The sequence below is a fragment of the Massilimicrobiota sp. An142 genome, assembly GCF_002160725.1.
Classification (GTDB): domain Bacteria; phylum Bacillota_I; class Bacilli_A; order Erysipelotrichales; family Coprobacillaceae; genus Allocoprobacillus; species Allocoprobacillus merdigallinarum.
The window spans coordinates 1-57,671 of sequence record NZ_NFLD01000012.1 but is presented as its reverse complement, the minus strand read 5'-3'; the positions used below and the strand labels follow the sequence as shown (position 1 = coordinate 57,671).

Annotated in this window: 67 protein-coding genes, 1 other RNA gene and 1 pseudogene (1 of these 69 running past the window's edge); 18 read left to right on the top strand and 51 right to left on the bottom strand. The window is 31.4% G+C overall.

The genetic code is table 11. From position 1 onward, the window contains the following. On the top strand, positions 1 to 598 hold the final stretch of the coding sequence (locus B5E87_RS07015; RefSeq protein WP_087244219.1) for a replication-associated recombination protein A. The gene continues 662 nt to the left of window position 1, outside the view; the window shows 598 of its 1,260 coding nt (coding positions 663–1,260); the start codon falls outside the window, past its left edge; it ends in the stop codon at positions 596 to 598. Positions 599 to 650: 52 nt separating this feature from the next. Here B5E87_RS07015 and B5E87_RS07010 read toward each other — a convergent pair whose 3' ends face one another. The 8 genes from B5E87_RS07010 to B5E87_RS06980 are packed head-to-tail and all read right to left on the bottom strand — an operon-like array spanning position 651 to position 9,411. Then, a complete protein-coding gene (locus tag B5E87_RS07010) occupies positions 651 to 1,760 on the bottom strand; it encodes a phosphotransferase enzyme family protein (RefSeq protein WP_087244218.1) in 1,110 nt (369 codons plus the stop codon). Further along, positions 1,753 to 2,679, bottom strand: coding sequence for a nucleotidyltransferase family protein (locus B5E87_RS07005; RefSeq protein WP_087244217.1), 927 nt, complete (start codon positions 2,677 to 2,679; stop codon positions 1,753 to 1,755). The genes B5E87_RS07010 and B5E87_RS07005 overlap by 8 nt, the downstream gene beginning before the upstream one ends. A 16-nt stretch (positions 2,680 to 2,695) precedes the next feature. After that, the gene (gnpA, locus tag B5E87_RS07000) at positions 2,696 to 4,849 is read right to left on the bottom strand and encodes a 1,3-beta-galactosyl-N-acetylhexosamine phosphorylase (protein WP_087244216.1); all 2,154 of its coding nucleotides are present in this window, start codon (positions 4,847 to 4,849) and stop codon (positions 2,696 to 2,698) included. Beyond that, on the bottom strand, positions 4,846 to 5,976 hold the full coding sequence (locus B5E87_RS06995) for an ABC transporter ATP-binding protein (RefSeq protein WP_087244215.1): 1,131 nt from the start codon (positions 5,974 to 5,976) through the stop codon (positions 4,846 to 4,848). The genes gnpA and B5E87_RS06995 overlap by 4 nt, the downstream gene beginning before the upstream one ends. A gap of 10 nt (positions 5,977 to 5,986) precedes the next feature. Further along, positions 5,987 to 6,154: a DUF6903 family protein gene (locus tag B5E87_RS15195; RefSeq protein ID WP_164483555.1), complete on the bottom strand. Its 168-nt coding sequence runs from the start codon at positions 6,152 to 6,154 to the stop codon at positions 5,987 to 5,989. A 12-nt stretch (positions 6,155 to 6,166) separates the two neighbouring features. After that, on the bottom strand, positions 6,167 to 7,039 hold the full coding sequence (locus B5E87_RS06990) for a carbohydrate ABC transporter permease (RefSeq protein ID WP_087244214.1): 873 nt from the start codon (positions 7,037 to 7,039) through the stop codon (positions 6,167 to 6,169). Positions 7,040 to 7,051: 12 nt separating this feature from the next. Next, positions 7,052 to 7,948, bottom strand: coding sequence for a carbohydrate ABC transporter permease (locus tag B5E87_RS06985; protein ID WP_087244213.1), 897 nt, complete (start codon positions 7,946 to 7,948; stop codon positions 7,052 to 7,054). A gap of 59 nt (positions 7,949 to 8,007) precedes the next feature. Further along, complete coding sequence (locus B5E87_RS06980) at positions 8,008 to 9,411, bottom strand: carbohydrate ABC transporter substrate-binding protein (protein ID WP_087244212.1); 1,404 nt, start codon at positions 9,409 to 9,411, stop codon at positions 8,008 to 8,010. A gap of 153 nt (positions 9,412 to 9,564) precedes the next feature. On the opposite strand from B5E87_RS06980, the gene B5E87_RS06975 reads away from it, so the two are divergent. Continuing rightward, entirely contained in the window at positions 9,565 to 10,449 is an 885-nt protein-coding gene (locus B5E87_RS06975; RefSeq protein ID WP_087244211.1) for an AraC family transcriptional regulator, read from the top strand. Between the two features lie 207 nt (positions 10,450 to 10,656). Here B5E87_RS06975 and miaA read toward each other — a convergent pair whose 3' ends face one another. The 18 genes from miaA to B5E87_RS06885 form a co-directional block, all read right to left on the bottom strand. Next, complete coding sequence (miaA, locus tag B5E87_RS06970) at positions 10,657 to 11,580, bottom strand: tRNA (adenosine(37)-N6)-dimethylallyltransferase MiaA (RefSeq protein ID WP_087244210.1); 924 nt, start codon at positions 11,578 to 11,580, stop codon at positions 10,657 to 10,659. After that, positions 11,573 to 11,932 (bottom strand): phage holin family protein, encoded by a 360-nt coding sequence (locus B5E87_RS06965; RefSeq protein ID WP_087244209.1) that lies wholly within the window; start codon positions 11,930 to 11,932, stop codon positions 11,573 to 11,575. The genes miaA and B5E87_RS06965 overlap by 8 nt, the downstream gene beginning before the upstream one ends. Beyond that, positions 11,932 to 13,746: a DNA mismatch repair endonuclease MutL gene (gene mutL, locus B5E87_RS06960; protein WP_087244208.1), complete on the bottom strand. Its 1,815-nt coding sequence runs from the start codon at positions 13,744 to 13,746 to the stop codon at positions 11,932 to 11,934. Before mutL ends, B5E87_RS06965 begins: the two co-directional genes overlap by 1 nt. Before the next feature lie 12 nt (positions 13,747 to 13,758). Beyond that, positions 13,759 to 16,248, bottom strand: a complete 2,490-nt coding sequence (mutS, locus tag B5E87_RS06955; protein WP_087244207.1) for a DNA mismatch repair protein MutS — start codon at positions 16,246 to 16,248, stop codon at positions 13,759 to 13,761. Positions 16,249 to 16,344: 96 nt separating this feature from the next. Then, entirely contained in the window at positions 16,345 to 16,851 is a 507-nt protein-coding gene (gene cotE / locus B5E87_RS06950) for an outer spore coat protein CotE (protein WP_087244206.1), read from the bottom strand. A gap of 146 nt (positions 16,852 to 16,997) precedes the next feature. Further along, positions 16,998 to 18,506 (bottom strand): IMP dehydrogenase, encoded by a 1,509-nt coding sequence (locus tag B5E87_RS06945; protein ID WP_087244205.1) that lies wholly within the window; start codon positions 18,504 to 18,506, stop codon positions 16,998 to 17,000. 65 nt (positions 18,507 to 18,571) lie between these two features. Next, positions 18,572 to 18,916, bottom strand: a complete 345-nt coding sequence (locus B5E87_RS06940; protein ID WP_087244204.1) for a YlbF/YmcA family competence regulator — start codon at positions 18,914 to 18,916, stop codon at positions 18,572 to 18,574. Further along, positions 18,900 to 20,342 carry a tRNA (N6-isopentenyl adenosine(37)-C2)-methylthiotransferase MiaB gene (miaB, locus tag B5E87_RS06935; protein WP_087244203.1) on the bottom strand — a complete coding sequence of 481 codons (1,443 nt, stop codon included), beginning with the start codon at positions 20,340 to 20,342 and terminating at the stop codon, positions 18,900 to 18,902. The genes B5E87_RS06940 and miaB overlap by 17 nt, the downstream gene beginning before the upstream one ends. A gap of 81 nt (positions 20,343 to 20,423) precedes the next feature. Further along, positions 20,424 to 20,669: a hypothetical protein gene (locus tag B5E87_RS06930; RefSeq protein WP_087244202.1), complete on the bottom strand. Its 246-nt coding sequence runs from the start codon at positions 20,667 to 20,669 to the stop codon at positions 20,424 to 20,426. 62 nt (positions 20,670 to 20,731) lie between these two features. After that, complete coding sequence (locus B5E87_RS06925; protein ID WP_087244201.1) at positions 20,732 to 20,992, bottom strand: stage V sporulation protein S; 261 nt, start codon at positions 20,990 to 20,992, stop codon at positions 20,732 to 20,734. Positions 20,993 to 21,039: 47 nt separating this feature from the next. Beyond that, the gene (locus B5E87_RS06920) at positions 21,040 to 21,822 is read right to left on the bottom strand and encodes a TIGR00282 family metallophosphoesterase (RefSeq protein WP_087244200.1); all 783 of its coding nucleotides are present in this window, start codon (positions 21,820 to 21,822) and stop codon (positions 21,040 to 21,042) included. Positions 21,823 to 21,864: 42 nt separating this feature from the next. Further along, complete coding sequence (rny, locus tag B5E87_RS06915) at positions 21,865 to 23,424, bottom strand: ribonuclease Y (RefSeq protein WP_087244199.1); 1,560 nt, start codon at positions 23,422 to 23,424, stop codon at positions 21,865 to 21,867. Between the two features lie 145 nt (positions 23,425 to 23,569). After that, positions 23,570 to 24,601: a recombinase RecA gene (gene recA / locus B5E87_RS06910; RefSeq protein WP_087244198.1), complete on the bottom strand. Its 1,032-nt coding sequence runs from the start codon at positions 24,599 to 24,601 to the stop codon at positions 23,570 to 23,572. Positions 24,602 to 24,645: 44 nt separating this feature from the next. Beyond that, entirely contained in the window at positions 24,646 to 25,101 is a 456-nt protein-coding gene (locus B5E87_RS06905) for a CinA family protein (RefSeq protein WP_087244197.1), read from the bottom strand. A 1-nt stretch (position 25,102) separates the two neighbouring features. Next, the gene (pgsA, locus tag B5E87_RS06900; protein WP_087244196.1) at positions 25,103 to 25,696 is read right to left on the bottom strand and encodes a CDP-diacylglycerol--glycerol-3-phosphate 3-phosphatidyltransferase; all 594 of its coding nucleotides are present in this window, start codon (positions 25,694 to 25,696) and stop codon (positions 25,103 to 25,105) included. 1 nt (position 25,697) lies between these two features. Then, positions 25,698 to 26,639, bottom strand: coding sequence for a helix-turn-helix domain-containing protein (locus tag B5E87_RS06895; RefSeq protein ID WP_087244195.1), 942 nt, complete (start codon positions 26,637 to 26,639; stop codon positions 25,698 to 25,700). A 219-nt stretch (positions 26,640 to 26,858) separates the two neighbouring features. Beyond that, an RNA gene (gene rnpB / locus B5E87_RS06890) (RNase P RNA component class B) lies at positions 26,859 to 27,180 on the bottom strand. Positions 27,181 to 27,220: 40 nt separating this feature from the next. Next, positions 27,221 to 27,553, bottom strand: coding sequence for a DivIVA domain-containing protein (locus B5E87_RS06885; protein WP_087244222.1), 333 nt, complete (start codon positions 27,551 to 27,553; stop codon positions 27,221 to 27,223). A 148-nt stretch (positions 27,554 to 27,701) separates the two neighbouring features. Here B5E87_RS06885 and recU point away from each other — a divergent pair, with 148 nt between their 5' ends. Then, a complete protein-coding gene (gene recU / locus B5E87_RS06880) occupies positions 27,702 to 28,295 on the top strand; it encodes a Holliday junction resolvase RecU (RefSeq protein WP_087244194.1) in 594 nt (197 codons plus the stop codon). Beyond that, on the top strand, positions 28,295 to 31,099 hold the full coding sequence (locus B5E87_RS06875) for a transglycosylase domain-containing protein (RefSeq protein ID WP_241147143.1): 2,805 nt from the start codon (positions 28,295 to 28,297) through the stop codon (positions 31,097 to 31,099). Before recU ends, B5E87_RS06875 begins: the two co-directional genes overlap by 1 nt. A 31-nt stretch (positions 31,100 to 31,130) precedes the next feature. On the opposite strand, the gene nth is transcribed toward B5E87_RS06875, so the two are convergent. The 6 genes from nth to spoIVA form a co-directional block, all read right to left on the bottom strand. Continuing rightward, positions 31,131 to 31,787: an endonuclease III gene (gene nth, locus B5E87_RS06870; RefSeq protein WP_087244192.1), complete on the bottom strand. Its 657-nt coding sequence runs from the start codon at positions 31,785 to 31,787 to the stop codon at positions 31,131 to 31,133. Beyond that, entirely contained in the window at positions 31,780 to 32,379 is a 600-nt protein-coding gene (locus B5E87_RS06865) for a DnaD domain protein (protein ID WP_087244191.1), read from the bottom strand. The genes nth and B5E87_RS06865 overlap by 8 nt, the downstream gene beginning before the upstream one ends. Position 32,380: 1 nt before the next feature. After that, positions 32,381 to 32,866 (bottom strand): hypothetical protein, encoded by a 486-nt coding sequence (locus B5E87_RS06860; protein ID WP_241147142.1) that lies wholly within the window; start codon positions 32,864 to 32,866, stop codon positions 32,381 to 32,383. Between the two features lie 70 nt (positions 32,867 to 32,936). Beyond that, positions 32,937 to 33,653, bottom strand: coding sequence for a zinc metallopeptidase (locus B5E87_RS06855; RefSeq protein WP_087244189.1), 717 nt, complete (start codon positions 33,651 to 33,653; stop codon positions 32,937 to 32,939). Between the two features lie 66 nt (positions 33,654 to 33,719). Continuing rightward, on the bottom strand, positions 33,720 to 33,992 hold the full coding sequence (locus B5E87_RS06850; protein ID WP_087244188.1) for an HU family DNA-binding protein: 273 nt from the start codon (positions 33,990 to 33,992) through the stop codon (positions 33,720 to 33,722). 71 nt (positions 33,993 to 34,063) lie between these two features. Then, positions 34,064 to 35,542, bottom strand: coding sequence for a stage IV sporulation protein A (gene spoIVA, locus B5E87_RS06845; protein ID WP_087244187.1), 1,479 nt, complete (start codon positions 35,540 to 35,542; stop codon positions 34,064 to 34,066). Between the two features lie 122 nt (positions 35,543 to 35,664). Between spoIVA and B5E87_RS06840 the strand changes: the two genes are divergently transcribed. After that, positions 35,665 to 36,129: a VOC family protein gene (locus tag B5E87_RS06840; protein ID WP_087244186.1), complete on the top strand. Its 465-nt coding sequence runs from the start codon at positions 35,665 to 35,667 to the stop codon at positions 36,127 to 36,129. 19 nt (positions 36,130 to 36,148) lie between these two features. On the opposite strand, the gene B5E87_RS06835 is transcribed toward B5E87_RS06840, so the two are convergent. From B5E87_RS06835 to B5E87_RS06795, 8 genes are all read right to left on the bottom strand, one after another. Beyond that, a complete protein-coding gene (locus tag B5E87_RS06835; protein ID WP_087244185.1) occupies positions 36,149 to 36,730 on the bottom strand; it encodes a hypothetical protein in 582 nt (193 codons plus the stop codon). Continuing rightward, positions 36,723 to 37,229, bottom strand: coding sequence for a hypothetical protein (locus B5E87_RS06830; protein WP_087244184.1), 507 nt, complete (start codon positions 37,227 to 37,229; stop codon positions 36,723 to 36,725). Before B5E87_RS06830 ends, B5E87_RS06835 begins: the two co-directional genes overlap by 8 nt. Positions 37,230 to 37,275: 46 nt before the next feature. Next, positions 37,276 to 38,751, bottom strand: a complete 1,476-nt coding sequence (gene abc-f, locus B5E87_RS06825) for a ribosomal protection-like ABC-F family protein (RefSeq protein WP_087244183.1) — start codon at positions 38,749 to 38,751, stop codon at positions 37,276 to 37,278. Positions 38,752 to 38,955: 204 nt separating this feature from the next. Next, positions 38,956 to 39,207: a stage VI sporulation protein F gene (locus B5E87_RS06820; RefSeq protein WP_241146636.1), complete on the bottom strand. Its 252-nt coding sequence runs from the start codon at positions 39,205 to 39,207 to the stop codon at positions 38,956 to 38,958. A 27-nt stretch (positions 39,208 to 39,234) separates the two neighbouring features. Continuing rightward, positions 39,235 to 40,239 (bottom strand): NAD(P)H-dependent glycerol-3-phosphate dehydrogenase, encoded by a 1,005-nt coding sequence (locus tag B5E87_RS06815; protein ID WP_087244181.1) that lies wholly within the window; start codon positions 40,237 to 40,239, stop codon positions 39,235 to 39,237. Position 40,240: 1 nt separating this feature from the next. Continuing rightward, positions 40,241 to 41,548, bottom strand: a complete 1,308-nt coding sequence (gene der, locus B5E87_RS06810) for a ribosome biogenesis GTPase Der (RefSeq protein WP_087244180.1) — start codon at positions 41,546 to 41,548, stop codon at positions 40,241 to 40,243. A 13-nt stretch (positions 41,549 to 41,561) separates the two neighbouring features. Continuing rightward, on the bottom strand, positions 41,562 to 42,224 hold the full coding sequence (cmk, locus tag B5E87_RS06805; protein ID WP_087244179.1) for a (d)CMP kinase: 663 nt from the start codon (positions 42,222 to 42,224) through the stop codon (positions 41,562 to 41,564). A gap of 37 nt (positions 42,225 to 42,261) precedes the next feature. Further along, complete coding sequence (locus tag B5E87_RS06795; RefSeq protein ID WP_129737908.1) at positions 42,262 to 42,963, bottom strand: hypothetical protein; 702 nt, start codon at positions 42,961 to 42,963, stop codon at positions 42,262 to 42,264. A 107-nt stretch (positions 42,964 to 43,070) separates the two neighbouring features. Here B5E87_RS06795 and B5E87_RS06790 point away from each other — a divergent pair, with 107 nt between their 5' ends. Continuing rightward, complete coding sequence (locus B5E87_RS06790) at positions 43,071 to 43,253, top strand: ferredoxin (RefSeq protein WP_087244178.1); 183 nt, start codon at positions 43,071 to 43,073, stop codon at positions 43,251 to 43,253. 13 nt (positions 43,254 to 43,266) lie between these two features. Here the strand turns inward: B5E87_RS06790 and B5E87_RS06785 are convergent, their stop codons facing one another. The 6 genes from B5E87_RS06785 to B5E87_RS06760 all read right to left on the bottom strand — a co-directional run bounded on the left by B5E87_RS06785 (position 43,267) and on the right by B5E87_RS06760 (position 47,017). Then, a complete protein-coding gene (locus tag B5E87_RS06785; RefSeq protein WP_087244177.1) occupies positions 43,267 to 43,482 on the bottom strand; it encodes a hypothetical protein in 216 nt (71 codons plus the stop codon). A gap of 108 nt (positions 43,483 to 43,590) precedes the next feature. Further along, entirely contained in the window at positions 43,591 to 44,331 is a 741-nt protein-coding gene (locus B5E87_RS06780; protein WP_087244176.1) for a pseudouridine synthase, read from the bottom strand. 42 nt (positions 44,332 to 44,373) lie between these two features. Beyond that, a complete protein-coding gene (locus B5E87_RS06775) occupies positions 44,374 to 44,883 on the bottom strand; it encodes a spore maturation protein B (protein ID WP_087244175.1) in 510 nt (169 codons plus the stop codon). Further along, positions 44,876 to 45,445 carry a hypothetical protein gene (locus tag B5E87_RS06770; RefSeq protein WP_087244174.1) on the bottom strand — a complete coding sequence of 190 codons (570 nt, stop codon included), beginning with the start codon at positions 45,443 to 45,445 and terminating at the stop codon, positions 44,876 to 44,878. The genes B5E87_RS06775 and B5E87_RS06770 overlap by 8 nt, the downstream gene beginning before the upstream one ends. Beyond that, on the bottom strand, positions 45,438 to 46,448 hold the full coding sequence (locus B5E87_RS06765) for a D-alanyl-D-alanine carboxypeptidase family protein (protein WP_087244173.1): 1,011 nt from the start codon (positions 46,446 to 46,448) through the stop codon (positions 45,438 to 45,440). The genes B5E87_RS06770 and B5E87_RS06765 overlap by 8 nt, the downstream gene beginning before the upstream one ends. Positions 46,449 to 46,486: 38 nt before the next feature. Further along, positions 46,487 to 47,017, bottom strand: a complete 531-nt coding sequence (locus B5E87_RS06760) for a DUF5662 family protein (RefSeq protein ID WP_087244172.1) — start codon at positions 47,015 to 47,017, stop codon at positions 46,487 to 46,489. 107 nt (positions 47,018 to 47,124) lie between these two features. Between B5E87_RS06760 and B5E87_RS06755 the strand changes: the two genes are divergently transcribed. Beyond that, positions 47,125 to 47,496, top strand: a complete 372-nt coding sequence (locus B5E87_RS06755; RefSeq protein WP_087244171.1) for a hypothetical protein — start codon at positions 47,125 to 47,127, stop codon at positions 47,494 to 47,496. 156 nt (positions 47,497 to 47,652) lie between these two features. On the opposite strand, the gene B5E87_RS06750 is transcribed toward B5E87_RS06755, so the two are convergent. The 4 genes and pseudogenes from B5E87_RS06750 to B5E87_RS06735 all read right to left on the bottom strand — a co-directional run bounded on the left by B5E87_RS06750 (position 47,653) and on the right by B5E87_RS06735 (position 49,551). Next, positions 47,653 to 48,096 carry a GNAT family N-acetyltransferase gene (locus B5E87_RS06750; RefSeq protein ID WP_087244170.1) on the bottom strand — a complete coding sequence of 148 codons (444 nt, stop codon included), beginning with the start codon at positions 48,094 to 48,096 and terminating at the stop codon, positions 47,653 to 47,655. Positions 48,097 to 48,197: 101 nt separating this feature from the next. Next, a pseudogene (locus tag B5E87_RS15690) lies at positions 48,198 to 48,683 on the bottom strand (DUF7000 family protein). Positions 48,684 to 48,726: 43 nt separating this feature from the next. After that, positions 48,727 to 48,975, bottom strand: coding sequence for a DUF3781 domain-containing protein (locus tag B5E87_RS06740; RefSeq protein ID WP_087244168.1), 249 nt, complete (start codon positions 48,973 to 48,975; stop codon positions 48,727 to 48,729). A gap of 24 nt (positions 48,976 to 48,999) precedes the next feature. Further along, complete coding sequence (locus B5E87_RS06735; protein WP_087244167.1) at positions 49,000 to 49,551, bottom strand: Sir2 family NAD-dependent protein deacetylase; 552 nt, start codon at positions 49,549 to 49,551, stop codon at positions 49,000 to 49,002. 182 nt (positions 49,552 to 49,733) lie between these two features. Here B5E87_RS06735 and B5E87_RS06730 point away from each other — a divergent pair, with 182 nt between their 5' ends. From B5E87_RS06730 to B5E87_RS06705, 6 genes are all read left to right on the top strand, one after another. Continuing rightward, the gene (locus tag B5E87_RS06730; RefSeq protein WP_087244166.1) at positions 49,734 to 50,009 is read left to right on the top strand and encodes an ArsR/SmtB family transcription factor; all 276 of its coding nucleotides are present in this window, start codon (positions 49,734 to 49,736) and stop codon (positions 50,007 to 50,009) included. 84 nt (positions 50,010 to 50,093) lie between these two features. Then, entirely contained in the window at positions 50,094 to 51,098 is a 1,005-nt protein-coding gene (locus B5E87_RS06725; protein WP_087244165.1) for a permease, read from the top strand. A gap of 11 nt (positions 51,099 to 51,109) precedes the next feature. After that, on the top strand, positions 51,110 to 51,370 hold the full coding sequence (locus B5E87_RS06720; protein WP_087244164.1) for an RDAC family protein: 261 nt from the start codon (positions 51,110 to 51,112) through the stop codon (positions 51,368 to 51,370). 14 nt (positions 51,371 to 51,384) lie between these two features. Further along, on the top strand, positions 51,385 to 51,726 hold the full coding sequence (locus tag B5E87_RS06715) for a thioredoxin family protein (RefSeq protein ID WP_087244163.1): 342 nt from the start codon (positions 51,385 to 51,387) through the stop codon (positions 51,724 to 51,726). A 4-nt stretch (positions 51,727 to 51,730) separates the two neighbouring features. Beyond that, a complete protein-coding gene (locus B5E87_RS06710; protein WP_087244162.1) occupies positions 51,731 to 52,120 on the top strand; it encodes an arsenate reductase/protein-tyrosine-phosphatase family protein in 390 nt (129 codons plus the stop codon). Between the two features lie 144 nt (positions 52,121 to 52,264). Beyond that, a complete protein-coding gene (locus B5E87_RS06705; RefSeq protein ID WP_158095566.1) occupies positions 52,265 to 53,293 on the top strand; it encodes a MerR family transcriptional regulator in 1,029 nt (342 codons plus the stop codon). Between the two features lie 17 nt (positions 53,294 to 53,310). On the opposite strand, the gene B5E87_RS15235 is transcribed toward B5E87_RS06705, so the two are convergent. Continuing rightward, positions 53,311 to 53,805 carry a hypothetical protein gene (locus tag B5E87_RS15235; protein ID WP_206399249.1) on the bottom strand — a complete coding sequence of 165 codons (495 nt, stop codon included), beginning with the start codon at positions 53,803 to 53,805 and terminating at the stop codon, positions 53,311 to 53,313. 108 nt (positions 53,806 to 53,913) lie between these two features. Between B5E87_RS15235 and B5E87_RS06695 the strand changes: the two genes are divergently transcribed. The 5 genes from B5E87_RS06695 to B5E87_RS06675 form a co-directional block, all read left to right on the top strand. After that, positions 53,914 to 54,729: a Cof-type HAD-IIB family hydrolase gene (locus B5E87_RS06695; protein ID WP_158095487.1), complete on the top strand. Its 816-nt coding sequence runs from the start codon at positions 53,914 to 53,916 to the stop codon at positions 54,727 to 54,729. 120 nt (positions 54,730 to 54,849) lie between these two features. Further along, on the top strand, positions 54,850 to 56,262 hold the full coding sequence (locus B5E87_RS06690; RefSeq protein WP_087244159.1) for an ROK family protein: 1,413 nt from the start codon (positions 54,850 to 54,852) through the stop codon (positions 56,260 to 56,262). 98 nt (positions 56,263 to 56,360) lie between these two features. Next, positions 56,361 to 56,789, top strand: a complete 429-nt coding sequence (gene brxF / locus B5E87_RS06685; protein ID WP_087244158.1) for a BREX-3 system P-loop-containing protein BrxF — start codon at positions 56,361 to 56,363, stop codon at positions 56,787 to 56,789. A 185-nt stretch (positions 56,790 to 56,974) separates the two neighbouring features. Continuing rightward, positions 56,975 to 57,175 carry a hypothetical protein gene (locus B5E87_RS06680; RefSeq protein ID WP_087244157.1) on the top strand — a complete coding sequence of 67 codons (201 nt, stop codon included), beginning with the start codon at positions 56,975 to 56,977 and terminating at the stop codon, positions 57,173 to 57,175. Further along, positions 57,175 to 57,671 (top strand): hypothetical protein (locus B5E87_RS06675; RefSeq protein ID WP_143746884.1); only part of this gene is annotated, 497 nt, incomplete at its 3' end. The genes B5E87_RS06680 and B5E87_RS06675, both read left to right, overlap by 1 nt.

The following is a 57,671-nucleotide window of genomic DNA, read 5'->3' as shown; positions in this document are numbered from 1 at the left end:
GGCTAATGCTCAATTTGATAAAGATGAAGATCAATATTATGATACATTAAGTGGTTTACAAAAATCTATACGTGGTAGTGACCCTAATGGTGCAATGTACTATCTAGGAAAATTAATAGAAGCTGGTGACATAGAATCTTTAGAAAGAAGAGTTATTACAACAGCATATGAGGATATAGGTTTAGCTAATCCAAATGCCTGCATGCGTACCGTCATCGCTTTTCAGGCAGCTAAAGTTATTGGCTTCCCTGAAGCACGCATTCCTATCGCAAGCGCTATTATTGATTTATGCCTATCACCAAAATCGAAGTCATCTGAAGCGGCTATTGATGCTGCTTTAGCATCTTTAGCTAAACACCCTTATCCAGCACCAAACTATTTACGATTAACACCTGTAGGACTTGAAGAAGATGAAAAATATAATTATAATCGTCCTGAACTTTGGGAATATATTCAATATCTTCCTGACCAAATCAAAAAAGAACAATTTTATATTCCATGGATGACAAGTTCTTATGAAAAAGCACTTGCTGAAAACTATCGTCGTATACTTAAACACGGAAGAACTCATCACCTTAAAGAACTTAACAAAAAATAAAAACATCTATCGTTTTATCATCAATCAAAACAATAGATGTTTTTTTATTTTCTTAATTTGTATACTTTGCTACTATTTCATTCATCTGATCCCATTTCTTTTCCATATCTGACACCAGTTTTAATTGAGTACGACAACGAACTAAATTATGTGTTGGATATTGAATTTTAAAATAAGTATCACCTTGCAAATAGTCAGTTAAAAAACGCATTCCACATTCAAATGTCATCACTTTTGCCCCAATAGGAAGAGCTTTAATTTCAGATAATGTCAATTTCCCTTGACAACCTTCAAGAAATCCTTTTGTATATATTTCAAATAAATGCATGTCACACTCAACTTTTGATAAATCTTTTTCATCTTCTAAAGCAGTGCTTGCACCAAAACGAATAGAATCACCAAAATCATTAACAACCAACCCAGGCATCACTGTATCTAAATCAATTATACAAATGCCCTCATGTGTCTTATCATCAATCAAAATATTATTTAATTTTGTATCATTATGAGTTACACGTAATGGAAGTTCCCCGTTTTCTTGCATTTCTGTTAATATATTTGCTATATCTTCTCTTTGTAAAATAAATTGAATCTCATCTTGCACATCTTTTGCACGATGCATTTTATCTTCTTCTACTGCTGTTTTAAACACTTCAAATCTAGCTTTTGTATTATGAAAATCAGCAATTGTTTCATGTAAAGTGCTCGCAGGATAATCACTCAGTAAATTTTGAAACTTTCCAAAAGCTAAACCACTTTGATAAAACTCTTCTTCTGTTCTGACTTCATCATAACCCGTTGCCCCAACAATAAAATGATAAGCACGCCAGTAATCGCCATCACTATCTTTACAATAAGGTTTTCCATCTTTTGCCAAAATAACAGTAAGTGTTTCTCTTTCTGGATCTCCACCATTCTCAATAATTTTTTTTCTTAAAAACGCTGTAACATTTAAAATATTTTCCATTAATTGTTCAGGATTTATAAAAATTTTTGTATTCATGCGTTGTAAAATAACAGGAACAATGCCCATATGTTTTATTTTAAATTTAACTAAATAAGTATCATTAATATGTCCACTACCAAATGGTTCTATTGTAAATAATTCGCCTGAAAAATCAAATTGGTTTATGACTTCTTTTACTTTCAAATGATTATTCATCATAAATACCCCACAACTTTTGAGGATATAAACCCTGCTGTTTCATACGTTGAATTGCTTCTTCCACAACTGGCTTATCAGCTTTATATGTGACACCATACCATTTAGCAGGTGATTTTAAAACTTGTACAGTTGTCTTTTTTTTCTGCAATAATCTACTCACAACATCAGGAATAAAATATTCACATTTCAATGGGTTATCTTTTAAATTCTGATCTAAAAATGTTGGAAATCCCTGAGCAATTTCTTCAATGATTTTTTGACTAAATCCCCATAAATTCATAGAAACAATTGTTCCTTTAGGCACTGCAAACCATTGGTCATCCTCCTGATACATTGCACCATTTAAATCAGCTTTAATTTTTGTGCGCTCAGTAATGCTACATAAATAATTTTGTTCATCAACTTCACAAATTCCTCGTGCTACTGTTCCATTTTCAGTCAGCGTATTTTCAATACAGTAACCTACCATAGCCAAACGATATAATTCATCATCTTGATGACCAGCCAAATAATTATAAATCATTTGAAAAGATTCAAAGCCATAGTAATCATCCGCATTGATCACTGCAAAAGGTCCATGAATCCATTGACGACAACAATAAAGTGCATGTGCTGTTCCCCATGGTTTATAACGTCCATCAGGCACCTGATACCCTTCTGGCAAATCATCAATCTGTTGAAAAGCATAATGAACATGCATTATATTTTCTATACGTTTACCAATCGTATTTTTGAAAATGTCTTCATTTTCTTTTTTAATGACAAAAACAACTGTATCAAATCCTGCTCTTTTGGCATCAAAAAGAGAAAAGTCAATAATAATATGTCCATCTTGGTCAACAGGATCTATTTGTTTCAATCCACCATATCTACTTCCCAATCCTGCAGCCATAATGACAAGAACTGGTTTTTCCATGTATTATTCTCCTCTCTTAAATTTCTACCCATCTTAATTCCATTGGTTCTAAATCTAATGTTTCTACTTTTTCACCATGAATATATAAATCCGTTGATAGTGAATCTGTTGTATTGTTAATAACAGCTATTTTTCCTACTTTTTCAAAAGCAGCGACTTCTGTATTCACATTACTTACATAAAATTTCTTCATTTCACTCTCTTTACCAGCAGCCCAATAAATAGCACGTAATAATAAACGACAATTTTGTGGTGAATAAGGCAATCCAGCGAAATAGACACTTCGTCCTTTTCCGTAAATATTAGTAACGAGCTGTGCATAACCATGATGTTGACTCAAAATTTGATAATTTTCACCATGAGCATAAATTCCATCCATTCCTTCTCCAAAATCAATTTCTTCATCAATATCTTCTAATAGGAAATGATTTGAATTCACTTGATTATATTTGTCATGACTCAAAGTAAAACCAACTTCTTTATCAACACCTAAAACATCACTCAATTGGAAAAATTGTCCCTGATATTGATAAGCTGTTGGATCACCGACACCGATAAATCCACCACCTTGATCTACCCATTTTCTAATACGTGTAACAACTTCTTCATCAATCCAGTTCTCAGCTCCTGACCATGAAGTATATTGTGCTCCTGCATTAATAATAACTTTATATTGATCTAATGCACCCTTTTTTACATCTTCAAAATTAATAAATTCAATATCAATTGGCATACCACTTAAACATTCAATAATTCCTACATAAGAATAAATTTCTCGATACCAAATTGAGTGATGAACTTGATTATTCATCCATTTTCTACATGCTCCCCAGCAATTTAAAATAGCGACCTTAAATGGAGATACATATGCTTGAGTTCCCTGAATAGTCTGATGAATTTCTCTAAATTCATCTACAACATGTTTAATTGTATCAATAAATCCAGGCCATTCTAACGCCAGCTTTAAATATCCTCCATAACCAATACGATCTAATGGACTACGTAAAATAGCACGACGTGCTTTTAGCCAATTATTATGAGCTTCTCCAATAGGATCGCCACCTTCACAGAAAACATCTGGGAAAAAGTATGGAAGTAAACGTCCTTCAGTGTATTTAACACCTTTAATATCCGAAATCATCCTCATCGTTACTCCATCACCTACAGAGCCTACAACAGCATCAAGTCCTATTGATTCAAAATAAGGACCATATGGTTCTGTCCCAATCCAATGATCTCCTAAAAACATCATAGCTTCTTTTCCATAACTATGAACAATATCTACAAGTTCTTTAGCTAGTTGACAAACTTCCTGCTGTTGAAACTCAATAAAATCCTTAAATTCTTTTGATGGAACTCTAAACAATGAATTATGATATCCCTGATCAACAATAAATTCAGGTCTAAATTTATACCCTGCCCATTTTTCAAATTTTCTTAAAATATAAGGTGAAACACTAGCACTATACCCAAACCATTCAACAAATTTTTCTCTTTTTTGTTCATCAAAAGTTAAAGTAAATTGATGGAAAAAAGTTGTAAAACGAATAACATCAACTTGAGGATGATCTTCACAGAATTTTTTCAATTTCTCTTTTACATATTTTTGTGTTTTCGGTTGTCTCACATCATATGTCAATTGATGTGGGGCATCTTTCCAGTCATTTGTTATAAAATTATACATATGAACAGGATCCCAAATTAAAAATGCTAAAAAACTGACTGTATATACATGATATGGGATTGTTTGTATTGTAACAGTTCCTTGATCTTGATCATATTCCCAACAATCAGGCGAAACAACTTCTCCTGTCGTACGATCAATAACTTCCCACCAAACTTTTGGGTCATCAATAAAATTAGGCTTTAACTGTTCAGTATGGAATCCTTTCATTAAAGTAATTGTTAAAGATGACTGTTTTGCTGTATAACGATCTGTTATAAGATACTCTTGTTGAATTTCTTCAGGATTCGCAAGTGCCCATTCATTATCTTTTCTTGTTGTATAATAAGTAGCATAAACCTTTGCATCCATATCCAACAATTCTTGTGGCATTTGCGTTCCATCACAATCTCTAATTGCATCAGCTCCTAGACTTTCTTTAAGTGCTATTGTTTCATCAATAACATCTAAATCAGTAGGGAGTGTAAGTCGTCCATAATTTTTCATGATTCTTTTTCTCCATTTTCTAATATATTTAATTCACTCTCTTTATCAAAGAAATGTGCTTTATTCATCAAATATGTAAATGAGCCCTGATCCCCAGTTCTTAAAGCGGTACTTCCAGAAACTTTCACCACAAATGGCTGATTATCTTTTGTCATATGAATATAGCTTTCTGCACCCATTAATTCTACAACATCGATTTCACTTTGAAATGATGATTCAGGATGTGACATGATATAATGAGGATGTGTTGATATATCTTCTGGACGAATGCCCATTGTGACAACCTTACCTATATATCCTTTTTCTTTTAATATTGTTCCTTTATCTTCAGGAATTTCCAAACTGATATCTGAAAGTTCAATATACATTTTGCCTTCTCTTTCAACGATTTTTCCATCTCTAAAATTCATTTGCGGACTTCCAATAAATCCAGCCACAAATTTATTAATTGGATGTTCATATAAAAATGTTGGGGCTGCAACCTGTTGAATGCGACCATCTTTCATAACAACAATTCTTGTTCCCATTGTCATCGCTTCAGTTTGATCATGTGTGACATAAATAAAAGTTGTTCCTAATTGTTGATAAATTTTTAAAATTTCAACTCTCATCTGTACTCTTAATTTTGCATCAAGATTGCTTAATGGTTCATCCATTAAAAAGACTTTTGGTTCACGAACAATTGCTCTTCCCAATGCTACACGCTGTCTTTGTCCACCAGATAATGCTTTTGGTTTTCGATCTAGATATTGTTCGATATCAATCGCTTTTGCTACTGCTCTTACACGTCTATCTATTTCATCCTTAGGAACTTTTGCAATTTTTAATCCAAATGCTATATTATCATAAACAGTCATATGAGGGTATAATGCATAAGACTGAAACACCATTGCTATATCACGATTTTTAGGTGCTACATCATTCATCAATTGACCATCAATATAAAGTTCTCCTGAAGAAATATCTTCTAATCCTGCAATCATTCTTAATGTTGTAGATTTTCCACATCCAGATGGTCCTACAAAAACAATAAATTCTTTATCGGCAATATCTAAGTTAAAATCAAAAACCGCCTGTACCTGATTATCATATATTTTATCAATATGTTTTAAAGATAGTGTTGCCATATAATTCCTCCTACTTATATTTTTTATTGTACATATACAGCAAGATCAATAGTCCTGCTAAACCAATCAACTCTAAAACTAAACCTGTATATCCCACCAGACTTTGACCATAACAGACTAAAATAAAGGAAACAACAAAACAAACAATTGCGATAATATTTTTTGTTATTTGACTCATACTTTCACACCTCTAATCTTTTAATCCGCCAAGCGTCATACCTTGCGTTAATTTCTTTTGAACTAAGATATATAATATTAATGTAGGCAACATGACAATCACAAGACCCGCATATAATTGTCCATAATTGGCAGCCGCCATCTGTCCTTTAGATAAAGTGACTAACCCTACTGGTAAAGTTTTTGAAGCCCCAGGCATTAATGTTAAAGCAATGATATATTCATTCCAAAAAGCTAAAAAGTTAAATAGAATAACAGTAATAATACTTGGTTTAGCCATTGGAGCCATAACTTTAATTAAAGTTTTAAAATAACCGCACCCATCAATAAATGCTGCTTCTTCATAAGCTTTTGGTAATGTTTTAAAATAACCACTTAATAAATAGATAGTAAATGGTAAAGCTGTAGAAGCATAAACAACTGCTAAAACAAATATGTTATCCAAAAAGAAAGTTTGACCAAATAAATTATAAATCACATCATCCCAATCTAATAACATCAAGAAAATAGGCACTACAATATAGTTAACATTAATAAAAAGTCCTGCCATAAATAAAGTATTAATAATTTTCTTACCAGCAAAGTCAAATCTTGCTAGAACATAAGAAGCCGGTAAAGCAATGATAACCAGTAAAATCAAACCTAATGCTGTTACAATCACAGAATTCAATAAATATTCAGCCATATGTGCTTTTTCAAAAGCATCAATAAAGTTTTGAAAATAAAAACTCATTGGTAATGTCCATGGACTCCCTTGAAACTCTGCGTTTGTTTTTAATGAAGAAACAAACACCCAGGCAACAGGAACAATAATAGAAATAGCCAAAGAAATCAATGCTACATAGACAAATATTTTATATAACTTTTCTGTACTCATTTTTTTCATATGTCTACCTCCCTAGTATTCCAATTCATCACGTTCAGTTATCTTATTAATCGTAGCACTTAATAAGAAAGAAAATAAGAATGTTACAGCCCCAATGGCCATACCATATCCATAACTTGCATTATTGTATGCTTGATCGTAAAGATAGAATAATAAAACACGACTTGCTCCATCTGGTCCTCCAGTTGTCATAACTTGCACAAGTAAAAAACTCAAGTTAATTGTACTAATAACGAAAAATGTTAATGTTGTACGAATATTTGTCCAAATCAAAGGAAGCGTAATCATAAAGAATTGTTTGATTTTACCACATCCATCCAATTCAGCAGCTTCATAATAATGGGCTGGAATGGATGACATACTTGCCATATACATAACCATATAATAACCTATAGCCTGCCATATTAAAGCAAAAGCAATGGAATACATAACAATAGACTGATTACCTAAAAATTGGACACCAATCCAACCATCTCCATGAAACAGACTCAGAAAGCTATTCAATAATCCATTTGTTGAAGGGTCATAGATAGCACTAAAAATGGCCCCAATAACGACAATAGATAATATATTAGGAATATAGAAAATAATCCTAAAGAAATTCTGACCTTTCAATTTCTCTCTTACCAAAATGGCAGCAAATAAAATGGCTAAAGCAAGAGTAAAAACTGTCACAACGACAATGACAAATATTGTATTTTGGAACGCACGAATAAAATTCATATCTTGAAATAAAATGACAAAATTATTAATTCCGACAAATTCTTTGATGTCTGAAAATCCACCCCATTTTAATGTTGACATTAAAAAGACATTGATTGTAGGATAAATCATAAATATAGCAAATAAAATAACTGCTGGAGCAAGACATAAAATCACAAAACGTCTTTTTTCCTTAGTTTTATTCATAAAATACCTCCTTTAAAAGGTAGGCGATTTTCCCAACGCCTACCTTCTATATTTTTTGACTATTTGTCTGCTTTTGCATTTGCTTCTGCGATTTTTGCAACTGCATCAACAGATTCTTGATACCATTGATCAACAGATTTATCTCCGTTCATTACAGAGTTAACTGATCCAAATAAAATACCAGTTTCACCTGTTAAAGTCACACCTTCAACAGCTTCAGCAGCCATGAATGTTGCACTATTTGTTTTTATACCTTTTTCAGATAATGTATACATAAATGTATCTGATTCAGCTACTCTCTTTTCAGAACCTTTAATAGGAATTAAATATCCTGCTTTATAAACTTCTTTACCATCATCATTCTTTTTCATTGCTTCTTCATCTAAAGCACCATATTTATAGAATAAGTCTGCTGCTTCATCACTATAACAATAAGCTAAGAATTGTAATGCAAGATCTTTGTTTTCAGCTTTTTCAGGAACATACATTTGTTCAACAAAGTTTGTTGAATAAGAATCTCCACCAGCTTTAGCAGCTGGAATTCCAGTCATACCCCATTCGAAACCTTCAGGTGTCGTTGCTGCCATTTCACCAGGTAACCAAGTTCCATTAGGAATAAATAATGCATCTCCATCAATAACGGCTTGTTGATTTTTAACAAAATTATCACCATTAGCATTTGCTACTGTTGTAGGTAATGTATAATCTTTTAATTTTCCAACAATTTCAAATGCTTCTTTAACTTCAGGAAGTTTCCATGCTTCTGTATCATAAGCAATTAATTTAGCATAAACTTCAGGACCAGCAGTTGCATTTAATAAAGAAGTAAAGAACGCATCAAAATATCCAGCAGTTGGATAAGTAAATAAGTAAATTCCTTCTTTCTTTGCTTTTTCTCCTAATTCAAACATTCCATCCCAATCAGTTGGTACTTCCCAACCTTTTTCTTTAAATAATCCAGCATTATAAAATAATCCACAAGGTGCATTATTAAGTGGTGCTAAACGTAAAGTTCCATCACCATAAGGATCAGCAGTTGCTCCTTCAACAAATGATGTTAAAACTTTATCTTTCACTTTCACGTCTTCACCTGGAACTGTTTCATCCAATAACGCAGAAATATCAGCAATTTGTTTTTCTTTAATAAGTGTATCAGTTAATCCCCCAGTTGCTCCAACACTTAAGTAAATAATATCAGGAACATCTTTTCCAGAAGTCATTTTTGGTCTTAAAACATCACTAATTTTTTTATCAAATGTAGATTCTACTTTAACACCTGTTTTTTCTTCAAACTTTTTAATAACTTCTTCCCAACCTTTTGTTCCATAACCACCATCTAATCCGGCGATTTTTAAAGTTTTACTTTCATTACTAGATGTACTACTATTATTACTGCAGCCTGTAATTAATGTCGCACACATTAATAATGAAAGACCTAAAGATAACATTCTTTTCATTTTCATCTGTTATTTTCCTCCTCCATGATATCTTTCTAATAACAATATATATAAATGTAAGCGTTTTATCTATATCGAAATTGTTTATTTTTTTATATATCTTGCTATTATTTAAAAATGCGATATAATTAAAAAGGAAGCTAAAGAGAGGAATATAATATGAGCAGTAATCGTATCAATATCGTTGATGATCAATTCTTTGACCATAAATCACAATTAATGTATATTTCGCATTCTAAATACGGAAGTGATTGGAAATCTTTAAAACATTTTCACCCTTTTACAGAAATTTTTTTTGTTTTGAATGGAAGAGGCAAATTCACTGTTGAAAATAAAACCTTTCCCATTAAAGAAAATGATCTCATTGTTGTTTCTCCTAATGTGTACCATTATGAGAATTCGCAAGAAGATAAACCTTTGGAATATGTTGTATTAGGTGTAAAAGACTTATTATTTCAAATAGATGAAATCAATCCACATTTTATTTATCAAAACTTTAATAAGGATAGTGGTGATATTCGTTATTATTTTTCGCATCTATTAGTTGAAAGTAAAAATAAAGAAATAGGATATGATACTGTCTGTCAAAAACTATTAGAACTTTTATTACTTAAAATTATTAGAAAGCTCAACATTCAACTTCATTCGCATCAATCTTCATTACCTATAAGACGTGAAATAAAAATGATTTGTCAATACATTGATCAAAATTATGCAAATAATATAACACTTGAATCTCTTGCTCAATATATGAAAATGAATAAATATTACATGTCTCATGAGTTTAAAAAATACATGCATATTTCACCTATTCAATATCTTATTGAGCGACGCATTAAAGAGTGTCAATCACTTTTAAGAACATCCAGTCTATCTATCTCAGAAATATCTGAAACAGTTGGATTTTCTTCTCAGTCTTATTTTTCACAAATTTTTAAAAAAACTCTTGGTTTAACACCTTTACAATATCGCCAATCAAATACAAACGATGAAATATTGCATCAAAATGATCATGATAACTTTCTTATTCAATCCATTGAATAAAAACATAAAACCTTATCATCAACAATCCTATATCAAATACAAACTTAACAATGTACAATTTTATTCTCATAAAATTGTACATTTTTTATCATTTTCATTTTTCAAAAACAAAGAAACTCTATCATATGATAGATTTCATGTTTTAAAAAGCTATCTATCAATGCTTACTTTTTCCTTATATCATATTTATCATATAAAAAGATGGACTCATACAAGAGTCCATTTATTGATTTGTTCACACACTGATTGAATCGTATGATCAAAACAATCTAAATCCACATCATACCAGTGAACAGGAAATTGGTTTCTAAACCATGTATATTGTCTTTTGGCATATTGTCGTGAATGTTTTTTGATATTTTCATACACTTCCTCACGACTAATCAATTGATCAAAATAATCAAACCATTCTTTATATCCAATAGCTTTCATACTTTGATTTTCCCTCGTCAATCCAGTTTGATATAATTGATAAACTTCCTGTTCTAATCCTTGTTGCTTCATAGATTCAACACGTTGATTAATTCTTTCATATAGGCTTTCTCTTTCCATAGTCAAGCCAACAAAATAGGCATCATATAAACAAATATGTTGTTGAGCATCAATAATTTCACTTTTTCTTTGACCAGTCTGCTCATATATTTCAATAGCACGTAAAACACGTTGACGATTATGTGGATGAAGCTCCATAGCACTCTTAGGATCTATTGATTTTAAATATTCATAGAGTTCTTCGTGACTATAATGAGCATATTTTTTTCTAAAGAATTCATGATGGTCTTTAGTATCATTAAAAGTATAATCATATAAGGCCGCTTTAATATAAAGACCAGTCCCTCCAACAATAATAGGCATTTTTCCTCTTTGGACAATTTCATCAATCGTTTTTCTAACCTGAGTTTGAAAATCTTTCACACTATAATAAGCATCCGGCTCTAACATATCAATACAATGATGAACAATTCCCTGCATTTCTTCATGAGTCACTTTAGCCGTACCAATATCCATTCCTTTATAGATTTGCATGGAATCTCCACTAATCACTTCACCATTGAAATATTTTGCTAAAGCAACTCCCATTCTTGTTTTTCCTACACCTGTTGGTCCTACAACAACAATCACTTTATTCATTGATTTTACCAATTCCCAGTAAACTATATAAAATAGAGATGATAACCGATATAATAATTGTGAGACCAAAAGAAGGAATATAAAAATCTGGAGCCAAAATCATTTCAGCTATTTCTAATACAAAACCATTAATAATCAACTGAAACAATCCTAAAGTTAGCAATGTGATAGGAAAAGCTATAAAAGTTAATAGAGGTTTAATAAACGTATTTAACAAAGCTAAAACAATAGCAATCAAACAAGCAACACCAAAGTTTTTCACATACACTTCTGGAAATAGATATGTTGTAAGCATAATAACAGCACCACCTAAAAGAAATTCTAAGACTAAACGAAAAATACTTTTACGCATTAAACCACCCTCTTAAATAATTTTTCTAATTCATAACTACTGTAAAAAATAATTGTTGGTCTACCATGTGGACAAACATATGGATTATCACATCGCATAAGATTATCAAAAATAGTCTGCATATCCGCTTGTGATAAATACGTATTCGCTTTTAATGATGCTTTACAGCTAAGTGTTGCAATCGCATGATCTTGCAAGGCAACAACATCTAAATGATTTTTATGCAAAACTTCTTGAATCATTTCATCTACAAATACATTCTCATCAATTTTTTTCATCCATAGTGGTAAACTTCTTACAATATAACCATGTTGCCCAAATACTTCTAAATGAATACCTACTTTTTCTAGCATCTCTTTTCTTTCTTCTAAAATAAGAAATTCACTCATTGGATATTCAAATTGTAATGGAACAATCAATGGTTGCATTGTCAAATCAAGATTGGCAAATTTATCTTTATAATATTCATAATTAATTCTTTCCTGAGCAGCATGCTGATCAACCAGATACATTCCTTTTTCATTTTCACCAATCAAATAAGTTCCATGAATCTGTACTTTCGCATATATTTTTTCCTTTATAGGTTTTATTTTTTCTTCCTTCATCACAGGTTGTGGATTTTCAGGTATGATAACATCCTGTTGTACCTCTTGACTTTGATATGCCAAAACAGGTTCTTCAACACTATGATTGTCTTTTAAAACAGCTGACTGAGTCCATAAAGGTGTTTCTTGAATTGGCAGTTCTTCTGAAATTGACAATGTCATTTGATCTAATTGTGGTTTGAAAGTTTCTCGTTCTGTTTGCTTATTTTTAGCTTCATATGTTAAATCGACCTGTCTCAATGTTTCACTAACACCATTATAAATTAAATCTCTTAATTCATATTCTTTAGAAAAACGAACTTCTAATTTAGATGGATGAACATTGACATCAACCAAATAAGGATCAACTTCAATATTGACAACAGCAATAGGGTAACGATTATCAGCCAAATAAGAACGATAGGCATTATTAATAGCATCTATACTCATGATATTTTTAACATAACGATGATTAACCAAAGTAATAATATTAGCTTTAGATGCACGTGATGTATCTATTTTACTGATATATCCATCTATTTGAAATTCATCAGTCTGCAGATGCAATGGCAACATATTTTTAGCTGTTGCAATTCCATACATATTAGCAATGACCTCTAAGAGCTGTCCTTTTCCATTCGTTTGAAAAATAGCCTTATCATTATGATAAAGATGAAAAGCTATTTTAGGATAAGCCAATGCCATACGTTCTACATATTGATGAATAGCCGCAAATTCACTATTAACAGATTTTAAATATTTTAATCTGGCAGGAACATTTTGAAAGAGTTTCGTAACAGTGATTTGTGTCCCTTTAGGCAAGTCGCAAACTTCCTCTTGCTGATACTTACCAAATTCATAAACAATAGATGTTCCCTGCAAGCCCGTTGAAGTTCTTAAATCAAAGCGACTGACTGAGGCGATAGAAGGAATAGCTTCTCCTCTAAAACCTAATGTCATAATATTGAATAAATCTCGATCATCCTTAATTTTACTTGTCGCATGCCTAGAAAAACACAAACGTGCATCCACTGCTTCCATGCCTTCACCGTTATCACAAACTTTTATTTTTTGCATACCACCATCTTCAATAAATATATCAATTTTTGAAGCACCAGCATCAATACTATTTTCAACCAGTTCTTTGACGACACTTGATGGTCTTTCTACAACTTCTCCCGCTGCAATTTTATTAGAAAGAATATCATCTAATTGTCTGATTTTCCCCATTTTCTCACCTCACTATAATAATTTTTTTAATTCAATTAATGTACTTAAAGCATCTAATGGAGATAATGACATTGGATCAATACGTTCTAATGCTTTTTCCACTGCACTTTCTTTTGTAATCATTTGAGGTTCTTGTTTTTCACTAATAACTTTTTCAATATTATTATTTTCTAAAGATTCTAAAATCACTTGAGAGCGTTGGATAACTTCTTCTGGTAACTTCGCTAATTGAGCAACATTAATACCATAAGAGCGATGACTTTTCCCTGGTTTAATCTTATAAAGGAAAACAATATGATCATCTTCTATTGAAGCACTGGCATGTACATTTTGAATATGGAAAGATGCATCCATCATTGTCAGTTCATGATAATGTGTTGAAAACAGAGTTATACATTGTATAGATGTTGCAATGTATTCAATAATGGATTGGGCAATGGCCATACCATCAAAAGTTGCTGTCCCACGACCAATTTCATCAAAAATAATTAATGAATCTTTGGTTGCATAACGTAAAGCATTATTTGCTTCAAGCATTTCTACCATGAAAGTTGATTGTCCAGAAATCAAATCATCACTAGCACCAATACGGGTAAAAATTTGATCAAAGATAGGCATATTCGCTTCATCTGCTGGAACAAAAGAACCAATTTGTGCCATAATCACACTTAATGCAATTTGTCGCATATACGTAGATTTACCACCCATATTAGGTCCTGTAATCAATAGAATAGATTGATCTTCAGGAATATGAATATCATTAGGTACATAATTTTGTCGAGAGATAACTTGTTCTATCACTGCATGTCTGCCACCCACAATATTTAAAGTATGATTTTGATTAAAAGTTGGTCTGACATATCCATATGCACTTGCTTTTGAGGCCAAGGATTGATAGACATCAATTTGTGCAATTACTGCGGCAACATCTTGGATCAAATGGACATCTTTTTTAATATATTCTCGCATTTGTACAAAAATTTCATATTCTAGCGCAACAATTTTATCATTAGCACTTAAAATCTTAGCTTCCATTTCTTTAAGCTCTGGTGTCACAAAACGTTCAGCATTAGAAATACTTTGTTTACGTGTATATTCAAACTCATCTTTAATCATTGGTAAATAACTTTTTGTGACTTCAATATAATAACCAAAAACACGATTATAACCTATTTTTAAGCCTTTGATGCCTGTTTTTTCTCTTTCTTTAGCTTCAAATTCACTTAACCATTGTTTTCCATTTTCACGAATATATCTCAATTCATCTAATTCCTGATTATAACCTGAGCGAATCAATCCACCTTCTTTTAATGTCAATGGAGGATTATCAATAATGGCCTCATCAATGGTCTGGGTTAAATGTGATAAATCTATGAGTTGATTCGCCAATTCATGCGTATAAGGATGATCTAATGATAAAAGCTGATGCTTCAATTCTGGGATCACCTTTAAAGAAGAAGCAATCCATTTTAAATCTCTGGCGTTAACATTTCCAAAAGCAATACGTCCAGCTAATTTTTCCAAATCATATACATCATTAATAATATCTTTAATAGTTTCACGTTCAATGAAATTATCAATTAATATTTCAATGATATCCATACGTTTTTCAATTTTTTCCTGATTAACCAATGGTCTTTCAATCCACTGTCTTAATAAACGACCACCCATTGCTGATTTTGTATCATCTAATAACCATTGCAAAGTCCCATAACTTTCATTATTTAAATTCTTTATTAATTCTAATGACTTCTTTGTATAAGAATCCATATAAATATAATCTTCAGTTTTTACTTCCTGAATTTTTTGTATATGTTCTAACTCTCTTTTTTGAGTATCCAACATATAATTTAATAATAAAGAACATATTTTGATTTGTTTGAGATCAGTTATTGAATCAAAGATTTTTTTATAGTTTTCATTAAATTTATCATTATCAAAATGTGAAATAAATAAACCCTCCATTGTCCAATCATCTTGAACAACAATTTCTTTCAACCCTAAAGAATCAATATAGTTTTTAAGAACATGTTCCTTTTTATCAATATTGACAACATAGAATTCACCTGTTGAAATATCACAATAAGCCAAAGTATAGTTAAAATCAAAAATACCTAAAGCCCCAATATAATTATTTCTTTTTTCATTTAAAGACGTATCCATAATCGTTCCAGGAGTAATAATTTGAACAACGCCACGTTTGACAATACCTTTTTTTCCAGGTTCAGATAATTGTTCTACAATTGCTACTTTATGTCCTAAATCAATAAGTTTTTGAATATAGCCACTGACTGAGTGAAAAGGAACTCCACACATAGGAACTCTTTCTTTAACCCCAGCATTTTTTCCAGTCAAAGCTAAATCCAATGCTTTAGATACAACAATAGCATCATCAAAAAACATTTCATAGAAATCACCTAAACGAAACATCACTATAGCATCTTGATTCTGTTCTTTAATTTCCAAGTATTGCATCATCATTGGTGAATATTTTTGCTTCATAATATTCCTCCTTTATAACTTCCACATTATAGCATATTTTGTAAAATAAAGAAAAGATTCCATACAAAAAAAAGATGCAAAAAGCATCTTCCTATACTAGCCTTTAATAAAATGCGGATTGATTTCAATATCTTCTAAATCATCCCAAATTTCTTCTTCATCTTTCACTTCTACTTTAATACATGTTTCTCCACTAATTTCAATTTGCATTTCTTTTTCAATTTCAATTGTCACTTCTTTTGATGCATGCGTAGCCGATAAACATTTTGGTTTTTCTAAACATCTCCCTTTGACCTGATCACTATTTTCAAATTCACGATCTTCCTTTTTAGTAACCTGCATGTCGTCAATATAAGTGACCTGATGTTTTTCTACAATTGAATCCATTTCATCATGATAACTGTACCAAATGTGAATATCAAAAGTACCAACAATTTTAGGAATCTTATTTTTAATAGCGGCTTCATAGTGATGATTAGTAATCCAGCACCCCAGTATATCATCAGGTAAATGACTCAAAGTAAAATTGTAAGTATTCCTAGATAATTTTTTGCCTTTAGCCACAATCGCTTTTGTATAGATCTCTCTAATATTATGACTCATAAACCCACCTCTATATACTATATGATAAATCTCCTTAATTACCACAATTTTTTAATATATTCATCAAATATTAACCAGTGAGTTCGTGAATTCCCTTAATCAATAATCATAAACATGATAAAAAAAGATACTTCAAATGAAGTATCTTATTGATTATGTGATGGTGTTGAATCTTTCAACACAACATCATGTGCTCCACCTTCAACAATACTTGTTGAAGAAACAAGAGTGATTTTGGCTTTTTCCTGTAATTCAGGAATTGTTAAAGCACCACAGTTACACATAGTTGATTTAATTTTGGCAAGTGTTAAACCAACATTATCTTTTAATGGACCTGCATATGGTACATAAGAATCAACACCTTCTTCAAATGAAAGTTTAGCATCTCCACCTAAATCATAACGTTGCCAGTTACGTGCACGAGCGCTACCTTCACCCCAGTATTCTTTCATATACTGTCCATTGATATTGACTTTATTTGTAGGTGATTCATCAAAACGAGAGAAATATCTTCCTAACATGATAAAATCAGATCCCATTGCTAAAGCTAATGTCATATGATAGTCATGAACAATTCCACCATCACTACAGATAGGAACATAAATTCCAGTTTCTTTAAAATATTCATCTCTAGCTTTAGCAACTTCAATAGTTGCAGTTGCTTGCCCTCTACCAATTCCTTTTTGTTCACGTGTAATACAAATAGAACCTCCACCGATTCCAACTTTAACGAAATCAGCACCACATTCAGCTAAAAATCTAAATCCTTCAGCATCAACAACATTTCCAGCACCAACTTTTACACTATCACCATAATGTTCTCTGATCCATTCAATTGTTAATTTTTGCCATTCACTGAATCCTTCACTAGAATCAATACATAATACATCTGCTCCAGCTTCTACTAACGCAGGAACACGTGTTGCATAATCTCTTGTATTGATACCTGCACCAACAACATATCTCTTAGATGCATCTAATAATTCATTAGGATTAGATTTTCTTGATTCATAATCTTTTCTAAATACAAAATATTCTAATTTCTGATTATCATCAATAATTGGTAAAGCATTCAACTTATTATCCCAGATAATATCATTAGCTTCTTTCAATGAAACACCACTTTTAGCAGTAATCAATTTATCAAATGGTGTCATAAACTCAGATACTTTTGTATCTAAAGACATACGTGAAATACGATAATCTCTTCCTGTTACAATTCCAACTAATTTTCCATTTTGTGTTCCATCTTCAGTCACAGCCATAGTTGAATGTCCAGTTTTTTCTTTTAACGCAATAACATCCTTTAAAGTCTGATCAGGAGCAATATTTGAATCACTTGGAACAAATCCAGCTTTATAATTTTTCACTTTTCTAACCATTTCAGCCTGTGCTTCAACAGTTTGTGATCCATATATAAATGAAACTCCACCTTCTCTTGCTAAAGCAATAGCCATTGTATCATTAGATACAGATTGCATGATTGCTGATACAAGTGGGATGTTTAACGATAATGCAGGTTCTTCACCTTTTTTAAATTTAACTAATGGTGTTTTTAAACTGACATTTTTTGGTTGACACTGAGCACTTGAGTATCCTGGTACCAATAAATATTCATTAAAAGTATGTGATGGTTCTTCAAAAAAATATGCCATAATCTCTCTCCTTTTTCTTATATTGTCATTTATTGAAGAAATTATATAGATTTTTCATGATTTCGTCAACTCTTTTTCTTCAATTCCAGATTAATATCATTTTGAATCTGATTTAATAATGCATTCACTTCTTCTTTTAACACTAAATAATTATATACTAATGGATTTTCATCAAACGATTTTTTCTTTTTTTGATAAGCTTGAATTAAACTTTCACAGTCGTTATTCAAATGTTTAGCTTTTACAATAGCCTGCTGCATTTGTTTTAACTCCTTCTCCAAAGCTTTCAACACTTCATCATTTTGTATCTTCTTTTCATATCTTTGATATTCTTTGACAATATCCTGATTTAAAATCCATTGATTCAAAGCTTCAGCCTTTTCTTGAACTTGTTTATTCAACTTCTTCACCTTTCAATGCCCATGTTTTGACTTCTGTGACTCTAACAGGAACTATTTGACCAATATGTTCAGGATTTCCTTTAAAATTAATAAGTTTTTGATGTTTTGTATATCCTGTTAACATTTCATTATCTTTTTTAGATGTTCCTTCTACGAGAACTTCTACAACCTGATTTAGAAATTTTTGATTTTGTTTAAGTGCTTTTTCATTCACCAAATCATTGAGACGATATAGACGTTGTTCTTTTGTATGAATGTCAATATCATCCTCCATCTTCGCTGCTGGTGTTCCCGCACGAGGTGAATAAATAAATGTATATGCTAAATCATATTCACAATATTCATATAATGATAATGTATCTTCAAACTGTTCATCTGTTTCCCCAGGGAATCCTACAATAACATCAGTTGTGATAGTACAATCAGGAATCTTTGATTTAATCTTATCAAATAATTTTAAATAATCCTCTCTTGTATATCTTCTTCCCATACGTTTTAAAACTTCACTATTTCCTGATTGAACAGGTAAGTGAATCGCTGGCATAATGTTATCATATTGAGCAATAACATCAATCATTTCATCACTGAAATCCCATGGATGACTAGTTGTAAAACGTATACGTGGAATGCCAGTTTTAGCTACATCTTCTAACAATGAAGCAAAGTTATAATTATCTTGAAAATCCTTACCATAAGAATTCACATTTTGGCCTAATAATGTAATCTCCTGATATCCCTGCTCTTTTAATTCTAAAACTTCTTGAAGAATTTCTTCTTTTAAACGTGATCTTTCTTTACCACGTGTGTAAGGCACAATACAATATGTACAAAACTTATTACATCCATACATAATATTAACCCAAGCTTTATAAGGATGTGCGCGATGACTTGGTAGATTTTCAATGACATCCCCTTCTTTAGACCAGACTTCCAAAACCATTTCTTTATCTAACATAGCTTGTTTTAATAAAACAGGCAAACGATGGATATTATGTGTTCCAAAAATCAAATCTACTTGTGGATGTTTTTCTAAAATCTTATTAACAACAACTTCTTCTTGAGCCATACATCCACAAATTCCAAAAATAATATTGGGATTTGTTCTTTTGACTTTTTTAAGATATCCAATTTTTCCAAAAACCTTTTCTTCAGCATTTTCTCTTATTGCACAAGTATTCAGTAAAACAACCTGTGCATCTTTAATTTCATCAGTTGCACTGTATCCTAAACTTTCTAAAATACCTGCTAGTGTTTCACTATCACGTTCATTAGCTTGACAACCATATGTCTGAATAAAGTATTTCTGTCCTTTTCCAATACCAACCATATCTGCTGGTATTTCATAAGCATCTTTAATATGATGTATTTCATCTTTTCCTCTATGTTTGGCATCTTTTAAAGATGGACCTTTAAAATATTGACTATAATCTTTCATTTTCTCACCACTTTCTGCTTTATTATACCAAATAAATCAAAATAAGAAAGAAAAAAATAAGGACATTGTCCTTATTTTTCATTAACCAAAGAATCCATCTGGCTGAATTGAGAAATATAAGATTCCACCTTCTGGTGTTTTCTTAAATAAACCTTTGCAATATGAAGCAGCTTCATCAGGGCTTAATTCTGTTTCACATTCAATTTCAGCTTTAATTCCTGTTTTCTTTATAAATTTACATTTAACTTTATCATCTTCATACCCATCAAAGAAATCAATTAATTTTTGAACTTGAGCAGTAGACATTAATAATTTACATTTTGCCATAATATTTCCTCCTTATTATCACATTTCTATTATAACACTTTGCTAAAAAAAATAAAGCCTTTTCATCTCATTTCTACATTTAATCTTAATGATGTAATGACCTGATTATCAATTGTCAAATCATAAAATGATGGGCTACAATACAATTCATATCCACTTGGTGCAATGTAGCCACGTGAAATAGCAATAGCCTTCATAGCCTGATTTAAAGCAGCTGCTCCAATCACTTGAATTTGAACCTTTTGGTGTTCTCTTAATAAACTCGTTAATGCTCCAGCAACCTTGCTTGGTTGTGAAGAAGACGATACTCTCATCATTTCCATAAAAATTCCTCCTTGCTTTTAATATATGAGCAAAGAGGAAAAATATACTATAAAGGATGATCTGGATCAATACAAATTCTTTGAATATGCGTACACTCATTATTTTGATTAAATGATAGTAAAGTTGCTCTGAATTGTCCCATTCCTTCAGCTACCTGGAAAGGTGTCATAATACCCATTTTCATGCGTTTAATAATTCCCTCAACATCACATCCAATGGCACTATGATAAGGACCTGTCATTCCTACATCACATTGAAATGCTGTTCCATGAGGCAAAATCTTTTCATCTGCTGTAGTCACATGTGTATGTGTCCCTAGCACTGCCGCAACTTTTCCATCAAGATAATAACCTAAAGCTACTTTTTCACTTGTAGCTTCAGCATGAAAATCAATAATATGTATATCACTTTGATCTTCTTTCAAAATTTCATCAATAGCTTCAAATGGATTTTGTGACTTTCCATCCATAAAAGTAATACCTAATAGATTCGTCACACGAATCTTACGATTTTGAAACATAATCTCACGACTTCCAACACCTGGTAAAGCTTTAGGCTGATTATAAGGAACGATTAAACGATCTGCTTCGTCTATATATTGAAACAGTTCCTTTTTAGCAAATGTATGATTACCCATGGTCATAAATGATATACCTTGAAATAAAAACTCATCATAATGTTTTTTTATTAATCCTTTGCCGTGCGTTGCATTTTCTACATTGGCAATGACAAAATCAATCTGATATTTCTTCTTCAACAATGGTAAATATTGATCAATCATTTCTCTCCCAATTGCTGAAAAAACATCTCCAATAAAAAGAATGTTCATTATCTCTCCTACTTTCTAAAAAAAGATAGGATATCCTATCTTTTATTTGGCAATTTCATTGGCACGAACTTCACGAATAACTGTCACTTTGATATGTCCAGGATAAGTGAGTTCGTTTTCAATTTTATCTCTAATATCTCTTGCAAGCTGATGGCTTGTTAAATCATCAACTTGATCTGGTTTGACGATAACACGAATTTCTCGACCAGCCTGAATAGCAAATACTTTATCAACACCATCAAAACCTTTAGAAATTTCTTCTAGTTTTTCAAGTCTTTGAATATAATTTTCAATTGTTTCGCTACGGCTTCCAGGTCTAGCAGCCGATAAAGTATCAGCAGCTGCTACTAAGATAGAAATAACGCTTGTTGGTTCCACATCTCCATGATGTGATTCAATGGCATTAATAACAGTTGCATTTTCACCATATTTCTTTGCAAACTTCACACCTAGCTCAACATGGCTACCTTCCATTTCATGGTCAACAGCTTTTCCAATATCATGCAATAATCCTGCACGTCTAGCAAGCTGTTGGTTGAGACCAAGTTCAGCTGCCATCATTCCAGCAAAATGCGCAACTTCTAATGAGTGCTGTAAAGCATTTTGACCATAACTTGTACGATATTTCAATTTTCCAATCAACATGATAATTTCTTTGTGAACACGTGATAAACCTAATTCAAAAATAGCATCTTCCCCAGTTTTTTGAATGACTTCATGAAGTTCATTTTTTGTCTTTTGAACCACTTCTTCAATACGACCAGGTTGAATTCTTCCATCTCTAATCAACGTTTCTAATGAAAGACGTGCAATTTCTCTACGAATTGGATCAAAGCAAGAAATAGTAATAGCTTCAGGTGTATCATCAATAATCAATTCTACTCCTGTTGCATTTTCAATTGCTTTAATATTTCTTCCTTCACGTCCAATAATACGACCTTTCATTTCTTCGCTTGGTAAAGCAACAACATTAACAGTTCGTTCAATCGTTTCTTCCTGTGAATAACGATTAATAGCTGCTGCAATAATATCTTTTGCATAAAGCGAAGCTTTAGATTTTGCCTCATCTTCCTGCTCTTTGATATAAGCTGTCACTTCTTTTGACATTTTTTGTTCAACTTGTTTAAATAACTCTTCTTTTGCTTCATTAGCGCTCATTGCTGCAATTTTTTCTAATTCCGTAATTTTTGCATCAATCTGATCTTTCAATTGAGCCTCTAATTTCCCTAGTTCTTCACTTTTCTTTTCTAATTGCACTGCTTTTTCTTCCAAAACATCTTCTCTACCTTGTAAAGCAATATCTCTACGATCAATATTTTGTTCTCTTTGCAATAGTTTATTTTCAAATTTAGTAACTTCTAAGCGTTGTTCCTTGATTTCTTTTTCAGCCTCAAGCTTATATTCATAAGCCTGTGTTTTCGCATCAAGAATCGCTTCCTTAACTATATTATCAGCCTTAGAATTGGCTTCATCCACAATTCTAGAAGCATCATTATGAGCTTTAGATACTCCTAATTTTGTTAAAATAAAATATAAACCAAATCCTAAAGCGACACAAAGAACATAGGTAACAATAGTAAGAGGGGCACCAAATTCTTGCATAATCTTCCTCCTATTTCCTATGACAAATTTCTTGTTGTGCATTACACACATAAAATATTATACCGTATTTTTGTGAAATTGACAATAAAATATCAAAAGATTGCTTTTTGACCACAATAAAAACCAATATAGAAAACTATATTGGTTAAGCTTCTTCATGAGCAAAAATCTGTGCTTTGACTTTTTCTTCAATTTCATTCATGATATCAGGATGTTCAGCTAAGAAAATTTTAACATTTTCTCTACCCTGACCAATTTTTTCACCTTGATAAGCATACCATGCGCCTGATTTATCAATAATATCATGAGCAACTGCCAAATCAATAATTTCGCCATCTCTTGCGATACCTTTACCATAAATGATATCCACAGATGTTGTTTTAAATGGAGGTGAAACCTTGTTTTTGACAACTTTAATATTGACTTTATTTCCGACAATCTCACTACCATTTTTGATAGCTTCACTACGTCTGATTTCAATACGCACAGAAGCATAAAACTTCAAGGCACGTCCTCCTGTTGTTGTTTCAGGATTACCATACATAACACCAATTTTTTCTCTTAACTGATTAATAAAAATAATTGTACATGATGTTTTATTCATAAGTCCAGACAAACGACGCATAGCCTTAGACATCATACGCGCCTGTAAACCAACTGAATTATCACCCATTTCACCATCAAGTTCAACTTGTGGAACCAAAGCCGCTACTGAGTCAACAACAACCAAATCAATCGCATTACTCTTTACTAAAGTTTCCGCAATAGCTAACCCCTGTTCTCCACTATCAGGCTGTGATAAAATCAGTTCATCAACATTCACTCCTAAATTTCTCGCATAAATAGGATCAATAGCATGCTCTGCATCAATGAAAGCAGCTCTTCCTCCCTGTTTTTGAACTTCTGCTATCGCATGAAGTGTTAATGTTGTTTTCCCACTTGATTCAGGACCATAAATTTCAATAATACGTCCTTTGGGATAACCACCAATACCAAGTGCAGCATCCAGTGTTAATGAACCGGTAGGAATCACATCAATATCAACTGCCACACGATCGCCTAATTTCATAATTGACCCTTTACCAAACTGCTTTTCAATTAAATGAATGGCATCTGTTAATGCTTTTTCTTTTTTATCATCAACTGATTCTGTTTTTTTCACTTTCTTTTCTGCCATAAAATATTCCTCCTACTATTTATATACAACACTTTTTTATGAAATTACTTCAAAATTTCTAAAATTTTTTCAATTCCTATCAAAATAGCCTGTTTTTGAATATCATCACGGCTGCCAGAAAGACGATAACAAAAAGTATATATATTTTCACCATAGGCAATACCAATATAAATCAAACCAACTGGTTTTCCTTCCATTGCTGATGGACCTGCATTTCCAGTAAAAGAAATGCATACATCACTATCAAACATTTTTTGTCCTTGAATGGCCATCAGTCCTGCGACTTCTTTAGAAACAACGCCAAACTGATCAATAATTTTTTCATCAATATGCAAAACATCTCTTTTAATACGTGTCTGATAGCTCACTAATGTTCCTCGATAAACAGCTGAAATGCCACTAATACTACCAATTGTTTTGGCAAAACCACCTACTGTAAAACTCTCTACACTGCTTATCGAAATATTTCTTTGTATTAATAATTGAGCTAATTCTTCCATTTTACATACTCTCCATGATATATTGTCTATTTTTCATAAAATAGTCTACTCCACTCACAAAAGAAATCAATGTTGCAAGCCAAATCATGATCTGATCCATTGGAATATGCAAACCAGCAAAAACAATATTATTCAATAACAGCAAACAAATAGCAATCATTTGTGTCATTGTTTTTGCTTTTCCTAGATAACTTGCCGCTAAAACAACATTCTTTTGGCTGGCAACCAAACGAATAGCATCAACAATAATATCTCTTGAAATCATAATGATAGGAATAATGATATGAATATCATGTGTTGAAGCTAACAATAACAAAGTCGTATTGACAATCAATTTATCAGCAATTGGATCAATAAACTTTCCAAAAGTCGTAATCAAATGCTGTTTTCGGGCAATATAACCATCTAAATAATCCGTCAATGCTGATAAAGCAAAAATCAAAAACAAAATAATATCCAATAAAGATAATGATGTTGATAAAACATCAAAAACAGGTATCTCAATACCTAATGATTGATATGGTATCAAATAAACAATAATAAATAATGGGACACTCAATAAACGAATTGTTGTTAATTTATTAGGTAAATTCATATTATTCCTTCTCTAATGTTAAAATGAAATTGACTGGTCTATCTTGATTAGTATTGATATCTTCATCAGTTAATGGAATTTCCTGATTATTAATATAATAACGATGTCCTCTATTATTACCATTACGTAAATCTAAACTTTCAAAATCACTTACATTAAATGTCAATTCTACTGTTTCAGTTTCACCATCTTCATTTTCATGATAAATTTTTGATACAAACTGATCATATATCTCATCATTGACTCTCATTTGTGCCCAACAAGGTGCATTATATTCAACTTTCAATGTAAATGTTTGGGCATCTGCAGGCAATTTGAAATTATAATCTAAAAAATCATTTCTAGTAAATTCTACAGTTCCTTGTGCTGTTTGTGATTGATTCCCATTATTTCCAGAATTTGACGGCTGATTATCTGGAGGTGTTGTTTCCACATTTCCTTCTACTGTCAATTGATTGTCAGGTTTTGCTGGATCATCACTTTGAGTACGTGTTGCATAAAATCCAAACCAAATAACGACAATCACCAGACACACTAAAACCAAAATAATAGCTGCTCGAATAATCGTTACATGCGATTTATCTTCATATACAGAAGGTTTTCTAGTTAATTGAGGTGCTTTAAAAGAGAATTTTTTCCCTTTATTCACAATTTCTTCATTATGATCTTCCTGTATTTCTTTTTCCTTTAATTCTTCCAACTCAATTTCACGAGTTAATTCTATATATTGCTCTGTTAACTGTTCTCCATCCATCTCTAAAGCTTTTGAGATTTTTTTGAGGTACATCTTTACATAAGCTTCATCACCTTTATAGCGATCAAATTTTCCATTTTCTATATCTCTTAAAACAGCGACTGAAATTTTTGTTTTTGCTGATAAATCTTCTATCGTCATTTGTTTCTTTTCTCTTTTTTGACGAATATTTTGACCTAAATTATCCAAAAAAAATACCTCCTTATTTCCAGAAAATGTCCCTTCAATAATAATCATATTAAACCATAAAATAGTTATTTTTACAATACCAACACTATTATTTTATGAATTTATGAACAAGTTATGAATTTTATCCTATATCTATATAATTTCCTGTCAAAAAAAATAAATATTTTTATTTTAGGTAGAAAAAAAAGTCGACATTTCTATCGACAAAATTGCTCATTCTGATAAGCCGAGTTCTGTTTTTCAACCGATTATTTATCTATGTGTATAACACATCTTCATATCAGTTCAATTCCCTCTATGAAGCTCCCCTACCAAAATTTGGGTTTCATCCTTGCAGAGTTTACCGCTTTTCACTCTTTTTTTCAAAAGACATTGTTTCTGTGGCACTTTATGACTTATCAACCATGCCTGACGGTTTAGGTCTTAGGTCTGTCGTTAGCAAGATGCTACCTGCATTTATTAGATGCAGTACAAACACTACAATCATCGCAGATTGTGGATGCCCGGACTTTCCTCTATTTCTAGCAATCGGTTCTCATGAGCATGCATATTTTACTCAAAATCGCAAAAAAAAGCAATCATTATTTATTTTTATAGACTTCTTTTTCTAAATTAGAGATTCTTTTTAACAAATCTACATTAGATGAAAGATTTTCTTCCATAGAACGTAAATTATCCTGTTGAATCAAATGTTCTCTTTCCATATTTGCCATTTTCATTTTTAAAGCTTCGTTTTCTTTTTGTAGATTTTCAATCTGTTCATAAGATTCATTTAACATTTGCGCAAATGTTTCATAATCTTCAACAACTGTATCTAAAAAATAATCTACTTCGGTTGCACTATAACCCTTAAAATCTATTTGAAAATGTTTGTTTAAAATTTTTTTTGGACTTAACTGTATTTTCTTTGCCATATCCATCACCTTTCCTCCTCCATATTTTCACAAAAAACAATTATAAATGCAAGATATTTTTAAAAAAAGATGATTTTACACACAAATTAGACAAGATGGAAAAAATATATGTTATAATAATATGGTAAATCAATGAAAGGATATAATTATGGTTAATTACCCTAATATGAAACGCAGCTGGCAATCTTCAACATTACCAACGCACGATAAAAAACATTATACAGCTCATCGTGGAATGTCATTGGAAGAAGATATTACATTATCGAATCAATATTATCTTTCACATGATATTGCGGTTATTTATAAAAAGCCAACGCCTATTCAAATTGTCAAAGTTAACTATCCCAGACGTGAAGCCGCTAAAATTGTAGAAGCTTATTATAAAACACCTTCAACCACAGACTATAATGGACTTTATCGTGGGAAATATGTGGATTTTGAAGCTAAAGAAACAAAAGTCAAGACCTTTCCTTTTGCAAATATTTCAAAACATCAGATTGATCATCTACAAAAAATCATCAATCATGGAGGGATTGCTTTTGTTATTATTGCATTTACCTCATTAAATGAGGTATACTTAATTGACGCAAGTCATATCATTAATGATTATTATCATTCCCAGCGAAAATCAATAACATATGAAAAAATCAAAAATCTTGGACATCTGATACCCCAAGGCTATCAACCAAGATTAGATTATTTAAAAGTTGTTGACGATTGGTATTTTAAGGAGGATGAATGATGAAAAAAATAAACCGAAAAAAATCTACCAAAACAGAAAACAAGAAACAAAAAAGACGAATTATTAAAGTTGTTTGTTTAATTGTTGCGGTTATGATTACTTCTACTGGTATGTATTTGGGATTTGGGATTTTCAAACAGGTAGAAGGCTTTTCAAAGGAAAAACTCACTTCTGATGAATCTTCTGTTTTATGTACAACAGACGGTGAAGAGTGGTTTTCCGTTGCTCGTGGTGGTGTTCAAAAAAATGTCAGTTACAATGACATTCCTCAAGTAATGATTGATGCTGTTGTAGCTGCTGAAGATTCACGTTTTTTTGAACATAACGGGTTTGATGTTCCTCGTATTGTCAAAGCTTTAGTAGGTAATATTGCTGCAGGTGGTATTACAGCTGGTGGTTCAACAATTACTCAACAGTTAATTAAAAAGTCATACTATCCTGATGAGGAACAAACCATTGAAAGAAAAATTGGTGAAATTATTCTTTCAATCGAAGCAACTTCTCAAATTTCAAAAGAAGAAGTTCTTGAACTCTATTTAAATAAAATATATTTTGGATATGGTCCTCAAACAGTAGGAATTTATGCAGCTTCAAGATATTATTTTGATAAATCAGTACAAAACTTAACATTACCAGAAGCGGCTTTGTTAGCAGGTACTTTAAACTCTCCAAACCGTTTTGATCCGTTTAGAAACCTGGACTTAGCTCAAGATCGTCGTGATACAATTCTAGGTTTAATGTTACAGCATGGTTATATATCTAAAGAAGAATGCGAAGCTACAAAAGCTATTCCAGTTGAAAACACATTGAAATCAAATCCAATTTCAACAAGCGGACAATATCAGGCATATGCTGATAAAGTCATTCGTGAAGTTCAGGAAACAACTGGTTATGATCCATATGAAACACCTATGCGTATCTATACATATATTGATACTGATGTTCAAAAACAATTAGATGATATTGCAAGTGGTGAAACATATGATTTTCAGGATTCAAGAATTCAAGTGGGTGCTGTTATTCAAGAATCCACAACAGGACGCATTGTCGGTGTTTTAAGTGGACGTGATTATACACCTTTAGGGACAACATATGCATATGCATCTCAAACAGGTGCAAGCTATGGTCAAAAGAACCAGCCTGGTTCTTCATTAAAACCTTTAATTTCATATGCTGCTGCATTTGAATTCTTAGATTATTCAACAGCCCATTATGTCCATGATGTTCCTTATGAATATGCGAATGGTTTTGTTCCTAGCAACTGGAACGGAAGAAAATATAATGGTGATATTTCTATTTCGAGTGCCTTAAGCAATTCATGGAATGCTGCTGCTTTACAAACATTTAGTGAAGTCATTACTGGAAAAGATTGTAATGGTAATGATGTTGGTGATGGTATTGGTATTGATGGTGCAACTCAATATCTTGAAAGCTTGGGATTTGATATGGAAGGCGAATCAGTTGACATTGGTTATGCAATTGGAGCATGGCGACAAGGTGTCACTCCTGAATCTGAAGCTGGTGCCTATGCTGTCATTGCGAATGGTGGAACTTATATTGAACCTCATACAGTTCAAAAAATCGAATTATTAACAACTGGTGAAGTTATTGAAATTGATCAAAAATATCAAGAAGAAAAAACACAAGCCCTTTCTGAAGAATCAGCTTATATGATTCGTGATATCATGACTGACTATGTCAAATCTGGAACTGGAATGTATAGTATGTTAAATTTAGGATATCAGATTGGTGCTAAATCAGGAACTTCTAACCATGCTGATGATACAAGTGTTAATGAAAAAATTCGTGGTCAAAATAAAGATGCCTGGTTATCAGCTTTTTCTCCAGATTATACATGGAGTGTCTGGACAGGTTATAATGCTAAAGATCAAAAAAAAGGTTATTATACAAAAAGCAATCGCGATTCCAATAATATCGCAACGATGATTGCCAAATTCTTACATGAAGATGGTATGAAAAATTCATATCCTTCTCAACCATCTGGATTAGTAGAAGCAAGCTGTGTATCAGGTATTTATCCATATGTGACTCCAGGTGAAGGTGTGCCTGATAATCGTGTTGTTTCTGGTTTATTCAAAAAGAACAATACACCTAGTGGTAGTGCAAATGGTTCTAGTTTAAATAATCTGTCATCTTTTACAGCTGAACTTGCTAATGATAAGCTCAATGTCACATTCACTGAGTATGATCCAAAGAGCATGACAGAAGATGCAACACCTACAAAAACATATACAGCTGGTGGAAATAGTTACACACTTCCATATCTAGGTAATATTAATCAATTATATGGAAAAGTTGTTTATAAAGTTGATATTGCAGATGCCTCTGGTAATGTTGTTCATAGTGAAACTTTAAATAGTGCCACTGGAACAATAAATTACACATTATCACCTGGTACATATACTGTAACAGGATACTATGCTTTTGAAAGTGGCAATGGAACTTCTAATAAAATTTCACAAACAATCACAGTAGAAGACACAACGCCTGCAAGCTATACACGTACTGCATTAACAGAAAGTTCAGTTACATATCAGGTCACTGTCCCTGCTGGAACTTCCATTACAGCTTCGTTAAATGGAACAAATCAAACACTTCAACAAAGTGGTACAATTACATTTAGTCAATTATCCGCTGGAACAACTTATTCTGTCACATTTACACATACACAAGCTGATGGTCAAACTGTGACTCTTGGTACTGATTCATTCATGACCACAAGTCAAACACAACAACCTGACCCAACTCAGCCTACAACACCGACACAAACTCCAACGCAATAAAAAATAAGACTGAATTCTCAACAATGAGTTTTCAGTCTTTTTCTATATTTAAATATTTTTTTCTTTTAGGCTCTTTACATATATCAATGAGTGAACAATGCTGACAATCAGGATTTATAGATTTACAATGATATCTACCAAAGAAAATCATTTGATGATGCGTTTTAATCCATCTTTCTTGAGGTATAGCTTTTTGTAGCTTTTGTTCAACCACCAAAACTGAATCTTTCTTAAAAGCAAAACCAAGCCTTTTTGAAATACGTTCTACATGTGTATCCACTGCAATAGCAGGCACTTTAAATCCTTCTGATATGACGACATTCGCTGTTTTACGCCCTACTCCTGGCAATGTCTGTAAGGCTTCATGATCACAAGGAACCTGACCATCAAAATCATCAATGAGTTTTTGCGCCATTGCTTTGACATTTTTCGCTTTATTTCGATAAAGACCAATAGTACGTAAATCATTTTCTAATTGCGATAAAGGGGCTTTCGCATAATCTTTAACACTTTGATATTTTTGAAATAACTGTTCTGTTAATTTATTCACACTCGCATCTGTTGTTTGAGCAGATAACATGACTGCAATTAACAATTCTAATTCATTATGATGAACCAATTCACATTTAGCATCTGGATACATCTCATCAAAAACATCTAAAATACGTTTGACTCTTTCCTTATTCATTTTCTTCCCACCATTTATAATCCTTTATACTTTGTTCAACCTCATTATGACTTGGTTGTGGCTTTGCAGGAGCATAGCGCTTTGTAACGCCATAACGTGCCCAATTATCCAATACTTTTTCGATATAACGAAAAGTAATAACACCTGATTTCACTGACTCATTTAAAGCATCAACAATCATTTCATCATCAAAGCCCTGACACTTTAAAGAATTAATTAACTGTACTTCTCTTTGACTTAAACTACGTCCAAAGGCATCTTCAAAAATGCTAACCAAATCAATATCCTGGCTTTCTGTTTGAGTCGGTTGATTTAACAACATTTTTTGTAAAGGCTTGAGATTTAATGAACCATGTTGTCTTGAAATCCAATGTTTATCAACCAATGACATCAAAATATCATCAATCTTTCGAAGTGATAAAGAACAAATACGTGAAATTTGTGATGGTGTAATAGGTTTAACTCCTATATCATCTAAAGTCATAATCAACAACAGTACATAACACTCCTGATCAGAAATATGCAGTTGTTTAGACTTTAAAATCAATAACTTCTGAAAATCAACACAACGATAATCTAATAATTCATCCATATTATTCTCCTAGCCTTACTGCTTTTATAAATTCTCCAGTTGCCAAATCATAATATACATATAACAAAGATTGCTCATCCTGGTAACGTCCATAATATACAAATCGTTCATTTTCATAACCAATTTCCATACTTTCTATATTGACCTGATATTTATCTTGAATAGCTTTTTGGACAACTGCTTCATCAGCCACTTCACCTTGATAAGTATCTACCAGTTTTAAATCCTTATTATATGCCACATAAGATTCAACACCATTTATTTTCACTTTGACAATATAATAAGTTTCTTTACCACGATATTCACTAAAATAATCATCATATTCATATTGATTTGTTTCACAAATTTCATTTCTAATTTCATCAAGTTGATGATGATATTGATAATATGGAACATGAACAAATAACATATAAAAAGAAACAACTGCTAAAATAATAACTAACACAACAACTGAAATAATAAATGTATGTTTTTTCAATCTGTCCACCTCCAGTGTTTCTATTATATAACAAAAAGTCTAAAATGCAAAACAAAAATGAAAAGACCATCACTGGTCTTTACTCATCTCTTGAATTACCTAAAATAATCAAAAATATTCTTAACATACTCATTAATGTTGAAATCAAAGCCGCAACATAAGTCATGGCTGCAGCTGATAGCATTTTCTTAGCACCATCATATTCCAAAGTCGTTAAATAACGTGTTTTTAAAATAGAAAGTGCTCGAGAAGATGCATTGAACTCTACTGGGAGAGTCACCAGTTGGAAAGCCAAGATTCCACACATTGCAATAAAACCAATCCAGGCAATGTCTGTTTGACCAAGAATCAACCCAATAAAGATGGCAATCCATCCTAAATACTGTCCAACATTCGCAATTGGTAAAATAGCATTTCTTAATGAAATAGGAATATATTTTTCTTTATATTGAATGGCATGTCCACATTCATGTGCTGCTACAGCTAAAGAAGCTATAGAAGTTCCATGATAAATATCACTGGAAAGATTAATTGTCTTGCGACCAGGATTATAATGATCACTTAATTGACCTTTCACTTCATAAATCTGAATATCATATAATCCCTCACTATCCAATATTTCTCTTGCCACCTGTGCTCCACTTATACCACGCATATTAGCTAGCTTTTTATAACGACTATATGTAGATGTGACTTTCATTTGTGCCCATAAGGCCAATATAGCAGCCAAAATAACAAAGATTGTTCCAATCATATAATAGCTATTATAGTAAACTCCATAAAACGGAAAAAACATTTTTTCATCACCTCAATAATTATAATATACCCATTATGTTAACTCAGTATGTCAAAAAAGATGCAATTAATTCATTGCATCTTTTAATCTATTGCTTGGCTTAAATGAAACAGTTTTACTAGCTGGGATAATCATTGCTTCTTTTGTTTTAGGACTTACACCTTTACGTTCTTTTCGATTATTCACTTTAAAAGTTCCAAATCCAGAAATAAGCACTTTATCCCCATTCAAAATACTTTCAATCATTGTATCAAAAACTGTATCTACTAACGCTTCAGCATCTTTTTTTGTTAAATCTTTTTTTAGTGAAACGATATCAATAAGCTCTTTTTTATTCATTTTTTATACTGCCTCCTACTTAAATCTAAGTAGTAGTATAACATTTCAAAAACCTAAGCGCAATAACAAATTTATAAAACTATTGCAATCACATTTGACTTCCCTTTATTCACAATTTTACTTAAAATATCATGCACTCTAATACAAGCGGTTTCATTCATAGAGGCTAATTTCACACGCATACCTTCATTAATCAAATCGCCCAATTTACGTCCAAAAACGTCACAATCAAAGATAGCTTCTTTATTATTTTCACCATGACTTTGTAAATATTGAATAAATGCTTCTGCCTGTTCTTTCGATCCAATAATAGGTTCAAATGTAGACTCTATATCAACCTTAATCATATGAATAGTTGATGCTGTTGAAACAAGTTTCATTCCATAACGTGGTCCCTGTTTAATCACTTCAGGTTCACTTAATTCTATATCATCCATTAAAGGTAAAGCATATCCATATCCTGTCTGTTTAACCATTCTAATGGCATTTTGATAAGCCTGATACTCCTGACTCATCTGTTTCAAATCCTGTACCTGTTTTAAAAATAATGCAGCATCGAATTTTTCCTGTCCCAAAATTTCATTTAATATTTCCTGATATAGACCATTTCTTTCTTGAATACGTAAAGTTGCTGATGAAGAAGATGTATCAATAGATGAAAGATAAGCTTTGCGAATAAAATCAAATTCACTCATATGCGTTGCTATTTTTTCTACATCTCTAAAACGATGAATCTCTAATAATGATTTTTCTAATGACTCATCCAATGTCTGTTTTAACCAATGAGATGAATCCATTAAAGCTATCCAGCGAGGAACTTCAATCTTCACTTCATGAATTGGAAATTCATATAATGCTTCTTTTAATAAATGCGTTATATCTTCCTCATTCATTTCAGTTACCCTTAATGCCATAACAGGAACATCATGTTTCTCTTTCAAATCTTCAACAAGCTGATTACACTGTAGACTTTGAGGATCTTTTGAATTGACAACAATCACAAATGGTTTCCCAATTTCTTTAAGTTCACGAATCACATCATCTGTTGCCTGTACATAATCTGCTCCAGGTATTTCACAAATAGAGCCATCACAAGTCATGACAATCCCAATCGTTGAATGATCCTGTATCACTTTTTGGGTCCCTATTTTCGCAGCTTCATCAAAAGGAATAGCTTCTAAATACCATGGTGTTTTGACATAACGAATACCTTGCTCATCCTGATAACCTTTCGCTCCATCTATGACATAACCCACACAATCAACAAGACGAATATTGACTCCTAAATTATCTTCTATTTGAATGTGAGCAGCCTGATTAGGAACAAACTTAGGTTCTACCGTCATGATCATTTTCCCTTCACCAGATTGGGGTAATTCATCAGTAGCACGTATTTTAGCGTCTGGATTATCAATATATGGAATCACAGCCTTTTCCATAAAACGCTTAATAAATGATGATTTACCCACCCTGACTGGTCCAACAACCCCTAAATAGATGTCACCATCACATCTTTTTCCAATATCTTTTAATATATCTATTGTCTGCATAGACTTCCTCCTTCTCACACATCAATATATGAATTTCTTTTTTATTTAGAACAAATTACAAAAAGATAAAAAAAGTTCATGTTTTTATGGTAGAATGAAACATAGTGAAAAGGAAGGATATTATGAAACTCAAAAATACTGTTTTAATTGTCAATAACCTAGAACAATCTAAAAAATTCTACAAACAAGTTCTAGGATTAAAAGTTTTATTAGATTTTCATGGTTCAGTCACATTGTCATCTGGTATCGTGCTTCAATCAAAAGAAATCTGGAAAGATCTCATTCACAAAACTGATCAAGAGATTATCATGTTGAATCACGCTGTTGAATTATCTTTTGAAACAGAAGATATTGATGCCTTCATGTATGTTTTAGATCAATATCATGTCACACTATTACATCCTTTAAAAGAAGGCGCTTGGGGGCAAAGAGTTGTCCGTTTCTATGATTTGGATGGACATGTCATAGAAGTGGGAGAAAGTATGCGTAAAATCATCAAAAGACTTCTCAGTCAAGGCTTCTCTTATGAAGAACTAGCTCATCGCTTACGTGTTCCTCTTGACTATATTAAACAGATTATGGAATGATATCAAAAAAGCAAAAGTGTTAATGCTTTTGCTTTTTTTTGTGTTTATTCATTTTTTTAATTTCTTTATTCCAATACTGATTGGCTTTTTTCATAAAAATACGATCTGTTAACATTGTTGTCTTGCTATAAAAATCCTGATGATGAATAATAGCATCAGAAAGGCGCTTCATTTCATTAGACACAACAAAACGCGAAATCGTCTTCATAATAAAAAGTGCTGATCCAATTTTTAAGCTGCCCTTATAATGTAATTGCTCTCTTTGACACCAATTTTGTAAAATTTTCTCTGAAATATCACATTTTTCAGGTTCGTATTCATCACAAGCAATCAATGCATAAATTTCAGTCGGTCCTTTTGGCTGTGACTCTAGACGTTCAAAAATTTCTAATGTTGAAGATGGTATAGAATCAAGCGCAATGAAGAAAAGAAAAATAACCTGATCATATTGAAAAAAAGTACGTTCATCAAAGGTCGATACATGGCGAACATCTAAACAATCACAACGATCATCAAGATAAACTTCTAATCTTGATAAAAAAGGTTTCATAAATGTTTGAGTATGTTTCAATCCCGAATTCAATAATAATATTTTAGCCAAGATCAACACCTCCAAACGTATGCAGAACTTCATCTAGCTCATCTTCTTCACAAAAATAAGCATCAACAGATGAATAAGAAAAACCCAATGTCGAATCATCTAAAATGTCTTTAAACAGCTTCTTTTCTGCATCTGTTGCCTGACCATATCCAATCACCAATAATTTTTTACGCAACTGACTTAACCCCAAATGACAGGTTTCCCCATCCACCATTGTATAATAAGGTTCATGATTAACGACCAGTCTTTCCAGCATCTTTTTAAAAGGAATATCAAAGCATCCATATTTCACCCTTGTAATATATATAATCAACTGACAATCATTTGTCCATTTAGAAATAATACTCATATCATCTTTAAAATAGCAGGAACCCTCACATTTTAAACAAGATAATCCTCCTGTACATGTTGAATAATGAATATTATTTAAATTCACAATAACTGAATTTTGAAAAAAGTCAGTTGAAATATCTCTATCTGTAACAACTAAATTTTTCATCTGTGTTCTCCTTTGTCTTTTATTGTATATGGATACACATTATTTGTCAAACCAGTTCTTGAAAATCCATTATTTTCGTAGCAATGGTCTGTTGAAAATATTGATCATGTTCAACAAACAACAAAGTAGGCTGATAAGTTAAAATTGCATTTTCAAGTTGGATACGTGAGAAAATATCAATATAATTTAAAGGTTCATCCCATATATATAAATGGGCCGAGGTTGCCAGTGAAATAGCTAACATGATTTTTTTCTTTTGACCCTGGCTCAAATTTTCTAATGCGATATCAAAATGTGAACGTGAAAATCCCAATTTTCTAAGTAAAGTCTTTACCATTGTCTGATCTGCTCCATACTTTTGAATCCAATCATTCAAATTCCCTTTTAAAAATGTACAATCCTGAGGAACATAGGAAATTTTCAGTTGACTGCCACAATGAAAATCACCTTCATGATCAATCTTCTCTCCTAATAAAAAATGAATCAGACTTGATTTTCCACAACCATTTGGTCCCTTTAATAACACACGATCACCTTGACAGATTGTTAATGATAAATCCTGAAAAACAGTCTTTTGTTGATAAAACAATGAAAAATGTGAAAACTGAATCAGTTGTTTTTGAAAATACTTTAAACAATTTATTTTTAAATCATCATATTCCTCTACATCCTTTAAAAGCTTCTTTTTTTCTTCAATAGCCTGAATTTGACGTTTTTCAATATTTTTAGAACGCTTCATCATTTTTGCTGCCATATGGCCTACATAGCCTTTATCAGCAGCTCCTCTTTTTGATTTTTCAATCTGATGACCCCAATTTTCTTTTTGTTGTTTAGATTTTTCCATCTTTACAATATCTTTCTTTAATTTTTTATTCAGCATCATTTCTCTTTCATCTTTTTTGGTCTTATCATTATACCAGCTAGAAAAATTTCCATTCACAATATCAATCGTTGTTGGATTAATCGCCATAACATGATCACAACAGCTATCAATAAAATAACGATCATGACTGACAAGCAAAAAACCTTTTTGACGTTTTAAATATTCTCCAATTTTCAAACGAGAATCTTGATCAAGATGATTCGTTGGTTCATCAATCAATAAAAAAGAGTGTTCCTTCAAAAAAAGAATAGCTAATAAAACTTTTGTCTGTTCGCCATGAGAAAGTGTTTCAAAAGGACGATAAAACACATCCATTGCATCCATTCCTAATAAACGAAGTTCTTTTTCTAACCGCCAGTTTTCAAGTGATGGTTCAATTTCGTAACAGACATCTAATGTCAATAATTGAGGATTTTTTACTTCATAAGGAAAATAACAGCATTTTTCATGTATCATGATTTGTCCTTGATATTCATATTCATGCATCATCAGTTTTAAAAGTGTCGTCTTACCTCTTGCATTTCTACCAATCAAAGCTGTTTTAAAATGTGTATCTAATACAAATGAAACATCGTCAAAAATCAATTCATAACTTCCATCATACCCAAATGTTAAATGTTGAACTTGTATTAAAGACATAAAGTATCACTCCTTTCCAAAATAAAAACGACAAGAAAATAGTTCCTGTCGTTATATACATCATTTGTGATTAAAAGAGTTCTATTTTCCTGCAAATATCATCAATACAATTGTCCATTTTGGCAAGAAAATAAATACATCTTTTCACACCCCTTCATCAGTTATTATTATAATCTTTTTATAATAATATTTCAAGAAAATGATTTACACAAATTTTTGAATATCAGAAGGGACTTGATTATTTTGAATGATTTGAATGATTTTATCCATTTGTTCTGGTTTCACTTGTTTATGTGTTAATTGAGAAATCTTTTGTACAAAATCTCTGATATTTTGTTCATCTTTTAAATCTTTTGTTTGTAAATCATTCGCTAATGAAAGTATATCTTCTTTAGATACATGTGTTTTTTGTGAAACCTTATCCAATAACTTATCTTGTTTATCCAATTCGATCACCCATATTAATATATGCATCACTGAACATTATTGTTCAGCTTTTAAATCTCTTAACATTAAGGAGTGAATCGTTTCCTGCGGTGTAGCATTTTCATATAGAACACGATAAACCGCATCCACAATCGGCACTTCTATACCATAATCATGTGTTGCTACATCATCATGAATGACTTTACACGTACGAATCCCTTCACAGGTTTTGGTATTATGTGCCATAAAATCCAATGCACGATTGCTTTGACCAATTTCCAGTCCCGCCTGAAAGTTACGTGAATGAATAGAAGAACATGTCACCACGAGATCCCCAATACCGGTCAAGCCAAAAAACGTTTCACGATTAGCACCTTTGACTGTTCCATATAGACTCATTTCATAAAGTCCACGTGTAATTAAAGCTGCACGTGTATTATCACCATAGCCCAGCCCCGCAATAATTCCAGAAGCAACAGCAATAACATTTTTATAGGCAGCCCCATATTCTGCACCAATTTCATCTGTTGAAGTATAGACTCTAAAATAATGATTAGAACATAATTTTTGAACATCTTTGGCACAATCTTCATCAAGTGATACAGCACAAACAACAGTCAGCATACGCTCAACAACTTCTTCAGCATGGGATGGACCAATCAAGGAAACAACAGGATGAATCTTGGTACTGTCTAAAACACTTCTGATTGTATCAGACATACGCATATTGGTATTCATATCAAATCCTTTTGCCGCATTAATAATAGTGACAGGTTGTGTCAATAAAGGTTTGACCTGTTCCAGTACCCCTCTGACATATTGTGTTGGAATCGTAATTAAAAGATATTGTGCATCTTTTATAGCATCATTTAAAGATGCACTGGCAACAATACTTTCTTCTAATCTCACATCTTTAAAATACTTATAATTACAATGTCTTATATTAATATCATCAATTTCGCTTTGATCAATACCATATAACATAACTGTATGACCATTATCATTAAAGACCCTTGCTAGTGCTGTAGCCCAGCTTCCTGTTCCTAAAATTGCTATTTTCATCTTAGTCCCTCTTTCTACAAAGAATGTGGATTGGTGTTCCTTCAAAACCAAATGCATCACGTAAACGATTTTCTAAATATCGCTTATAGCTAAAATGTAAGTATTGTGGATCATTTGTAAACAAAACAAATGTTGGCGGACAGACACTCACTTGATTGGCATAATAAATCTTTAAACGTCCCCCATTAAATGTTGTTGTTGGATTCATTGTTTGTGCATCAATCAAAACATCATTTAAAACACTTGTCGCAACACGTTTTTGACTATTGGCATAAACCTCCTGAATCATCGGCAACAACAAATGAACACGTTTTTTATCTTTAGCCGATACAAAAATAATAGGTGCATAATCCAAATATTTGAATTGTTCACGAATCTGACTTTCCATTTTTTTCATTGTCTTAGAATCTTTTTCAATCAGATCCCATTTATTGACTACTAAAATAACAGCTTTTCCAGCTTCATGGGCATATCCAGCTACATGTTTATCTTGTTCGATAATTCCTTGATTCCCATCAATAACCATTAAGACAACATCACTTTTTTCTACAGCTGATAAAGCACGTAAAACAGAATACTTTTCAACATTTTCATAAATTTTTCCTTTTTTACGCATTCCTGCTGTATCAACAACACAATACTTCTGTCCATCTTTTTCAAAAGGTGTATCAATAGCATCACGTGTTGTTCCTTCAATATCTGATACAATGACACGTTCTTCACCTAAAATGGCATTCGTTAAAGAAGATTTTCCAACATTTGGTCTTCCAATCACTGAAAAACGAATCACATCATCTTCTTTTTTTTCATCCACAGCAGGCAATTGATGAATAATTTCATCTAAAACATCTCCAATACCAATACCATGACTTCCTGATACTGCAATTGGATCACCAATACCTAAACTATAAAAATCATAAATATTATCTTTAAATTTCTGATCATCTATCTTATTAACAGCTAATACAATTGGTTTTCTTGATTTTTGTAGTAAACGAGCAACGAAAAGATCTTCTTTTGTAACACCTTCACGACCATTGACAACAAATAAAATAATATCTGCTTCTTCTATAGCAATTTCAGCCTGCATTTTGATTTGTTCAGTAAAAGAAGCATTTTCCAGTTCAATTCCACCTGTATCAATGATTTTAAAATCACGTGTCAGCCATGATGCATCCGCATAGATACGATCACGTGTAACACCTGGAGTATCTTCAACAATGGAAATGCGTTGACCAACAATACGATTAAAAATTGTTGATTTCCCAACATTCGCTCGTCCTACAATTGCTACAATTCCTTTTCTCATGATTATTCACTCCCTATACTCTCTGTTCTACAAGTTGCATCACTTTTGCAACAACTTCTTCCAATGTCATATCTGATGTATCAATTTCAATGGCATCATCAGCTTTTTTTAAAGGAGAAATAAGACGGTTCATATCTTGTTCATCTCTTAAAGCAATCTCTTTTTGAATGTCTTCTAAATTGGATTCAAGACCTCTTTGCAAGTTCTCTTTATGACGACGTAATGCTCGACATTCAATGCTGGCAACCTGATAAATCTTTAACTCAGCATCTTTTAAAACAACCGTTCCAATATCTCTACCATCTAAAATCACACCGCCACCTTGAGCCATTTGTCGCTGCTTATCAACGAGAAAAGTTCTGACTGCTTCATATTGAGAAACAATACTTGCTCCCATTGACACTTCATTTTCACGAATAGATGATGTGACATCTTCATGATTCAATTGAATCGTTCCATCTGGAAACATTTGAATATCTATATCCTTTAAAAGTGCTGATACACCCTGTTCATCATGGAAATCAATATGATTTAACCAGGCATAATAAGCGACACAACGATACATAGCTCCAGTATCAATATATGTATAATTTAAATTCTTAGCTACCATTTTGGCAATTGTTGACTTTCCAGCAGCAGCTGGACCATCAATAGCAATTGAAATTCTTTTCGTCATATTCTATAACCTCACTTTTCAAAACCAACTGAATTCTTTAAAAAAACAACTGTTTAGCAATAAAGAATGCTAAAACAATAAAGATCACAATAAAAACAATAATCACATAATTTAAAATTGTCACTAATTTACTATCTTTTTCTTCTTCTGTATCTTCTTCTACAATTTGTTCTCTTTGTTTTTTAACTTTCACTTCTTCTTTATGTTTAGTTTTTTCTACTTTTTCTGGTTTTGTTTTTTCAACTTTTTCACGTTTTGTTTTTTTCTTATCTTCCTTCATAAAATCCGCAACAGTCAAACCTTCTTCATATTTCTTTAACTCCTCGGCATCTTCTTCTGGCGACATTGCAGCTAATTTTTCTAATAAAGACATTTTCTTTTGTGGTTCAGCCTTTATTTCCTGTGTTTGAGACGTTTGTGCATGTTGAGGCTGATGTTCCTCAGATTGTTTAATTTTATTTAAAATATCTAAACGTGTATTATATTGTTCTTTACCAACATTCACTTTTGCTTCATTTAAAGCAGATTTAATTTCTTCATTATCAGGTTTTAATGTTTCATATGATAAAGGTTCCATCAATGTATCCTGAATATCTTTCTTTTGATTTTGAGGTAAAAAAGCTAAAAAATCATCTTCTTCATCATCTTGTTCATATGTCATCTGACGATCAATTGCTACCTCTTCTTTCATTTCATCTCTTAATTCTTTATATTTATTAATTCTTGTTTGTTTCTCCATTTCGCATCACCGCCCTCATTATAACATAACTATAAAAAATTATAAAATAAACTTTTAAAATAATTCTATTTAGTATATAATAGGCGTATGAATAGGAGGTAATAAAAATGTATAAAGTTAATGAAAATTGTATTGGTTGTGGTTCTTGCACAGCAGTATGTCCAGAAGTTTTTGATTTAAACGCTGACGGTTTAGCAGAAAACATTCTAGGTGAAGTTCCAGCTGAATTAGAAGAAGCTGCAAAAGAAGCTGCAGCATCTTGCCCAGTTGATGCAATTGTTAATGAATAAGATAAAAAAGAGCTTAAGGCTCTTTTTTTAATGGATAAGAATTCATTTCGTTTTCAATTAAATGTTTTTTCATTTCATTTTGTGGTGGTTTAAAAAAGCTAATTGTATGACATTTATTACACCATATAAAATGAATACCTTCTAATTCTTTATATTCAATAAAAGGCTCTTTAGCCCCACAGATACCACAAACATTTGTTTTTCCCGGTTCTAAAACAACACTACGCATATTTCATCCTCCTTGCTTTCTATTATAATCACTTCAAATCAGTCTTCAATAAACTTCATCATACAAATAACGACAAAAAAAGATATCTCTTGCAAGATATCCCTTTATTTAACGATTTCTGGCATTTTTCTTAGATAATGCCATCGTCTTTAATTCTTTCACTTCTTGAGGTTTTAACATACGATATTGTCCTGGTCTTAATCCTTTTAAATCAACTGTTCCCACACGTAAACGATGTAATCTTTTAACTGGATGATCAACAGCTTCAAACATTTTCTTAACCTGTCGATTCTTTCCTTCAATCAATTTAATCATTAACATGGTTGTTCCATGTTCTTCATCTTTACCAACAATCTTAATACGACAAGGTAAAGTCTTGACTCCCTCAAGATAAATACCTTTTTCTAATTGACGAACAGTCAAACCATTAACCAAACCTTTAACACTTACTTCATAAACCTTTTCTAAATGTGATGAAGGATGCATCATTAAATTTGCAAACTCTCCATCATTCGTCATCAACAATAAACCAGATGTATCATAATCCAATCTTCCCACTGGATAAATACGTTCCTTCACATCAGGCAAATAATCAATAACCGTTTTTCTTCCCAGTTCATCACTTAATGAACAAATACATCCCTTAGGTTTATAAAATACATAATAAACTTTATTTTCACTTTGAAGAGCCTTTCCGTCAATCATGATCAAATCTCCTTTTTTGACTTTAAAGCCCAACTCACTTACGACTTCACCATTGACTTCGACTCTCCCTTGACGAATAAGATCTTCAGCTTTTCTTCTTGAAGTATATCCACTCGCTGCAATTGCTTTTTGTAGTCTTTCCACAGTATCACGTCCTTTCCCTATCATTATACATAGTTTATCAAATTATACAAACATTTTTAAATAAATCATAATCGCAAATATGACAGACAAAAAATCCATCGTTAAACCTACAGGTAAAGCATAACGGGTTTTCTTCATATGAATAGAAGAAAAATAAAGTGTCACAACATAAAATGTTGTATCACTGCCACTTTGAATAAGTGTTGCCAGTAAACTTAAAGGATGATCAACACCAAATATTTCATAAAACGAATAGAGATATGATAATGAAGCATTGGCACTGACAGGTCTTAACAAACCGAGTACAAGTATATCAATAGGAATCTGTAAGAATTGTAACACCGGCTGAAAAAGATGACTCAAAAGTTCAATAGTTCCACTACTTTGAAGTAATTGTACAAAAACCATAAATGCCATTAATGTTGTAAAAAGTGTCTGAAATAATGTCAAAGCGTCTTTGACACCTTCAATAAACAAATCAAATAAAGGATAATGTTTGATTAAACCATCAATAAAGACACAGAGAAATAAAATAAAAACAATCTTATTCATGATCAATCACCCTTTGTATAATCAATCCAATGATAATAATTGTAATACCAATAACTAACATATATGGATAAAATGCATAAATATCCTGTGAGCCCATTTGTTTTCTGATCATAAATAATGTTGATGGAAATAAACATAATCCTGCTGTATTGATAATCACTAAAGTCAGCATTTCACGACTTGGACGTTGTGGATGAGGATTGTATTCCTGAAGTTTTTGAAAAGCTTTAATACCACTCAAAGTCGCAAGTGTTCCTAAACCTAAAAGATTTGCAATCACATTAGAAGAGAGATAAGTATAAACATCATCATGTTTCATGACTGGTCCATAAATGACACGAAACAATGGTTTAAAAATAATTGAAAAATAATTCATGAATCCTGTTTTTTGAATAATGTTTAAAAAACCACCCCACAAACAAGCTGCCAGTAACACATTTAAAAGTAAATCCCATACCATAAATGGTGTATCCATTAAAGCTGTCATCATGGCTTCTTCCTGATGACGACATAAACCAATCAACAAAAAGACAACAACGCTCCATTTCCAGATTCTAGCCATTCATGCATTCTCCAAATAACATCCATGCATATTGAAAAATCATTTGTAAAGCATTTTGCTGATTGACTTCATAAATGGGATTTTCATTCACATAAACTTTTAATATATCACCCTGTGATTGCAGGGATACATTTTGACTTTCCTGCCCACAATAATAAAGATCCTGATCAATGAGAAATGAATGACCGTGATACTGATAGATTCCTTTAGATAAAACCAGTACATTTTGATATTTTTGAAAACATTCTTCATACTTTTTTTGATGAAATTCAAAATCATTTCCACAATTAAACGTCACAATAACTAAAGAAACATCATCTTTAATTGCACGTGTGACTAAGGTACGTTTTGCTTTTTTGGTATATCCTGTTTTTCCTCCAACACAATACTCATATTCTTCCAGCAATCTATTTTTATTATGCCATGTTCCCCCACCATCTTCGCGTTTATAAGTTTCTTTCATGACGATATCATTGAAAATAGGATTTTGACTACAATAAGACATAAGCAAAGCCATATCATAAACACTGGACTGATTTCCATCATCTTCTTCATCCAAACCAGTTGGATTAGAAAAATGTGTATCTGTCATATGAAGTTCCTGAGCTTTTTGATTCATCATTTCAACAAAGTGTTCAATACTTCCACCAACATTTTTTGCAATCACATTAGCTGCATCATTTCCACTTCTCAATAATAAACCATGCAATAAATCTCTTAAATTAATGCGGTCACCTATATGTATATAGATGCCACTTCCCCATGCTTCATTGACTTCTTCACCAATCTCATATTCATCATCCAGTTGTCCATTTTCAATCGCAACAATCGCTGTCATAATCTTAGATATGGAAGCAACACTCTGGACTTCATGAATATTTTTTCCTTCTAATACATTGTGTTGAGTACTTTCCATCACAATATATGATTGACCTTGAAAATCAACGGCATGTACATTGACTATACATAATAAAAAGCACAAAAAAAACATGATTTTTTTCATAGTATCACCTATAAATACTATATGAAAAAGAATACATGTTATGATTTTTTCTTCCATTCTGGATGTGTACGAATATATACAATGGTTTGATCTAAGCCATGATCATGAAGATAATGTAAAAGATGTTCTAAAAAAGCACGTGTATCAGGGTGCATAATATAAGAATATTTTCCCCTTTCATAATAAGCGAGTGGAAATGTATCTTGATATTTATCACCTTGATAAGTCTGACTGGCTGCTATACGATCACAAAACATTTCTAAAACATAGCGTGTCGGCATTTTGGCAGGCTGCAAACCATTACGTGTAAAATCGACCCAAAATTCCCAATGATGTTTATTTCTTCCCTTGTGATGTAACCAGGCTAAAGAATAACCTTTGTCACGACGTTCTACAGAATTTGGCGACTTATCACCTTGATAATACTTGATTCCTGTAGAAAATTCACACCATGAATATTTTGACATATCATGTAGTAGACCCTGTTTATATAAACCAATACGAAAGCATAGTTTCATGACTTTCCATTTATGTTTTGTTATTGTTTTGAAATGTCCTAAAGCTTTCATCGAATCACCCGTATTTAGTATACAATGTTTTATATTTGAAGTAAATCTCTTTATTTTTTTTTAAACGGTGTTATAATGTAGTCGATGTGTAAGAGGAGGTTTGAGAGATGTCAATTAAAGTTGATGTTCGTACAAATATTAATGATTATGAATTAACACTTGAAAAATGCTCTGAAATTATTACATTATTACAAGATACATATCAGAATATTAGAAATGATATGTATGCTCGCTTTTTAAGCATTCGTATTTTAATCAAAACATTATCTATTGTTGCATGTTTGATTGTTTTATATTTATTAACACATAGTGCATTTTTCTTATATTCTACCCCTATCTTTATGGTTGTAGCATTAATATTTGCGATAGTGAGTGCTGAATATATTACGACACAAACACGTAAACAAATTGTTATACAATTAAAGCATTACACAAAAGCACGTGAACAATTATTGCAATACGAAAAAATCAAGTTATAATGACTTGATTTTTTTATTATACAGTTTACTATAAACCATCATTATTCTATTTTTAGAATTGAACTTATAATCAACTTTTATCATTTATCACAAATCTTTATTAATTTACCTAATGTCATTTCGACATATTCTACATTCTCTTTGTATCTTACCTATCTATAGCTTTCTTTGTAAATAGATCATATCTATCAATTGAATACCCTGCTCATATATAGGATGGTCATAATGGTCTATAAAAAAATTTTGAATACTATGTGAACGGATAAAACCACATTTTTCATAAAAAGGAATTGTCAAAGGACTATCTCCTGTACCAACCTGTAAAACAGAATATTTTTCTTTATATTTTTCAACAATAAATTCTATCAAAATACGCCCATATCCTTTTCCCTGTGCTTCTGGCTTAGTTGCTATATTTTTGATTTCAAGAATTCCATGACCTTCATCAGTCACAACACATTCACATTGAATACCATCATCATCTAATACATACATTGTTCCACGTTCAAGATACTGATCTATCATATCTTCCTGTTCATCAGCCAAAAGCAACAATGAAAGAAATTGTTTTTTATTTTTCTTAATTTCTTTAATTTCCATATCAACACACCTCTGTATTTTGATGCTCATTCTTCTAAACTTATATGAAAATATTTTTGAATCCATACCATTCATGAATAAAACAATGATTTGACTATATATTATTCATTATGGATTTGTTTTAAATATTCTTGTATTTGTGATGCTAAAGAAACTGAACGCTCAATAATATAATGCGTCATGCTTTCCTGATTTTCAAAATCTATGTTTGTTTCTAAAACAATTTCCACAATGGAATATTTAGGCATTATTTTTTGATTATGATTCCATTTTGTTTTCTGTAATATTTTCCAGTATTTTCTTTGAATATCTGCATTTTGTCCCATTAACCATAATTCAAATTGCAGTTTTTCATGATTTAATACAATTCCAAACCTTAGTTTTTGATCTCTTAAATACTGATTAAAAAAAGCAAAATAAGTATAATCTAAATATCCAAATGAGATATTTCCTGTATTATAATCTTAAGGAAATTTTGATTTTAATTGTCCAACATATTGAATCAAAGTCAAATAAGCAGTTTGTATATATCCTTGATTTAACTGTTCTTTATATATTTCCAAACATTTTTGAATATCCTTTTTCATTAAAAGATTCTCCATTCTTTCATATTTTTTATTTGATAACTATTTATGTCATTTTATGTGCTGTTATAATTGTATAACTCAATGAATTGATAGTGATCTTGATTTGATCAACCTCACAATACCAATTTTTACCACGTTTATAAATATGACAATTTTTGTCTAAAATCTTATTTCGACAGTACGCCACAACATCTTGTGTATCAAGTTTTATGTTTCTTTTTATTCTTTCTATTCCTAATTCTGTCGTATGAATCTTATCAATATGATCAAGCAATACTTTTTTATCTTCCATCACTTTTTCTCCATCAATACCTACTTATTTCATAAGTTTTTCTAATACTTTTCTGACATTATGAGCAGCATCCTCCTGGATTTCAATAATTCTTGCCCCTCGACTTTTCGCAACTTCTCTTAAATCAACCGCAATCGCTGTATGATAAGAACACCCAATCACCAAAAAGATATCATCTGGTGTTAAATCATATACCATTTCATAAGCTTTTTGGTAATTTGGTGCAGGATCTCCATATAATACAGGTTTATTATATAATGACCAGGCAATAGACATTTCATCATCGTCAGGTAAACCACCATGCATTTCTAAAGCATCACTGCCAGCCAGTTTATGTAAACCATCAATATTCATGGTAATGACTGGAATATGATACTGAGCTAAGGCATAATGGGCATCATTAGGTTTCGCTCCATTCATATTGGCTTTCAGTTGTCTAATGACTTCGTTATATTCTTCATGATGCGTATTTGCATAATCTCTAAATAATTTTTCTCTAATATCAGGTCTTTCCATAAATGTTGGAATATTGGATTGTTTTGATATTCCTGCTCCTGTAAATGCAATTATTTTCATAGAAATCATCTCCTTTAAATATTGTATACTATTTCCATTTGTTTTTATATAAAAATATTTGATTAATCATTTATCAAATATAAAATCAACATTTTGCCATTTCTTCTCTATTTTTATCACATTGACAATCATCGATATGTATGTTAATATCATATCGAAGAATATAGATATGAGGTGATGCTATGAATAAAGATTATGAACAGGAAGCAAAAGTTTTTAAAGCATTTTGTGATCCTAATCGTTTAAAAATTCTAGATATCTTAAAAGATGGAGAACATTGCGCATGCAAACTTTTAGAAATTCTTGATGTAAGTCAGTCTACTTTATCGCATCATATGAAAATATTAACAGATGCAAGGGTTGTGAATGTAAGAAAGGATGGCAAGTGGTCACATTATTCTTTATCAGGTGATGGGATTGAAAAAGTTATCCAGTATTTAAAAAATTATTGCATGTAAATGATTTTTCATTTTATAAAGCCACCATTAGGGTGGCAAAAATTCAAATATATAAATCGAAATATATCGATATAAGGAGGAACTATGAAAGAAATTTGGTTATTCTTTCAAAATCAAATTTTAGGAATGAACTGGCTCAATGAATTGATTGCTTTATTGCTAACTTCTGTTGGTATAGATATCACTTCTAATATTGGAGCCAGTATTCAGTTTTTTATTTATGATGTTATAAAGATCACAGTATTGTTATGTGTATTGATCTTTATGATTTCGTATATTCAAAGTTATTTTCCACCAGAAAGAAGCAAGAAAATTCTAGGTCGATTTCTTGGTATAAAAGCAAATATCATTTCTGCTTTATTAGGTACGGTAACGCCTTTTTGTTCATGTTCATCTATACCGCTATTTATTGGATTTACAAGTGCTGGCTTGCCATTAGGAGTCACTTTCTCATTTTTGATTTCTTCACCTATGGTTGATTTAGGAAGTCTTGTTTTATTGATGAGTATCTTTGGAATCAAAATTGCAGTCGCCTATGTTATAGTTGGGCTTATTATTGCTGTTATTGGCGGAATAGTTATTGAAAAAATGCATATGGAAAAATATGTTGAAGCATTCATTATGAAATCTAGTCATGTAGATATTAGCTCACCAGATCTAAGTAAAACAGAACGTCTTCAGTATGCCAAGGAGCAGGTTATAGAAACCTTTAAAAAAGTTTTTCCATATATTTTGATAGGTGTAGGAATTGGAGCCATTATTCATAACTGGATTCCAGAAGCATGGATAGAAGGCATACTCGGTGGAAATAATCCTTTTGGAGTTATTTTAGCAACAATTGTAGGAATTCCAATGTATGCTGATATTTTTGGAACTATTCCAGTCGCCGAAGCTTTACTGGCTAAAGGTGCTTTACTTGGAACTGTATTAGCCTTTATGATGGCAGTGACAACATTAAGTTTACCTTCACTGATTATGCTAAAAAAGGCTGTAAAACCCAAACTTCTAGCATTGTTTATTGCAATCTGTACTCTAGGAATTATGATTGTTGGTTATTTGTTTAACATATTTTCATTTTTACTGTATTAGGAGGAAGGCATATGGCAAATGTTGTTCATTTTAATATGATCGTCGATATCAATCAGTTATTAAAAGAAAAAGGAATAGAATATTCCATTCATGCTATTGGAGCATGTACATGCAATGGCTTAGAACTTCGACAAGATGGTAAGGAATATCCTATTGATGAAATTATTGAATATATGAATGAGTATCTGGATAAAAAATGGATGAGAGTTAGAAAAAGCAAAGACAATGAACATATTCTTAATGTGGAATCAAAGTTTGATTATGAAAGATGAAAAGGAGAATGTATATGAATCTATTTAAAAAGAAAGAAAAAAAGGAATGTTGTTGTAGTCAGATTGATGAGGAAAGTGTTAAAAAAGCTGAGGAATTAATAAAAGATGATGGAATAAAGATCTTAGGCTCAGGATGTCAAAAATGTGATAAACTAGAGGAATCAGTAAGAATAGCATTATCAGAATTCAATTTTAATTTACCAATTGAACATATCACTGATTTTTCTCAAATTGCATCCTATGGTGTTATGTCCACACCAGCATTAGTATTGAATGGAGAAGTTGTTTCTTTTGGGAAAGTTTTATCAGTAGATGAAGTCAAACATATTTTATCAATAAAAATGAAAGGTCAATAAATATATGGAAAGAAAACTTAAAATTGCATTTGTGTGTGTTCATAATTCATGTCGCAGTCAAATTGCTGAAGCATTAGGAAAAAAGTTTATGAGTGACAGATATGATTTTTACTCTTGTGGAACAGAATTGAAACCTCAAATTAATCAGGATGCTGTCAGACTTATAAAAGACATGTATCAAATTGATATGGAACAGAACCAATATAGTAAATTAGTCCAAGATATTCCTCAAGTAGATATCGCTATTTCTATGGGATGTAACGTTACTTGTCCATATGTAGGTAAAAGTTTTGATGATAATTGGAATTTAGATGACCCTACTGGAAAAAGTGATGATGAATTCATCAAAATCATCAAAGAAATAGAGAAGAAAATAAAAAAATTAAATTATTAAATAAAATGAGCTTATAAGCTCTTTTTTTATAAAATCATATTGACCTTATAGTTATTGAAAGGTGTATGTTATAATAAAAGAGATCATATATAACTCTTTTCAAATATAATCACAGACGCTTAAAGACGAAAGGACGATATGCATATGAAAATCAAAGAAGTCGAAAAATTATTACAAATTAATTCTCAAACAATACGCTATTATGAAAAATTAGGTTTTTTAAAGCCAAAAAGGGATGAAAATGGTTATAGAAATTATACACAGGAAGATGTCCAGATATTAAGAAAAATACATTTTTTAAGAGATTTAGATATTCCTCTAGAAATGATTCAAACAATTCTTCTAAATCCAGATCAATTTCAAAATATATTAAATAAACATTTAAAATTTTTACAAGCAAAGATTGAAAATCTAGAAGAAGTTCAACAGAAATGTTTTCATTTAAATCAAAAAAACATTCCCTTGTTAGATGCAATTATTGATGGAGAATTTCAAAATCAGCCTGCTCATTTACATGATGAAATTAAATCAATTATTCATAAAGCATCTGAATTTATAAAGCCCTACCCTGTTGTCACATTAGGAAGAAAAACAACCCCTTTTCAATTTCTAAAAGAAATCATATTCATATTTATTTCTACAACTTTGATCACTATGAGCTTTCTTTTATATTTTATCAATACTCATACAATGACTCATATACATTGGGGTTTATATTTATTGAGTGTTATCCTCCTGACAATTATTTTCATATTCATATTATTTCATGAAAAATACTATGAATTTGGAATTGTCGATTTCTATATATTTGACAGCTATAAAATGAAGGCAAAGAGTATAAAAGCGGTATTAGAAAACACAACCCATGAAATAGCCAGACATTATTTATACAAAGATATTTGCAATGTTAAAATCCATGTTGAAAAAAAGATTGGTGGCATTGGTTTTGGACCTGTGACATATTATAATATTATCTATCAATTTCATATGCGAGATGGGAATCATTTTCAAATAAATAGTTCCTTATATCAGGAAACATCGCAGGATAGAAAATCTGTTTATGAGATATTAGATTATCATCATGTTAAAATTATTGATGAACAGAATTTAAAACAGTTCTTTTTACAAAAAAATCTATCTATTTATGAATATTTAGAAAAAAGATGCACATGATTGCATCTTTTTGACTCTTATATATCTTCAAAATATTTTGTCATGACATCATCTTTGTATTTAAAAAAGTATTTTTCTACACCTTTTACGAAAAAGTCACGACGTTTCTCCACTTGCTGATCATCTTCCTCTTTCCATACCTTCGCTATAAGTTCATGATGACGATAAAATATCTGGCATAATTCCAACACTTGATATTGGGTATTATAAAGCTGATACAGTTCTATAATTCTTTGATCTAACAATTGATTATATTGTCCTTTTTTTGAAATACCTTGAATATGAAAAAGAGTGTCCTGACATTGATGTTTTTGATAATAATGACATGGTTTACATATATCATCCCCTTCTATTGTCAGTTGGCAAAGCAAATAAGGATTTTTTATAATAGCATTAGCAATAGCATAAAAATCATGTCCCATCTTTTGGTCAGGAACAAATTCTTCAATTCCTGTACCATATAATTTAAAAATATCCATAAAATGATGGGGTTTTATGATAACTGTTTTCATATCAATCCCTCCTCTTTTTATTATCCATATTTTTCATGTCTATTTATTAATATTTCCTTAATTTTTTATGTTATAATGCTTATATATCAAATAAAGGAGAATAAATTCATGGCTATAAAAATGATTGCGGTAGATATGGATGGAACGTTTTTAGATGAAAATTCATCTTATAATCAAAAACGTTTTGATCACATTTATCAAATATTAAAAGATAGAGGCATTCGCTTTGTGGTAGCAAGTGGTAATCCATACAAGAAACTTCAAAACTGTTTTCCTCATATTCAAAATGAATTAACTTATATTGCTGAAAATGGAGGTTACATTATCAGTGAAGGTAAAGAGCTATATTTTGCACATATATCCTCTCAGGACAGTCAACTGATTATTGATACACTTCAAACAATGCCTGATGTTTTATGCTGGGTATGTACAAAAAATCAATCTTACACATTAGAATCATTACCTGAACATTATTATCAAATGTTTCTTCCCTATTTTCCTCATGTGAAAAAAGTTCAAAACTTTTCACTCATTAAAGAACCTATTGTGAAATTTGCGCTTTACTTACCTCAACAAAATACAACTCAACGTATTCATGATTTGACTCAAATTGCCAGTCAAGATATTAGAATTGTTGATAGCGGACATGCCTGTATTGATATTATTCCTCGTTTTGTCAGCAAAGGCATGGCAATTCAATTGTTAATGAAAGAGTTTCATATTTCACCTGATGAAGTTATGGCTTTTGGTGATGCTGACAATGATCGAGAGATGTTATCAACAGTCAAATATGGCTATGTGATGGCAAATGCAAAAGAAGAAATGAAAAAAGATTTTCAATGGATGGCACCAGGATTTAATGATGAAGGTGTTTTAGAAGTCATTGATTATTATTTACAAAACAATTCATTCTTCAATTTATGATAGTTTTTTATCAAAAATATTGATAAATAGAACTTTTTTTAAAAAATTATTTTCTACTTTAGCAAAATATATGATTTTATCCATTTCTCCCTCTATAATAAAGATAAAGGGGGATTTTTTATGGATGAATTTTTAAGAGATATTCACACAATGCTTTTTAAGCAATGGATTTTAATTCAGGATCAAAGTCAATGTCAAATCTATCTTGATGATAAAAATGAAAATATCATAGATATTAAAACCAATTATAGTTTCAGTCAAGTTATTTTTAATCCCTTAAATATTATTGAATTAAGTGTTACCAATACAATGACTCAAAATATTGAGTTTTATCTTCATTTTCAAATGAAAACTATGAAACATGCTACTGAACTTTTTAATGAAATGATGAATAATATTCTACAATTGGTTGATAAACCAAAAATCAAAATATTATTAAGTTGTAGTGGTGGTTTAACAACGTCTTATTTTGCTTCTAAGCTCAATGAAGCAGCTCAAATTTTAGATTATCATTATGAGGTCAGAGCGATTGGATATACTGATTTATTTAATGTAGGCAATGAATATGATGTGATTTTATTAGCTCCACAAATCTCATTCATGCATGCAAAAGTACAGGAAATCTTAAAAGATAAAATTGTCTTAAAAGTACCTCCACAAGTTTTTGCCAAATATGATGTCGCCAAAACTTTACAACTTGTCAGACATGCCTTAGAACATCAAAAGTTACCTCATAATTCTAAAACTGAATCAACTATCAAACCATTACAAGTCATTCCACATCAAAATACAAAGATTCTTGTTTTGTCTCTATTTAGAAACAGTTTACGTGTTCACATTGCCTATCATCTCTATGATGAACAAAATCATATTATCAGCAGCAATGAAATTATTAAATTTAAAATCAGCATGGAAGACATTTATGATGTCATTGATACAATCTTATTACAATATCCACGTATTCAAATCATTGGCATTTCAACACCAGGTATTATCAATAATGGTTTTGTCGCTTCTACAAGTATCATAGGATTAAATAATTTTAACATGTATCAGCTACTCAAGGAGCGCTACCATCAACATATTGTCATTGATAATGATGTCAATACTGCTGCAGTCGGTTATTACGCTTCTCAACAACAATTTTCATCACTGATTTTCTTATTTCAGCCAAATAATCATTTTGGAGGAGCAGGAATTATTGTTAATGGACAACTTGTTAAAGGTCATGCGCATATTGCTGGAGAAGTGCAATACTTACCACTCAATTATTCTGCCCCACCACAAACACTTGCCAAGACACCTGAAGGCGCTTTAGAGCTTGTATCTAAAACAATTGTAGCTTTATCTTCTGTGATTGGACCAGAAGCTATTATTCTTTCTTGCACTCTTATTCCTGATGTTGATGAGTTAAAAAAGATGATTGCTCAATATATACCTAAAAAGTATCTACCACGTATCATCAAAATAGAAAATATTCAAGAATATATTTTAATTGGTCAATTGATATTATGTTTACAAGAATATAAATAAAAGATAAAAAAAGCTTTTTTTACGATATACATAGAAAACGCTTACAGAAAATGCTATAATATTCTTAACAAATAAAAACAGAAAAGGAGATTATAGCAATGGATTTGAATAAAAAAATAGAAGACATCAGTCATGCAGAGTACAAACTTTTACTAATCATTGGACAGCCTGGAAGTGGAAAATCAAAAGTCATTCGTCAATATAGTGAAGAAACAGGTATTCCTATTCTTGATCTTGATAAGATTTTCTATCATACACCAAGTGAAAAACTTCTACCTGAGATGAAAAACTTTTTAACAACTTACCACCAAAAAGTTTTATTGTTAGATAATAAAAAAATTCTTTATGCAAAAAACAGTCAAATTGATTTATTAGCTTTCCTTAAAGAATTATCAAAAGATATTATTGTTGTTGCAACATGGAATGGAAAAATTGAAGATGGACAGCTCTTCCATTTTCGTAATGACACTTCAGAAGATCTTATTTATTCAACTGATAATAACGATTTTAAATATATCTTATGCTAAAAAGAAGCAGAATTTACTGCTCAATGTCGTCAATTTAACGACAAATTTAAATTAGAAATCTGACATATTCAGATTTCTTTTTTTGTTTATTAAGATTCATAAGTAATTATAGAAGTGATATATCATATTTAGTGAAATCTCAATGATTTAATGATATAATTGTAGTATAGAAAAGGAGTGGTTTTATGTTTGTGAAGGTTGTTCAAAATAATAGAGGCAAAAAAGGAACTTATTTCTGCTCTCTTGTTGAGTCTTATCGTGATGGTGATAAAATCAAGCACCGCACTATTCGTAGTTTTGGTCTTCTTACTGAAGAACAGGTTCCCTATCTTAAAGCCATGTATGCTAAAAAGAAACCTAGACTTGTGTATGATGATGAAGAATAATGTCTATCTATTCTACATTTGAATATTTTGATGCTCTTTTGTCTCATCCTGATATTTTTGAGATTGCTAGAAAAGATCCCAGATATTTTACAAGAGATTCAAAATTGGGACTTACAGGACTGCTCAAGTTTCTCATATCTAGACAAGGTTACACAGTTGCCAATGAAATCAATCATTACTATTCATCTTTTGGGTTGGAAAAGTCAGTTTCCAAGCAGGCGATATTTCAGGCACAGGAAAAGCTGGATTATAAAGTGTTTCCATATATAAATTCAAAGTTATGTAAGCACTATTATCAGAATAATGATTATGAAACATTGAAAGGATATACAGTTGTAGCTATAGATGGATCAGTTGGAGAAGCACCTTACACTGAAGAAAATGCTAGAGTTTTTGGAGTTAATGATCCCAATAGAAACAATTTATTTAAAGCTTCTCCAAGAATATCTGGATTTTTAGATGTATGCAATGGTATATATATTGATGTATTGATTAA

Excerpts from the sequence above, each read along its gene's own strand:
- B5E87_RS07010 (WP_087244218.1), bottom strand. The coding sequence starts at position 1,760 with ATGAATAATCATTTGAAAGTAAAAGAAGTCATAAACCAATTTGATTTT.
- B5E87_RS07005 (WP_087244217.1), bottom strand. The coding sequence starts at position 2,679 with ATGGAAAAACCAGTTCTTGTCATTATGGCTGCAGGATTGGGAAGTAGA.
- gnpA (WP_087244216.1), bottom strand. The coding sequence starts at position 4,849 with ATGAAAAATTATGGACGACTTACACTCCCTACTGATTTAGATGTTATT.
- B5E87_RS06995 (WP_087244215.1), bottom strand. The coding sequence starts at position 5,976 with ATGGCAACACTATCTTTAAAACATATTGATAAAATATATGATAATCAG.
- B5E87_RS15195 (WP_164483555.1), bottom strand. The coding sequence starts at position 6,154 with ATGAGTCAAATAACAAAAAATATTATCGCAATTGTTTGTTTTGTTGTT.
- B5E87_RS06990 (WP_087244214.1), bottom strand. The coding sequence starts at position 7,039 with ATGAAAAAAATGAGTACAGAAAAGTTATATAAAATATTTGTCTATGTA.
- B5E87_RS06985 (WP_087244213.1), bottom strand. The coding sequence starts at position 7,948 with ATGAATAAAACTAAGGAAAAAAGACGTTTTGTGATTTTATGTCTTGCT.
- B5E87_RS06980 (WP_087244212.1), bottom strand. The coding sequence starts at position 9,411 with ATGAAAATGAAAAGAATGTTATCTTTAGGTCTTTCATTATTAATGTGT.
- B5E87_RS06975 (WP_087244211.1), top strand. The coding sequence starts at position 9,565 with ATGAGCAGTAATCGTATCAATATCGTTGATGATCAATTCTTTGACCAT.
- miaA (WP_087244210.1), bottom strand. The coding sequence starts at position 11,580 with ATGAATAAAGTGATTGTTGTTGTAGGACCAACAGGTGTAGGAAAAACA.
- B5E87_RS06965 (WP_087244209.1), bottom strand. The coding sequence starts at position 11,932 with ATGCGTAAAAGTATTTTTCGTTTAGTCTTAGAATTTCTTTTAGGTGGT.
- mutL (WP_087244208.1), bottom strand. The coding sequence starts at position 13,746 with ATGGGGAAAATCAGACAATTAGATGATATTCTTTCTAATAAAATTGCA.
- mutS (WP_087244207.1), bottom strand. The coding sequence starts at position 16,248 with ATGAAGCAAAAATATTCACCAATGATGATGCAATACTTGGAAATTAAA.
- cotE (WP_087244206.1), bottom strand. The coding sequence starts at position 16,851 with ATGAGTCATAATATTAGAGAGATCTATACAAAAGCGATTGTGGCTAAA.
- B5E87_RS06945 (WP_087244205.1), bottom strand. The coding sequence starts at position 18,506 with ATGGCATATTTTTTTGAAGAACCATCACATACTTTTAATGAATATTTA.
- miaB (WP_087244203.1), bottom strand. The coding sequence starts at position 20,342 with ATGAAAGATTATAGTCAATATTTTAAAGGTCCATCTTTAAAAGATGCC.
- B5E87_RS06930 (WP_087244202.1), bottom strand. The coding sequence starts at position 20,669 with ATGGCAAAATGTAAATTATTAATGTCTACTGCTCAAGTTCAAAAATTA.
- B5E87_RS06925 (WP_087244201.1), bottom strand. The coding sequence starts at position 20,992 with ATGGAAATGATGAGAGTATCGTCTTCTTCACAACCAAGCAAGGTTGCT.
- B5E87_RS06920 (WP_087244200.1), bottom strand. The coding sequence starts at position 21,822 with ATGAACATTCTTTTTATTGGAGATGTTTTTTCAGCAATTGGGAGAGAA.
- rny (WP_087244199.1), bottom strand. The coding sequence starts at position 23,424 with ATGCAAGAATTTGGTGCCCCTCTTACTATTGTTACCTATGTTCTTTGT.
- recA (WP_087244198.1), bottom strand. The coding sequence starts at position 24,601 with ATGGCAGAAAAGAAAGTGAAAAAAACAGAATCAGTTGATGATAAAAAA.
- B5E87_RS06905 (WP_087244197.1), bottom strand. The coding sequence starts at position 25,101 with ATGGAAGAATTAGCTCAATTATTAATACAAAGAAATATTTCGATAAGC.
- pgsA (WP_087244196.1), bottom strand. The coding sequence starts at position 25,696 with ATGAATTTACCTAATAAATTAACAACAATTCGTTTATTGAGTGTCCCA.
- B5E87_RS06885 (WP_087244222.1), bottom strand. The coding sequence starts at position 27,553 with ATGGCAAAGAAAATACAGTTAAGTCCAAAAAAAATTTTAAACAAACAT.
- recU (WP_087244194.1), top strand. The coding sequence starts at position 27,702 with ATGGTTAATTACCCTAATATGAAACGCAGCTGGCAATCTTCAACATTA.
- B5E87_RS06875 (WP_241147143.1), top strand. The coding sequence starts at position 28,295 with ATGAAAAAAATAAACCGAAAAAAATCTACCAAAACAGAAAACAAGAAA.
- nth (WP_087244192.1), bottom strand. The coding sequence starts at position 31,787 with ATGAATAAGGAAAGAGTCAAACGTATTTTAGATGTTTTTGATGAGATG.
- B5E87_RS06865 (WP_087244191.1), bottom strand. The coding sequence starts at position 32,379 with ATGGATGAATTATTAGATTATCGTTGTGTTGATTTTCAGAAGTTATTG.
- B5E87_RS06855 (WP_087244189.1), bottom strand. The coding sequence starts at position 33,653 with ATGTTTTTTCCGTTTTATGGAGTTTACTATAATAGCTATTATATGATT.
- B5E87_RS06850 (WP_087244188.1), bottom strand. The coding sequence starts at position 33,992 with ATGAATAAAAAAGAGCTTATTGATATCGTTTCACTAAAAAAAGATTTA.
- spoIVA (WP_087244187.1), bottom strand. The coding sequence starts at position 35,542 with ATGCAGACAATAGATATATTAAAAGATATTGGAAAAAGATGTGATGGT.
- B5E87_RS06840 (WP_087244186.1), top strand. The coding sequence starts at position 35,665 with ATGAAACTCAAAAATACTGTTTTAATTGTCAATAACCTAGAACAATCT.
- B5E87_RS06830 (WP_087244184.1), bottom strand. The coding sequence starts at position 37,229 with ATGAAAAATTTAGTTGTTACAGATAGAGATATTTCAACTGACTTTTTT.
- abc-f (WP_087244183.1), bottom strand. The coding sequence starts at position 38,751 with ATGTCTTTAATACAAGTTCAACATTTAACATTTGGGTATGATGGAAGT.
- B5E87_RS06815 (WP_087244181.1), bottom strand. The coding sequence starts at position 40,239 with ATGAAAATAGCAATTTTAGGAACAGGAAGCTGGGCTACAGCACTAGCA.
- der (WP_087244180.1), bottom strand. The coding sequence starts at position 41,548 with ATGAGAAAAGGAATTGTAGCAATTGTAGGACGAGCGAATGTTGGGAAA.
- cmk (WP_087244179.1), bottom strand. The coding sequence starts at position 42,224 with ATGACGAAAAGAATTTCAATTGCTATTGATGGTCCAGCTGCTGCTGGA.
- B5E87_RS06795 (WP_129737908.1), bottom strand. The coding sequence starts at position 42,963 with ATGGAGAAACAAACAAGAATTAATAAATATAAAGAATTAAGAGATGAA.
- B5E87_RS06790 (WP_087244178.1), top strand. The coding sequence starts at position 43,071 with ATGTATAAAGTTAATGAAAATTGTATTGGTTGTGGTTCTTGCACAGCA.
- B5E87_RS06785 (WP_087244177.1), bottom strand. The coding sequence starts at position 43,482 with ATGCGTAGTGTTGTTTTAGAACCGGGAAAAACAAATGTTTGTGGTATC.
- B5E87_RS06775 (WP_087244175.1), bottom strand. The coding sequence starts at position 44,883 with ATGAATAAGATTGTTTTTATTTTATTTCTCTGTGTCTTTATTGATGGT.
- B5E87_RS06770 (WP_087244174.1), bottom strand. The coding sequence starts at position 45,445 with ATGGCTAGAATCTGGAAATGGAGCGTTGTTGTCTTTTTGTTGATTGGT.
- B5E87_RS06765 (WP_087244173.1), bottom strand. The coding sequence starts at position 46,448 with ATGAAAAAAATCATGTTTTTTTTGTGCTTTTTATTATGTATAGTCAAT.
- B5E87_RS06760 (WP_087244172.1), bottom strand. The coding sequence starts at position 47,017 with ATGAAAGCTTTAGGACATTTCAAAACAATAACAAAACATAAATGGAAA.
- B5E87_RS06755 (WP_087244171.1), top strand. The coding sequence starts at position 47,125 with ATGTCAATTAAAGTTGATGTTCGTACAAATATTAATGATTATGAATTA.
- B5E87_RS06750 (WP_087244170.1), bottom strand. The coding sequence starts at position 48,096 with ATGGAAATTAAAGAAATTAAGAAAAATAAAAAACAATTTCTTTCATTG.
- B5E87_RS06740 (WP_087244168.1), bottom strand. The coding sequence starts at position 48,975 with ATGGAAGATAAAAAAGTATTGCTTGATCATATTGATAAGATTCATACG.
- B5E87_RS06735 (WP_087244167.1), bottom strand. The coding sequence starts at position 49,551 with ATGAAAATAATTGCATTTACAGGAGCAGGAATATCAAAACAATCCAAT.
- B5E87_RS06730 (WP_087244166.1), top strand. The coding sequence starts at position 49,734 with ATGAATAAAGATTATGAACAGGAAGCAAAAGTTTTTAAAGCATTTTGT.
- B5E87_RS06725 (WP_087244165.1), top strand. The coding sequence starts at position 50,094 with ATGAAAGAAATTTGGTTATTCTTTCAAAATCAAATTTTAGGAATGAAC.
- B5E87_RS06720 (WP_087244164.1), top strand. The coding sequence starts at position 51,110 with ATGGCAAATGTTGTTCATTTTAATATGATCGTCGATATCAATCAGTTA.
- B5E87_RS06715 (WP_087244163.1), top strand. The coding sequence starts at position 51,385 with ATGAATCTATTTAAAAAGAAAGAAAAAAAGGAATGTTGTTGTAGTCAG.
- B5E87_RS06710 (WP_087244162.1), top strand. The coding sequence starts at position 51,731 with ATGGAAAGAAAACTTAAAATTGCATTTGTGTGTGTTCATAATTCATGT.
- B5E87_RS06705 (WP_158095566.1), top strand. The coding sequence starts at position 52,265 with ATGAAAATCAAAGAAGTCGAAAAATTATTACAAATTAATTCTCAAACA.
- B5E87_RS15235 (WP_206399249.1), bottom strand. The coding sequence starts at position 53,805 with ATGAAAACAGTTATCATAAAACCCCATCATTTTATGGATATTTTTAAA.
- B5E87_RS06695 (WP_158095487.1), top strand. The coding sequence starts at position 53,914 with ATGGCTATAAAAATGATTGCGGTAGATATGGATGGAACGTTTTTAGAT.
- B5E87_RS06690 (WP_087244159.1), top strand. The coding sequence starts at position 54,850 with ATGGATGAATTTTTAAGAGATATTCACACAATGCTTTTTAAGCAATGG.
- brxF (WP_087244158.1), top strand. The coding sequence starts at position 56,361 with ATGGATTTGAATAAAAAAATAGAAGACATCAGTCATGCAGAGTACAAA.
- B5E87_RS06680 (WP_087244157.1), top strand. The coding sequence starts at position 56,975 with ATGTTTGTGAAGGTTGTTCAAAATAATAGAGGCAAAAAAGGAACTTAT.